The sequence below is a fragment of the Phaeobacter sp. JH20_02 genome (genome assembly GCF_048056915.1).
In the GTDB taxonomy this organism is placed as follows: domain Bacteria; phylum Pseudomonadota; class Alphaproteobacteria; order Rhodobacterales; family Rhodobacteraceae; genus Phaeobacter; species Phaeobacter bryozoorum.
Genome location: NZ_JAYMVP010000029.1, coordinates 166,752 through 222,331, shown reverse-complemented (window position 1 = coordinate 222,331; position 55,580 = coordinate 166,752). Strand labels below are relative to the sequence as shown.

Annotated in this window: 57 protein-coding genes and 1 pseudogene (2 of these 58 cut by a window edge); 16 read left to right on the top strand and 42 right to left on the bottom strand. The window is 62.0% G+C overall.

Going from position 1 to position 55,580, the window contains the following annotated elements; translation table 11 throughout:
* Both VWY34_RS19295 and VWY34_RS19290 read left to right on the top strand, forming a co-directional pair.
* Positions 1-1,327 carry the 3' portion of an FAD-dependent oxidoreductase gene (locus VWY34_RS19295; protein WP_416545278.1) on the top strand. The gene continues 701 nt to the left of window position 1, outside the view, so only the last 1,327 of its 2,028 coding nucleotides appear in the window; its start codon lies off the left edge, out of view; the stop codon is at positions 1,325-1,327.
* Positions 1,328-1,487: 160 nt separating this feature from the next.
* The gene (locus tag VWY34_RS19290) at positions 1,488-2,039 is read left to right on the top strand and encodes a type 1 glutamine amidotransferase domain-containing protein (protein WP_416545276.1); all 552 of its coding nucleotides are present in this window, start codon (positions 1,488-1,490) and stop codon (positions 2,037-2,039) included.
* Positions 2,040-2,109: 70 nt separating this feature from the next.
* On the opposite strand, the gene VWY34_RS19285 is transcribed toward VWY34_RS19290, so the two are convergent.
* The 4 genes from VWY34_RS19285 to VWY34_RS19270 all read right to left on the bottom strand — a co-directional run bounded on the left by VWY34_RS19285 (position 2,110) and on the right by VWY34_RS19270 (position 3,723).
* A complete protein-coding gene (locus tag VWY34_RS19285; protein WP_416545339.1) occupies positions 2,110-2,457 on the bottom strand; it encodes a hypothetical protein in 348 nt (115 codons plus the stop codon).
* Positions 2,458-2,504: 47 nt separating this feature from the next.
* On the bottom strand, positions 2,505-2,861 hold the full coding sequence (locus VWY34_RS19280; RefSeq protein WP_416535266.1) for an antibiotic biosynthesis monooxygenase family protein: 357 nt from the start codon (positions 2,859-2,861) through the stop codon (positions 2,505-2,507).
* Entirely contained in the window at positions 2,858-3,181 is a 324-nt protein-coding gene (locus tag VWY34_RS19275; RefSeq protein ID WP_416545274.1) for an NIPSNAP family protein, read from the bottom strand. Before VWY34_RS19275 ends, VWY34_RS19280 begins: the two co-directional genes overlap by 4 nt.
* Before the next feature lie 98 nt (positions 3,182-3,279).
* A complete protein-coding gene (locus VWY34_RS19270; protein WP_416545337.1) occupies positions 3,280-3,723 on the bottom strand; it encodes a DUF4399 domain-containing protein in 444 nt (147 codons plus the stop codon).
* A 222-nt stretch (positions 3,724-3,945) separates the two neighbouring features.
* On the opposite strand from VWY34_RS19270, the gene VWY34_RS19265 reads away from it, so the two are divergent.
* Entirely contained in the window at positions 3,946-4,851 is a 906-nt protein-coding gene (locus VWY34_RS19265; protein ID WP_340546801.1) for a LysR family transcriptional regulator, read from the top strand.
* A gap of 134 nt (positions 4,852-4,985) precedes the next feature.
* Here VWY34_RS19265 and VWY34_RS19260 read toward each other — a convergent pair whose 3' ends face one another.
* From VWY34_RS19260 to VWY34_RS19245, 4 genes are read right to left on the bottom strand one after another with little or no spacing between them, the layout of a single operon-like run.
* Positions 4,986-5,966, bottom strand: coding sequence for an OmpA family protein (locus VWY34_RS19260; protein WP_416545272.1), 981 nt, complete (start codon positions 5,964-5,966; stop codon positions 4,986-4,988).
* Entirely contained in the window at positions 5,963-6,538 is a 576-nt protein-coding gene (locus VWY34_RS19255) for a peroxidase-related enzyme (protein WP_416545270.1), read from the bottom strand. Before VWY34_RS19255 ends, VWY34_RS19260 begins: the two co-directional genes overlap by 4 nt.
* A 3-nt stretch (positions 6,539-6,541) precedes the next feature.
* Positions 6,542-7,285 carry a GNAT family N-acetyltransferase gene (locus VWY34_RS19250; protein WP_416545268.1) on the bottom strand — a complete coding sequence of 248 codons (744 nt, stop codon included), beginning with the start codon at positions 7,283-7,285 and terminating at the stop codon, positions 6,542-6,544.
* The gene (locus tag VWY34_RS19245; RefSeq protein ID WP_340546797.1) at positions 7,282-8,019 is read right to left on the bottom strand and encodes a competence/damage-inducible protein A; all 738 of its coding nucleotides are present in this window, start codon (positions 8,017-8,019) and stop codon (positions 7,282-7,284) included. Before VWY34_RS19245 ends, VWY34_RS19250 begins: the two co-directional genes overlap by 4 nt.
* A gap of 50 nt (positions 8,020-8,069) precedes the next feature.
* Here VWY34_RS19245 and sfsA point away from each other — a divergent pair, with 50 nt between their 5' ends.
* Positions 8,070-8,777 carry a DNA/RNA nuclease SfsA gene (gene sfsA, locus VWY34_RS19240; protein WP_416558597.1) on the top strand — a complete coding sequence of 236 codons (708 nt, stop codon included), beginning with the start codon at positions 8,070-8,072 and terminating at the stop codon, positions 8,775-8,777.
* Positions 8,778-8,794: 17 nt separating this feature from the next.
* Here the strand turns inward: sfsA and VWY34_RS19235 are convergent, their stop codons facing one another.
* Entirely contained in the window at positions 8,795-9,730 is a 936-nt protein-coding gene (locus VWY34_RS19235; protein WP_416545264.1) for a mechanosensitive ion channel family protein, read from the bottom strand.
* A gap of 157 nt (positions 9,731-9,887) precedes the next feature.
* On the opposite strand from VWY34_RS19235, the gene map reads away from it, so the two are divergent.
* Positions 9,888-10,697: a type I methionyl aminopeptidase gene (map, locus tag VWY34_RS19230; RefSeq protein WP_340546794.1), complete on the top strand. Its 810-nt coding sequence runs from the start codon at positions 9,888-9,890 to the stop codon at positions 10,695-10,697.
* An 83-nt stretch (positions 10,698-10,780) separates the two neighbouring features.
* Here the strand turns inward: map and VWY34_RS19225 are convergent, their stop codons facing one another.
* The 4 genes from VWY34_RS19225 to VWY34_RS19210 all read right to left on the bottom strand — a co-directional run bounded on the left by VWY34_RS19225 (position 10,781) and on the right by VWY34_RS19210 (position 13,748).
* Positions 10,781-11,107: a hypothetical protein gene (locus tag VWY34_RS19225; RefSeq protein WP_040181163.1), complete on the bottom strand. Its 327-nt coding sequence runs from the start codon at positions 11,105-11,107 to the stop codon at positions 10,781-10,783.
* Between the two features lie 185 nt (positions 11,108-11,292).
* Positions 11,293-11,961 (bottom strand): HAD family hydrolase, encoded by a 669-nt coding sequence (locus VWY34_RS19220; protein WP_416545262.1) that lies wholly within the window; start codon positions 11,959-11,961, stop codon positions 11,293-11,295.
* 24 nt (positions 11,962-11,985) lie between these two features.
* Positions 11,986-12,540, bottom strand: coding sequence for a 16S rRNA (guanine(966)-N(2))-methyltransferase RsmD (gene rsmD, locus VWY34_RS19215; protein ID WP_340546792.1), 555 nt, complete (start codon positions 12,538-12,540; stop codon positions 11,986-11,988).
* Positions 12,537-13,748: an NAD(P)/FAD-dependent oxidoreductase gene (locus VWY34_RS19210; RefSeq protein ID WP_416545260.1), complete on the bottom strand. Its 1,212-nt coding sequence runs from the start codon at positions 13,746-13,748 to the stop codon at positions 12,537-12,539. Before VWY34_RS19210 ends, rsmD begins: the two co-directional genes overlap by 4 nt.
* A gap of 123 nt (positions 13,749-13,871) precedes the next feature.
* Between VWY34_RS19210 and VWY34_RS19205 the strand changes: the two genes are divergently transcribed.
* Positions 13,872-14,360 (top strand): peroxiredoxin, encoded by a 489-nt coding sequence (locus VWY34_RS19205; protein ID WP_340546790.1) that lies wholly within the window; start codon positions 13,872-13,874, stop codon positions 14,358-14,360.
* Positions 14,361-14,460: 100 nt separating this feature from the next.
* Here the strand turns inward: VWY34_RS19205 and VWY34_RS19200 are convergent, their stop codons facing one another.
* The 6 genes from VWY34_RS19200 to VWY34_RS19175 all read right to left on the bottom strand — a co-directional run bounded on the left by VWY34_RS19200 (position 14,461) and on the right by VWY34_RS19175 (position 20,382).
* A complete protein-coding gene (locus VWY34_RS19200) occupies positions 14,461-14,754 on the bottom strand; it encodes a 4a-hydroxytetrahydrobiopterin dehydratase (RefSeq protein WP_416537419.1) in 294 nt (97 codons plus the stop codon).
* Positions 14,751-15,938, bottom strand: a complete 1,188-nt coding sequence (locus VWY34_RS19195) for a GNAT family N-acetyltransferase (protein ID WP_340546788.1) — start codon at positions 15,936-15,938, stop codon at positions 14,751-14,753. Before VWY34_RS19195 ends, VWY34_RS19200 begins: the two co-directional genes overlap by 4 nt.
* Before the next feature lie 46 nt (positions 15,939-15,984).
* Complete coding sequence (locus tag VWY34_RS19190; RefSeq protein ID WP_340546787.1) at positions 15,985-16,758, bottom strand: glycerophosphodiester phosphodiesterase family protein; 774 nt, start codon at positions 16,756-16,758, stop codon at positions 15,985-15,987.
* A complete protein-coding gene (locus VWY34_RS19185) occupies positions 16,755-17,213 on the bottom strand; it encodes a RidA family protein (RefSeq protein ID WP_340546786.1) in 459 nt (152 codons plus the stop codon). The genes VWY34_RS19190 and VWY34_RS19185 overlap by 4 nt, the downstream gene beginning before the upstream one ends.
* A 125-nt stretch (positions 17,214-17,338) precedes the next feature.
* The gene (locus VWY34_RS19180; protein WP_416535281.1) at positions 17,339-18,655 is read right to left on the bottom strand and encodes an HlyD family type I secretion periplasmic adaptor subunit; all 1,317 of its coding nucleotides are present in this window, start codon (positions 18,653-18,655) and stop codon (positions 17,339-17,341) included.
* On the bottom strand, positions 18,652-20,382 hold the full coding sequence (locus VWY34_RS19175) for a type I secretion system permease/ATPase (protein WP_416545258.1): 1,731 nt from the start codon (positions 20,380-20,382) through the stop codon (positions 18,652-18,654). The genes VWY34_RS19180 and VWY34_RS19175 overlap by 4 nt, the downstream gene beginning before the upstream one ends.
* A 184-nt stretch (positions 20,383-20,566) precedes the next feature.
* Between VWY34_RS19175 and VWY34_RS19170 the strand changes: the two genes are divergently transcribed.
* Together VWY34_RS19170 and VWY34_RS19165 are read left to right on the top strand one after the other, a co-directional pair.
* On the top strand, positions 20,567-21,346 hold the full coding sequence (locus tag VWY34_RS19170) for a VacJ family lipoprotein (protein ID WP_374015516.1): 780 nt from the start codon (positions 20,567-20,569) through the stop codon (positions 21,344-21,346).
* The gene (locus tag VWY34_RS19165) at positions 21,336-21,944 is read left to right on the top strand and encodes an MlaC/ttg2D family ABC transporter substrate-binding protein (protein ID WP_340546782.1); all 609 of its coding nucleotides are present in this window, start codon (positions 21,336-21,338) and stop codon (positions 21,942-21,944) included. The genes VWY34_RS19170 and VWY34_RS19165 overlap by 11 nt, the downstream gene beginning before the upstream one ends.
* A 271-nt stretch (positions 21,945-22,215) precedes the next feature.
* On the opposite strand, the gene VWY34_RS19160 is transcribed toward VWY34_RS19165, so the two are convergent.
* Entirely contained in the window at positions 22,216-24,471 is a 2,256-nt protein-coding gene (locus VWY34_RS19160; protein WP_416535283.1) for a transglycosylase domain-containing protein, read from the bottom strand.
* Between the two features lie 270 nt (positions 24,472-24,741).
* Here VWY34_RS19160 and VWY34_RS19155 point away from each other — a divergent pair, with 270 nt between their 5' ends.
* Together VWY34_RS19155 and VWY34_RS19150 are read left to right on the top strand one after the other, a co-directional pair.
* Positions 24,742-25,080: a P-II family nitrogen regulator gene (locus VWY34_RS19155; protein WP_024095995.1), complete on the top strand. Its 339-nt coding sequence runs from the start codon at positions 24,742-24,744 to the stop codon at positions 25,078-25,080.
* A gap of 26 nt (positions 25,081-25,106) precedes the next feature.
* A complete protein-coding gene (locus VWY34_RS19150) occupies positions 25,107-26,450 on the top strand; it encodes an ammonium transporter (protein WP_340546780.1) in 1,344 nt (447 codons plus the stop codon).
* Positions 26,451-26,667: 217 nt separating this feature from the next.
* Here the strand turns inward: VWY34_RS19150 and VWY34_RS19145 are convergent, their stop codons facing one another.
* The 6 genes from VWY34_RS19145 to VWY34_RS19120 all read right to left on the bottom strand — a co-directional run bounded on the left by VWY34_RS19145 (position 26,668) and on the right by VWY34_RS19120 (position 31,803).
* Positions 26,668-27,852, bottom strand: coding sequence for an amino acid aminotransferase (locus tag VWY34_RS19145; RefSeq protein ID WP_340546779.1), 1,185 nt, complete (start codon positions 27,850-27,852; stop codon positions 26,668-26,670).
* Positions 27,852-28,703: a 3-mercaptopyruvate sulfurtransferase gene (gene sseA, locus VWY34_RS19140; RefSeq protein ID WP_340546778.1), complete on the bottom strand. Its 852-nt coding sequence runs from the start codon at positions 28,701-28,703 to the stop codon at positions 27,852-27,854. The genes VWY34_RS19145 and sseA overlap by 1 nt, the downstream gene beginning before the upstream one ends.
* Positions 28,704-28,843: 140 nt before the next feature.
* Entirely contained in the window at positions 28,844-29,341 is a 498-nt protein-coding gene (locus VWY34_RS19135) for a hypothetical protein (protein WP_416545256.1), read from the bottom strand.
* A 299-nt stretch (positions 29,342-29,640) separates the two neighbouring features.
* A complete protein-coding gene (gene smpB, locus VWY34_RS19130) occupies positions 29,641-30,117 on the bottom strand; it encodes an SsrA-binding protein SmpB (protein WP_340546776.1) in 477 nt (158 codons plus the stop codon).
* Positions 30,118-30,198: 81 nt separating this feature from the next.
* Entirely contained in the window at positions 30,199-31,062 is an 864-nt protein-coding gene (locus tag VWY34_RS19125) for a DMT family transporter (RefSeq protein ID WP_340546775.1), read from the bottom strand.
* Positions 31,063-31,242: 180 nt separating this feature from the next.
* Entirely contained in the window at positions 31,243-31,803 is a 561-nt protein-coding gene (locus tag VWY34_RS19120) for a helix-turn-helix domain-containing protein (RefSeq protein ID WP_416535285.1), read from the bottom strand.
* Positions 31,804-31,953: 150 nt separating this feature from the next.
* Here VWY34_RS19120 and VWY34_RS19115 point away from each other — a divergent pair.
* The 3 genes and pseudogenes from VWY34_RS19115 to VWY34_RS19105 form a co-directional block, all read left to right on the top strand.
* A pseudogene (locus tag VWY34_RS19115) lies at positions 31,954-32,193 on the top strand (benzoate/H(+) symporter BenE family transporter); the annotation flags it as partial.
* A gap of 120 nt (positions 32,194-32,313) precedes the next feature.
* Positions 32,314-34,158: a dihydroxy-acid dehydratase gene (gene ilvD, locus VWY34_RS19110; RefSeq protein WP_416537426.1), complete on the top strand. Its 1,845-nt coding sequence runs from the start codon at positions 32,314-32,316 to the stop codon at positions 34,156-34,158.
* Positions 34,159-34,273: 115 nt separating this feature from the next.
* Positions 34,274-34,741, top strand: a complete 468-nt coding sequence (locus VWY34_RS19105; protein ID WP_416545254.1) for an NUDIX hydrolase — start codon at positions 34,274-34,276, stop codon at positions 34,739-34,741.
* 130 nt (positions 34,742-34,871) lie between these two features.
* On the opposite strand, the gene VWY34_RS19100 is transcribed toward VWY34_RS19105, so the two are convergent.
* On the bottom strand, positions 34,872-35,690 hold the full coding sequence (locus VWY34_RS19100; protein WP_416545252.1) for a sulfotransferase family protein: 819 nt from the start codon (positions 35,688-35,690) through the stop codon (positions 34,872-34,874).
* Between the two features lie 141 nt (positions 35,691-35,831).
* Here VWY34_RS19100 and VWY34_RS19095 point away from each other — a divergent pair, with 141 nt between their 5' ends.
* Positions 35,832-37,409: a DUF5928 domain-containing protein gene (locus tag VWY34_RS19095; protein ID WP_416545250.1), complete on the top strand. Its 1,578-nt coding sequence runs from the start codon at positions 35,832-35,834 to the stop codon at positions 37,407-37,409.
* A gap of 45 nt (positions 37,410-37,454) precedes the next feature.
* Here the strand turns inward: VWY34_RS19095 and VWY34_RS19090 are convergent, their stop codons facing one another.
* The 12 genes from VWY34_RS19090 to VWY34_RS19035 form a co-directional block, all read right to left on the bottom strand.
* Positions 37,455-38,102 carry a DUF1523 family protein gene (locus VWY34_RS19090; protein ID WP_416545248.1) on the bottom strand — a complete coding sequence of 216 codons (648 nt, stop codon included), beginning with the start codon at positions 38,100-38,102 and terminating at the stop codon, positions 37,455-37,457.
* A gap of 8 nt (positions 38,103-38,110) precedes the next feature.
* Positions 38,111-38,377, bottom strand: a complete 267-nt coding sequence (locus tag VWY34_RS19085) for a hypothetical protein (RefSeq protein ID WP_416535291.1) — start codon at positions 38,375-38,377, stop codon at positions 38,111-38,113.
* Positions 38,377-39,774: a DUF6638 family protein gene (locus tag VWY34_RS19080; protein WP_416545246.1), complete on the bottom strand. Its 1,398-nt coding sequence runs from the start codon at positions 39,772-39,774 to the stop codon at positions 38,377-38,379. The genes VWY34_RS19085 and VWY34_RS19080 overlap by 1 nt, the downstream gene beginning before the upstream one ends.
* Positions 39,775-40,602 (bottom strand): hypothetical protein, encoded by an 828-nt coding sequence (locus VWY34_RS19075; protein ID WP_260101100.1) that lies wholly within the window; start codon positions 40,600-40,602, stop codon positions 39,775-39,777.
* Between the two features lie 113 nt (positions 40,603-40,715).
* Complete coding sequence (locus VWY34_RS19070; RefSeq protein WP_416545244.1) at positions 40,716-42,653, bottom strand: ATP-binding protein; 1,938 nt, start codon at positions 42,651-42,653, stop codon at positions 40,716-40,718.
* 107 nt (positions 42,654-42,760) lie between these two features.
* Complete coding sequence (locus VWY34_RS19065) at positions 42,761-43,882, bottom strand: hypothetical protein (protein ID WP_416545242.1); 1,122 nt, start codon at positions 43,880-43,882, stop codon at positions 42,761-42,763.
* 147 nt (positions 43,883-44,029) lie between these two features.
* Positions 44,030-44,224 carry a hypothetical protein gene (locus tag VWY34_RS19060; RefSeq protein ID WP_416545240.1) on the bottom strand — a complete coding sequence of 65 codons (195 nt, stop codon included), beginning with the start codon at positions 44,222-44,224 and terminating at the stop codon, positions 44,030-44,032.
* 2 nt (positions 44,225-44,226) lie between these two features.
* On the bottom strand, positions 44,227-45,309 hold the full coding sequence (locus VWY34_RS19055) for a hypothetical protein (protein WP_416545238.1): 1,083 nt from the start codon (positions 45,307-45,309) through the stop codon (positions 44,227-44,229).
* 219 nt (positions 45,310-45,528) lie between these two features.
* Positions 45,529-46,155, bottom strand: coding sequence for a class I SAM-dependent methyltransferase (locus VWY34_RS19050; protein WP_340546762.1), 627 nt, complete (start codon positions 46,153-46,155; stop codon positions 45,529-45,531).
* An 18-nt stretch (positions 46,156-46,173) separates the two neighbouring features.
* Complete coding sequence (locus VWY34_RS19045) at positions 46,174-46,926, bottom strand: CDP-alcohol phosphatidyltransferase family protein (RefSeq protein WP_260079953.1); 753 nt, start codon at positions 46,924-46,926, stop codon at positions 46,174-46,176.
* A 351-nt stretch (positions 46,927-47,277) separates the two neighbouring features.
* A complete protein-coding gene (locus VWY34_RS19040; RefSeq protein ID WP_416545236.1) occupies positions 47,278-48,486 on the bottom strand; it encodes an aminopeptidase P family protein in 1,209 nt (402 codons plus the stop codon).
* 260 nt (positions 48,487-48,746) lie between these two features.
* Entirely contained in the window at positions 48,747-49,532 is a 786-nt protein-coding gene (locus VWY34_RS19035; RefSeq protein WP_416545234.1) for an alpha/beta hydrolase, read from the bottom strand.
* A gap of 202 nt (positions 49,533-49,734) precedes the next feature.
* Here VWY34_RS19035 and VWY34_RS19030 point away from each other — a divergent pair, with 202 nt between their 5' ends.
* Together VWY34_RS19030 and VWY34_RS19025 are read left to right on the top strand one after the other, a co-directional pair.
* On the top strand, positions 49,735-51,210 hold the full coding sequence (locus VWY34_RS19030) for an NAD-dependent succinate-semialdehyde dehydrogenase (protein WP_416534586.1): 1,476 nt from the start codon (positions 49,735-49,737) through the stop codon (positions 51,208-51,210).
* A gap of 135 nt (positions 51,211-51,345) precedes the next feature.
* Entirely contained in the window at positions 51,346-53,535 is a 2,190-nt protein-coding gene (locus VWY34_RS19025) for an esterase-like activity of phytase family protein (RefSeq protein ID WP_416545232.1), read from the top strand.
* Between the two features lie 91 nt (positions 53,536-53,626).
* On the opposite strand, the gene VWY34_RS19020 is transcribed toward VWY34_RS19025, so the two are convergent.
* The 3 genes from VWY34_RS19020 to glcF all read right to left on the bottom strand — a co-directional run.
* The gene (locus tag VWY34_RS19020) at positions 53,627-54,085 is read right to left on the bottom strand and encodes an Hsp20 family protein (RefSeq protein WP_340546757.1); all 459 of its coding nucleotides are present in this window, start codon (positions 54,083-54,085) and stop codon (positions 53,627-53,629) included.
* A 243-nt stretch (positions 54,086-54,328) separates the two neighbouring features.
* Entirely contained in the window at positions 54,329-55,168 is an 840-nt protein-coding gene (locus tag VWY34_RS19015) for a trypsin-like serine peptidase (RefSeq protein WP_416541178.1), read from the bottom strand.
* Between the two features lie 128 nt (positions 55,169-55,296).
* A protein-coding gene (gene glcF, locus VWY34_RS19010) for a glycolate oxidase subunit GlcF (RefSeq protein ID WP_416543250.1) crosses the window boundary here: on the bottom strand, positions 55,297-55,580 show its final stretch. 1,051 nt of this gene lie beyond the right edge of the window; 284 of the gene's 1,335 nt are visible here — the last part of the coding sequence; its start codon lies off the right edge, out of view — the gene reads right to left on this strand; the stop codon is at positions 55,297-55,299.

Below are 55,580 nucleotides of genomic sequence, written 5' to 3'. Positions count from 1 at the left end.
GGCGCAGGAGATCGAGAAGGCCGGTGCCACCATCCTGAACACCGGGATCGGCTGGCATGAGGCGCGTATTCCGACGATTGCCACATCTGTTCCCCGCGCGGCCTTTGCCTGGGTCACCAAAAAGCTGATGGGCAAGGTTGGCATTCCGGTGATCACATCGAACCGGATCAACACGCCTGAGGTTGCCGAACAGGTGCTGTCCGAGGGCTGCGCCGATATGGTGTCGATGGCGCGGCCAATGCTGGCGGATGCGGATTTTGTCGCCAAGGCAGCGGAGGGCAAGGCCGATCAGATCGCACCCTGCATCGCCTGCAATCAGGCCTGTCTGGACCATACGTTCAGCGGCAAGCTGACCTCCTGCCTGGTGAATCCCCGCGCCTGCCATGAGACCGAACTGGTGCTGACGCCTGCGGAGAGCGTGAAGACCGTCGCCATTGTCGGCGCGGGTCCTGCGGGTCTGTCCACCGCGCTGGCGGCCTCGGAACGTGGCCACAAGGTGACGCTGTTTGATCGCGCAAGCGAGATCGGCGGCCAGCTGAACATGGCCAAGCAGGTGCCGGGCAAGGAAGAATTCTGGGGGCTGGTCGATTGGTATCGCACCATGCTGGCCCAGAGCGACGTCACGCTGGAGCTGAACCGCGAGGTGTCGGCGGGCGATCTCAAGGGCTTTGACGAGGTGGTGATTGCCACCGGCGTAGTGCCGCGCGATCCGCAGATCCCCGGTCAGGACCGTGACAATGTGGTCGATTACATCGACGTGCTGCGCCACAAGGCCAAGGTGGGCAAGCGGGTGGCGGTGATCGGCGCAGGCGGCATCGGCTTTGATGTGTCGGAATTCCTGCTGCACGAAGGTGAAAGCGCCACCGAGAACCTGCCCCTGTGGATGAAGGAATGGGGCGTTGCGGACCCGGCCGAGCATCGCGCCGGTCTGGCCCCCGAAGGCCCGCAGCCCGAGGCCCCGGCCCGCGAGGTGACGCTGTTGCAGCGCAAGGCGGAGCGCCACGGCAAGCGGCTGGGCAAGACGACCGGCTGGATCCACCGCGCCACGCTGAAGATGAAGGATGTGAATTTCGTCGGCGGCGTGAACTATGAGAAGATCGACGACGACGGGCTGCATGTCAGCTTTGGCGAGGCGCGCGAGAATCCGACCGTGATCGCGGCGGATACCGTTGTGCTGTGCTCTGGCCAGCTGTCGGAGCGGTCGCTGGCGGATGCGCTGGAGGCGCAGGGCACATCCTGCCACGTGATTGGCGGCGCCGATCTGGCGGCCGAACTGGACGCCAAACGGGCCATCAATCAGGGCACACGGCTGGCGGCCAGCCTCTGATCCGGCACCGTCCCGCCGCTGTGTAAATCTTGCGACCCTCGCCGCCTGTGGTGGCGGGGGTCGTTTGCGGTTGTGGAACCTCCGGCGCCCAGTGGCGTTTTGTCTGTGAACGGCGCCGCCCCGGTGGCGCGATTACCGCCACGACAGACAGGAGAGTTTCATGCCCCGTATCACCGACGCCAAGATCCTGATGATTGCCACCCATGGGTTCGAGCAGTCCGAACTGGAATTCCCGCGCGATCAGCTGCGGGTCAAGGGCGCTGAGGTCTCTGTCGCCAGCCTCGATGGCAAGGCGATCAAGGGCTGGGAAGGCGATAACTGGGGCCGTGAGGCCAAGGCGGATCTGGCGCTGGAGGCGGTCCGTGTCGAGGAGTACGACGCCCTGGTCCTGCCCGGCGGTCAGATCAACCCGGGTCTGCTGCGCATCAATGACGATGTGATCGAGCTGATCAACGGTTTCTACGATCAGGGCAAGGTTGTCGCCGCAATCTGCCATGCGCCCTGGCTGCTGATCGAGGCCGGTCTGGTCAAGGGCCGCACCATGACCTCGTTTCAGTCAATCAAGACCGACATGATCAACGCGGGGGCCGATTGGCAGGATGCGGAGGTCGTCGCGGACAACGGGATCGTGACCAGCCGCAACCCCGACGATCTGAAGGCATTTGTCGGCAAGATCGTGGAAGAGATCGAAGAAGGCCGCCACCCGCGCTGAAGCTGCGACCGGTTAATGTGTCTATTTCCACAACGGCCCCGGTTCGCAACCGGGGTCTTTGACGTAACGATCAAGGGCGGCGCAAACCGCCACAGGCGAGGCAGTTCTTGTCGTCCGGCAAGGTGATCCGGTCAACAAGCACGGTGATAGCCTGACCGCTGACGGCGGCGCCCATCTGGCGCACGTCGAGTTCGTGGACCCCTGTTGGCACATCCAATGTCAGGCGGATGTCGCCCATGGGCAACCCATCGGAACCGACAGGGTCGCCGTCGACATAGAGGTGATATGCGCCCTTTGCGGGTACGCGGATACCAACTGTGATGGGCGACGCGACGATATCGCCATCTCGGGGCGACAGGATCGCCGCGCCGGGTATTCGCGCCTCTTCCGCCCCAACAAGAGAGGTGAAGAGGGCCATACCGATCACGGCACAGCCCCAGAGGTGTAGCCTGCGCCCCTCGTGTTTCACGTGGCAACAGGGTCGTGGGCCGCGCGGGCATCGGCGGGGGCTTCGTCGCGCCGCTCCATGCCGTAGTCGCGCAGCACGCCTGCCACCCGCAGGCGGTAATCCCTGAACACATGGTCCCTGCCCTCTTTCTGCCCCGCGCGGTGAGCGCTGAGCTGGCGCCAGTTGGCCACGGCGTCCTCGCTCTCCCAGAAGGACAGCGACAGGAGTTTGCCCGGCGTGGTGAGGCTCTGGAACCGTTCGACGGAGATGAAGCCTTCGATCTGTTCCAGAAGCGGCTTCAGACTGGCTGCGATCTCAAGATAGCGGTCCTTGGCGCCATCCTTGATTTCAACCTCGAATATGACTGCGATCATCCTGTGGATCCTTCCCGGTCGGAAACTTTTTTCAGCCAGGTGCGATCCTCGCGCAGGATGAAGCGGCGCTCCTGGGCGAAGGCGTAGTTTTCGCGGCCCAGTGGGTCGGCTGCGAGACGCGCGCGGTAGGCTTCGTATTCGGCAAGGTTTGCCACATCATAGATGCCATAGGCCAGCGTTGATGAGCCTTCATGCGGGGCATAATAGCCGATCAGATCGGCGCCGCAGCGGGGGATCGCCTGCCCCCAGTTGCGGGCGTAGGTGGCGAAATCCTCACGTTTGGTGGGGTCGATATGGTAGCGGATGACACAGGTGAGCATATGGGGCGTCCTTCGTTGAGAAATACGCCCCTGATCTAGCAGCCGGCCTGACGGCGATGCTTCGCTCTGCGCCGAAGTATCGCCGCCCGTTGCCTCGCCTATTCAACCTTGATGGTGATCACCTCTGAGACGATGGGTGTCGAATGAGGGACGTGGCCGTAATCGCCCATCACCAGCTGCAGCGTATGTTCACCCGGTGCCAGATCCAGCGTGGTTTCGGTCTGGCCGCCGCCAAAATGGATGTGGTTTTCATCCGATGGCAGACCGTAGGACAGCTCATCCGCGCCATCCTCGCCCTCGCCTAGCGGCGGACGGTCGATCAGCAGGTGATGGTGACCGGTGTTTTCCTTTTCGGTGCCCGCCGGGGCCACCCCCATGCCGCGCAGGCCAAAGACCACGGTGACCGGGGATGAGACGGTATCGCCATCCCTGGGCATCACGAAGTAGACCTCCGCCCCCTCCGGTGCCGGGGTTTCGCCGCCGGCCAGGGCCGCGGAAACCGGCAGGGCACAGGCGACGAGGGCCGCCAGCGCGGTTCTCATCGTGGGTCTGATGATCGCAGTCATAAGTTGTCCTCCCATTGATGTAAGCCCTTCTCAACATAGTGGCTTTGACTGCTATTGCGATCTTCGGGCCGAGCCGCAGGTGTTTCCAGCTGGTAAACTATGGGTGAATAACCCTGCAATTATCCCATCCTCGCCCCGTTCTTGCCCGATTTGCCCGCGACATTTGAGGCAACACGGGTAAACAAGGACGCGAGTGCTATGGACCGACTGACCGAAATGGAGGCCTTTGCCAATGTGGTGGACCAGGGCGGATTCACCGATGCGGCAAAGAAGATGGGGATCTCCAAATCGGCGGTGTCCAAACATGTCTCAAGCCTTGAGGCCCGTCTGGGCGCGCGGCTGCTGAACCGGACCACGCGGCGGGTCTCGCCCACCGAAATTGGACTGGCCTATTATGACCGCGCCCGCCGTGTCCTGAATGATGCTGGTGAGGCGGATGCGCTGGTCACCTCCATGCAATCGGCGCCATCGGGGCTGCTGCGGATTTCAGTGGCGACGGATTTCGGCGTCAATCACCTGTCGCCGGTGCTGTCGGACTTCCTGCGCGACTATCCCGATATCACCGTCAACATGGTGCTGAACAACCGCTATGTGGAGCTGATCTCCGAAGGGTTTGATATGGCGCTGCGGATCGGCGAGCTGGAAGACAGCTCTCTGCGGGCGCGCAAGCTGACCGAAACCACCAAGCGGATGATCGCCTCCCCCGCCTATCTGGAGAAATTCGGTCGTCCACAGAAGATCGACGATCTCAACATGCACAAGCTGCTGCATTATTCGAACCAGTCCAGCGGCAGCATGTGGAAAATCACCGCGCCGTCGGGCGAAAAACGGCAGGTGCGGACCTCTGGCTGGCTGTCGGTGAATGACGGGCAGTCGCTGCTGAATGCGGCCATTTCAGGCCTCGGGATCGCCTATCTGCCAAGCTATCTCTATTCAGATGCCATGGCCGAGGGGCTGGTCGAGGACGTCATGCCCTCGCTGCCGATGGAAACCCAAGGCATCTATGCGGTCTACCCTCCTGGCCGCTTTACCCAGCCCAAGGTGCGGGCGTTCATCGACTTTCTCGCTGAGGCCTTTGCCGATAAGGATGGCATCACCTGGTGAGCCGCGCGCCCCGTTGGAACTGGAGAGGACCCGGCCATTGTGCCGGGTTTTCCCGTTCCGGGCCTCTGGGCGGTGGCCATGGGAGATCTGCGGGCTTCCTGTGGGCTTCCTGAGGGCGGCCTGTCAGCGTCCTGTCAGCGGGCGATCAGAACCACCTCAACCCGGCGGTTGGCCTCGCGCCCCTCGGGGCCGAGGTTGCTGGTCAGCGGCGCCATGAAGCCCGCACCTGCCACCGATACGCGACCAGGCTCCAGATCGCCCTCCTCCAGCAGACGGGTCCGCACCGCATCGGCGCGCCGTTCGGAGAGCGCGATATTCTGGCTAAGACTGCCGACGGTATCAGTATGGCCCACCAAGAGCACGGAATAGTCGGGGTTCTGGCTGAGGAACTCTGCCAGCGCCGCCAGACTGGCATAGGGTTTGGCCCCCAGCGCCACCGCGCCGGTTTCAAATTCGAGATCCGCCAGCACCGCGCGCCCATTGCGGCGCAGGCGCTCGATCAGCTCTGCCGCGCCCACCAGCGGCGGTGCCACGATCGGCGCCTCCTCTGGCTGGCTGGCGGTGGTGGCGGTGTCGTCGCGCGGTGCCGCGCTGGCGGTTTCCGCGGGGCGGACTTCGATCATCTGCACAAAGGTTGCATTGCCGGAGCGGGAAACCAGCAGGGTGACGATCCGCCCGTCGGGATGTTCGGCAGAGAGGAAGCTGAAGTTGCTGACATCCACCGTCATATCCGGCGCCGGGATCACCTCGATATCAAAGCGGAAATCAAAGCCGCCGCAGCTGCGCGCCGGACATTGAAACAGCACGTCATAACCGGCATCGACCAGCTGCGCGCGCAATGGCGCCAGCACCTGCAAAACCGTGGAATCGCCGGAAATCCGCCAGCTGCGGCGCAGAATCTGACCTTCGACCTGGCGTTCGGGCACGCCGTCGTCGCTGGCCGCACCTAGCGGTACCGCGTAGCTGCCAAGGGCGGTTGGCCGTTCGGCCAGCTGGCGCGCGCCGGGCGGCAGCTCGATGCCCCGGGCTGCCACAAGGGACGGCAGGGCCGCACAGAGCAGCCCCGCCACCGCAGGCGTCAGCCGCCGGGCGGCAAGGACAGCGCGACGGATCACCGGTGCTGCGCGTGATAGGCGTCGTTGGGGACCATGCCGGTGGCACTGGCAACCCGATTGGACATGTTAAAGAAGCCGGTGACATTGGCGATATCCCAGATATCGCGGTCGCTGAAGCCGTGGTCGCGCAGGATCTGGCGGTCGGCCTCTTCGATTTCGGCGCTGGCCTTGGTCGCCTTGGCCGCGAAATCCAGCATGGCGCGCTGGCGCGGCTCCAACGGAGCAACCCGGTAGTTCATCACCAGCATTTCGCCCAGCTTGGGATCGCCCGACAGCTGACGCACGGCCGCGCCATGGGCTGCGAGGCAGTAGAAACAGCTGTTGATGGCGGAGACCACCACCGCGATCATCTCGCGCTCCAGCTTTGACAGGCCGCTGTCCGCCAGCATCAGGTCGTTATACATCGCGGTAAAGGCGTTGAGCTTGTCGATGTCGAAGGCATTGGCGCGCAACACGTTGGGCACCATGCCGAGTTTGTCCTGGCAGATGTCGAAATATTTCTGCGTCTCCGGCGGCAGCGGGTCCACCATCGGCAGGTCCAATGCGGTTGGGGCATCAGCGTCGCGGGTCATCGGTTACACTCCCTCTGGGTTGTGACGATAGTGGTAACGCCCGGCGCGCAGCATGCCAAGTGAGGCATATAGACCGTTTGCCCCGGCGTTGGCTTCGGTGCAGAGAACCGCCAGTTCGCGCGCGCCCTGATCAGCGGCCCATTGCGCAGCGCGGTGCATCAGCCAGACGCCCATGCCCTTGCGCCGCTGGTGCGGCAGGATTTCCAGCGCGTGCACCATGGCGGTGCCGTCGTGGATCGCCACAAAACCGGTGCCCGCGGGGGAATCATCGCAGCGGCCCAGCAGCGAGGTCTTGGCCCCCGCCGTGCGCTGCATGACCGCAAAGCGCTCGGGACCGATGCCACCGGCGGCCCAGATTTCATGCTGGATCGCAAGGGGTTCCCAGACGCAGAAGGCGGTCACGGGCGGGATTTCAACATGGCAGAGCTGTTCGACAGGACAGGTCCAGAGCACCACGGGATCCTTGATCACGTAGCCGCGTGCCGCCAGCTGGGTATCCAGTGCCTGCTGACCATCGCGGATCATGAACAGATGATCCTGCCCCATCTCCGACATCGCCAGTTCGGCGGCGGTGATTTCTGCCTCGCTTGCGTGGCCTGTGGTGACGGTTGCTGCGGAGACCCGGCTGCCGCCGCCATCGCCCCGGCGCAGGGTGACCGGACCCAGCTGGCGGACCTCGGCGGCAGGCCAGGTGTGGTCGGTGACGTCATAGTATTTCGGGTCGGTCAGCGACGGCGTGGCAGTCAAAGATCAAGATCCCGCGCCAGCGCGGTAATCGCCGCATCCACCCGCGCGCCATCGGCACCGCGCACCACCACATTGGCGCCAAAGGCACCATTCTGCTGGAACGGGTAACAGCCGATCGAGAGGTCATCATAGGCCTCGGCAATGGCGGTCAGGATAGGGGCAATGTCGCCCTCGCCCCGCTGCACTCGCAGGGTCTGCGACAAGAGCGGCGCACCGCCGGTGAGCGTCGGCAGGACCGAGGCGACCATGGCCTGAAACACGCTGGGCACCCCGGCCATCACATGCACGTTGCGCAGGGTGAAACCGGGCGCGGTGGAGACCGGGTTTTCAATCAGCGTGGCGCCATCGGGGATCCGGGCCATGCGCAGGCGGGCCGCGTTCAGCTCCTGCCCGGATTTGTCGTAATGGGCCTGCAACAGCGCGCGCGCATCCTCGCGCACGTCCAGATGCACATCAAAGGCCTTGCTGATGCAATCGGCGGTGATGTCGTCATGGGTGGGGCCGATACCGCCGCTGGTAAAGACATGGTCAAAACCATCCGAGAGCGCCCTGACGGCGGCGATGATCGCGGCCTCATTGTCGCTGACGACGCGCACTTCCTGCAGGTCGATGCCATGTTTGCTCAGCTCGCCGGCGAGGTAATACATATTGGCATCGCGGGTGCGCCCGGACAGAATCTCGTCACCGATGACAAGCATCGCTGCGGTTGGCATAGCGCCGGTTGGGGTGGCCATCTGCGCTCCTCCTCTTGAACCAATGATAGCGCAGGTATAGGCCCTGTCACATGCGCTTTCAAACCCCTCTGCTGCCCGCCACGCTGATCCGACGCTACAAGAGGTTTCTGGCGGACTGCCAGTTGCCGGATGGGCGCGAAATAACCGCGCATTGTGCCAATCCCGGCTCGATGATGGGGCTGGCGGACCCGGGCAGCACGGTCTGGCTGGAGCCGAATGACGATCCGAAGAAGAAGCTGAAATACGGCTTGCGGCTGGTCGAGGTTGCCGGTGGCACCCTGGTGGGTGTGGATACATCGGTGCCGAACCGCGCGCTGAAATCGGCGCTGGAGGCGCGCCAGATCGCAGCGCTGTCGGCCTATGAAACGGTCCGGGCCGAGGTGAAATATGCCGAGAAGAGCCGCATTGATTTCCTGCTGAGCCAGCCCGGCCTGCCCGATTGCTATTTTGAGGTCAAAAGCGTGACGCTGTCACGCCAGCCCGGTCTGGCGGAGTTCCCCGACAGCGTGACCGCGCGCGGGGCCAAGCATCTGGGCAACCTGGCCGACATGTGCCGGTCCGGTCACCGGGCGGTGCTGCTCTATCTGGTGCAGCGCGGTGATTGTGAGCGGTTTCAGATCGCCGGCGATATCGACCCGACCTATGCCGCCGCCTGGGATGCGGCGGCGGCTGCGGGGGTGGAGCGGCTGGTGATCGCCACCCGCATCACCCCGGAGGGTGTTGCAATTGCGGGCGCGATTGGCGCAGGCGCGGGCTGAGCGCTGCGGGTCGCCTGTCAGGCTGCTTCGCTCTGCGTGTCGCTGGCGCCACTTTTGCTCTGCTCGGCACTGTCCGAGCTGTCCGAGCTGTCGGGGCTGTCGGGGCTGGCCTGCACCAGCGTCCGGGTCGGGAAGGGAATATCGATTCCGGCCGCGTCCAGCGCTTCCTTCACCCGGCGTTTCATATCCGCCTGATACTGGAAATATTCCGCCGCATCGACCCAGACACGGACCAGGAAATCCACCGAGCTGCTGTTGAGATTATTGACCTGGATGAAGGGTTCCGGCTCTGCGTGCGAGCGGCTGTCTGACATGATGGCGTCGCGGATGACCTGCTCGGCGGTGGCAAGGTTGGCCCCGTAGCCGACGCCGAAGGTCCATTCCGCGCGGCGGGTGTCATATTCGGAGTAATTGGTGATCGTGTTGCCCCAGACTTCGGAGTTGGGGATGATCACCTTGAGGTTCGACAGGTCGGCGATCACCGTGTTGTTCAGGGTGATTTCCTTGACCGTGCCCATTTGGCCGTCCACTTCGATGAAATCACCCAGTTTGAACGGGCGGAACAGGATCAGCATGATGCCAGCTGCCACATTGGACAGCGCCCCCTGCATGGCCAGACCGATGGCCAGACCCGCGGCACCGATGGCCGCGATGATCGAGGTGGTCTGGACCCCGAAGGTGTTGAGAACAAAGAGCACCGCAAAGGCAAGGATCACATAGCGTGCCAGATTGCCGAGGAAGTGGAACAGCGTCACATCAAGGCTGGCATGGCTGTCGCCGATCTGAACGATCCGTCGTTTGACCCAGCCCGCGACGATGAAGCCAGCCATCAGGATCAGCATGGCGGCGAGCACGCTGCCCATGGCCTGAGCCAGAAATTCCAGCGTGATCAGATCGGCCAGCGCTTTTCCGTTGTAGATTTCGGTCTGCATCAGGGCATTCATGCTGTCCATGGCTGCGGGTCCCTCCGTGGTGCGATTGCAATTCGTCAGGGAGGAGAACGCATCCGGGTGGCAAAAAGTTCCCGGCAGGCGGTGGTGCCGGCTCTGGCCCTTTTGGCGCGGAGCGCGTAGATAGCTATGTCAAAGACACCCGATGGAGCCTCATCTGATGAGATCGAAAGACGGCCGCACCACCAAAGACGGCATTCGCATTTATGAGCCCGGCGATTTTGCCGGAATGCACGCTGCCGGGGCGCTGGCGGCACGGATCCTTGACGATATCGCTGCCCATGTCGTCCCCGGTCAGACCACCGGCGAGCTGGACCGGCTGATCACCCAGATGGTGGAGGACGCAGGCGCGACCTCAGCCACCATCGGCTACAAGGGCTATCAGCACGCCAGCTGCATCAGCGTGAACCATGTGGTCTGTCACGGGATTCCCGGCGACAAGAAGCTGAAGGATGGCGATATCCTGAATATCGACGTCACCGTCATCGTCGATGGCTGGTTTGGCGACACCAGCCGGATGTATGTGGCAGGCAAGCTGTCGCGCAAGACCGAGCGGCTGATCCAGGTGACCCATGACTCCCTGATGAAGGGGATCGAGGCGGTGAAACCCGGCAATACCTTTGGCGACATTGGCCATGCGATCCAGTCCTATGTGGAAGCGCAGCGTATGAGCGTGGTGCGGGATTTCTGCGGCCATGGTCTGGGTCAGGTGTTCCACGCGCCGCCCAATGTGCTGCATTATGGCCGCCCGGGCACCGGCCCGGTGCTGGAGGAAGGCATGTTCTTCACCATCGAGCCGATGGTGAACCTTGGCCGACCGGAAACCAAGATCCTGGCGGACGAATGGACCGCTGTTACCCGCGATAAATCGCTGTCGGCGCAGTTTGAACATTCTGTTGGGGTGACTGCTGATGGGGCCGAGATCTTTACCCTGTCGCCCGGCGGGAAGTTTCACCCGACCTACGGCTGATGCCGTATCATTTAACAAAGAAGGGGCGTGCCTTGTGGCGCGCCCCTTTGTCGTTCTGCGATACGGGTTGCCCCGTACCGGTATCAGAGCTTGCAGCGTTTGCGCTCTGCCAGGGCTACCAGAACCTCGTGACGCTCGTTCGCGGCTTCTAGCGCCTGCTTGGCGTTGGAATGGTTGCCGATAACAGCCGGCCAGAACAACAGCGCGGCGGCGATATTCTCGCCGGACATGCTCTTGCCCTTCTTGGCTTCTTTGCGGATCTCTTCCAGCTGGTTCAGCTGCACCGCGATTTCGGTGCAGGTCAGCTTGGCATCCCCCACCTGCGTTTTGGTGACAACATCAGGCGACACGCAGGCCGACAGGGCCAAGGCGCTGGCGAGCGCCAGGCCAATACGGAGATTGAATTTCATATTGTGTCCTACGTCAATTTTGAGCATCTGAAATGAAGTGCTGAACGAAACGATTGATCGTCCGTTTCACAGGCCGAATATTGCCTGCATCGAACGGTGTAAATCCTGCGGTTGGATCGTGGGGTTTTCGCTGAACAAAGCGTATAGATTGCTGTGAAAATGTCGCACTCTACCTGAGGGTGCCTTTAGGGAATATGTCCAATCAGGCGCGGAACCTCTGACATGGCGGTGATATGCTCGGCATTATGCCGCTTGAGGCGCGTGCCCTTGCCATGGGGGTCGAAGCCGAGGCAGCGCATCCCGGCGCGGGCGGCGGCGAGGGCGCCGTTTTCGCTGTCTTCGATCACCAGACAGTCGCGCGCCTGCACGTCGAAATGACAGGCCGCCGCAAGAAACAGATCGGGATCGGGTTTGCCGGTCTTCAGCGTCTGGGCCGAGAACATGGCATGGGGATGGAACAGGTCCCAGAGGCCGTTCTGTCCAAGGGTGATCCGCATCTTTTCCTCGCTGCCGTTGGAGGCGACGCAGAAGGCGATGCCGCGGGCTTGTAACAGCGCCAGCAGATCCGGGATACCCGGCACCAGATCCACCCCCTGCCGCAGCCTTGCGTAGGTTTCATCATAGACCTGCGCCACCCAGTTCTCGGGCAGATCCGCACCGCGCGCGATGGCCTTGGTTCGGACATCCGCCATGGTGCCACCAACAAAGAGGTCCATGCACTCCGCCAACGACAGTTGCAGACCATACCGTCCAAGATTGTCGACCAGCACCTGATTGCTAAGTGTTTCACTATCGACCAGCACACCGTCGCAATCAAAAATCACCAGTTTCGGCGTGGGATATGTAATCGGCATGGTGCTGTCCTTTTGGGCTGATGCTCAGCTCTCGCGCCACAGAAGGGTGACATGGGTGTCCCCGTATTTGCGGCTGTCGTGCAGAGTGAATCCTTCGGGGGGCTGCATGGGGCTGCTTTCTTCCCAGACGACCAGCGCCTCCTCGGCCAGCCAGCCGCCTTTTGTCACCGCCGCCAGCGCCTTTTGCCCCAGCGACTTGCCGTAAGGCGGATCGAGAAAGACCACATCGTAAGGCGCAGCGTCATTGACCGGCAGGCGGGTGGCATCACGGCGGATGAGGCGGGCGCGATCCTTGATGCGCAGCAGGTCGATGTTCTTGGTGATCAGCCCCTGCGACACCCGGCCATCATCCACAAACACGGCCTCGGCCGCGCCGCGCGACAACGCCTCAAGCCCCAGGGCACCCGTGCCTGCAAACAGATCCAGCACCCGCGCGCCGTCGAAATCGACGATATGGCCCAGCACGTTGAACAGGCTTTCGCGCACACGGTCGGTGGTGGGGCGCAGATGCGCGCCCGCGTCGCCCTTGCCCAGGCTGGTGAGCGCGCGGCCACGAAACTCGCCGGCGATGATCCTCATGTGCGCAGCAGCGGCTTCAGATCCGCGTCAGCGTCCGCCACGACGGATTTGTCAGCGGTACGCCCGGCCTCGATCAGACGTTTGGCAACCATATAGGCGCGCGGATCATTCATTGCGTCCACCGCCACCAGCTGATCGCCGGTATAGTACCAGAACGACATGGTGCCATCGCTGCCGGTGCGGGTGACCACGTTGTCGTAGCCTGTGTTGAGGCCCGCGATCTGCAGTTTGATGTCATATTGATCGGACCAGAACCAGGGTTTGCCCACATAGGTTTCATTCGCGCCGAGCATATTGCGGGCGGCGACCTCTGCCTGGTCAATGGCGTTGGGCACACTTTCCAGCCGGATGCGGCTGCCGCGATAGGGGAAGGACGCACAATCGCCCGCCGCCCAGATCGACGGATCCGAGGTGCGGCCCTGTTCATCCACCCGGATGCCATTCTCCAGCGCGAGGCCTGCCGCCTCTGCCAGATCGGTGGCCGGGGTGATGCCGACGCCGACAATGACGAAATCCACCTCGACCGTGCTGCCATCGCTGAGCACGGCGCGTTTGACGGCGCCGCCCTCGCCTTCCAGCCGCACAAGACCCACGCCTTCGCGCAGATCAACACCGTGGCCCGTGTGAAGCGCGCGGAAATAATCCGAGGTTTCGGGAGCTGCGACCCGTTGCAGGATGCGCTCCGCCATCTCGACCAGCGTCACGGCAACCCCGCGTTTGGCGCAGACCGCTGCGGCCTCCAGCCCGATGTAGCCACCGCCGACGATAAGCGTGCGCGCGCCATCCGTGACCGCCGGGGCCATGGCATCCACATCCGCCAGATCGCGCAGGACGTAGACCCCGCCCAGATCGCCGCCGATGGCCGCAGGCAGGCGGCGGGGGGTGGAGCCGGTGGTGAGCGCCAGCTGATCGTAGTGCAGCACCTCATCCGCCAGCGTCACGGTTTTCGCCGCCGGGTCGATGGCCTGCACCTGCTGGCCAAGTTTCAGGGTGATATTGGCCTCGGCATAAAAACTCTCGGGCCGCAGGAACAGGCGGTCCATCTCCATCTCCCCCAGGAGATAGGCCTTTGACAGAGGCGGGCGCTGATAGGGCACAACGGGTTCGCTGCCAATCAGCGTAATCTCTCCGTCAAAACCCTGCTTGCGCAGCTGCGCCACCAGCGAGGCCCCCGCCTGGCCTGCCCCGATCACGACAAAATGGGTCATTTGCTATTGTGCCTTCTGCTGTCTTTCGGAAATGCCATTGCCAGTTTGCGTGCTGGTCAGGCTGTTGCCGAACCCTATATGTGGGGGAACATAAAACACAATCAGCACGGAGAGGAACACAGCATGATTTCACAAGGGGACAGCCTGCCGGAGGCAACATTGACGCGGATGGGCAAGGACGGGCCGGAGCAGGTCGCGATCAGCGATCTGACAAAGGGGCGCACGGTGGCGATCTTTGCGGTGCCGGGTGCGTTTACGCCGACCTGCCATTCCGCCCATGTGCCCAGTTTCGTGCGCAACGCCGAGGCGCTGGCGGCCAAGGGCGTGGATGAAATCATCTGCATTGCGGGCAACGATCCCTTTGTGATGCAGGCCTGGTCAGAGGCGACCGGTGCCGGTGCAGCGGGGATCACCATGCTGTCGGACGCCGAATGCGGCTTTACCGATGCGATCGGGATGCGGCTGGACGCGCCTGCGGCGGGGCTGGTCGGGCGCTCTCTGCGCTATGCGATGCTGGCCCGCGACGGCAAGGTCGAGATCATGAATGCCGAGGATTCGCCCGGCAAATGTGAGCTGTCGGCAGGCGAGGCCCTGCTGGAGGCGATGGGCTGAGCCCCTGCCCCAGACCAAGATCGGGACACCAGAAACACCAAGAGAGGCGCGGATACCCGTGCCTCTCTTGTCATTCTACCGGGGATGAAGACGGCGCCTGTCAGACAAGGCTCTCCATCTTGCGCGCCAGCTTGGCGTCCAGCGCGCTGATACCGCCGACGTCATGGGTGGTCAGGGTCACTGTAACGGTATTGTAGACATTGCTCCATTCCGGGTGGTGGTCCCATTTTTCGGCCCAGATCGCAGCCCGCGTCATCCAGCCAAAGGCATCGACGAAGCTGGCGAATTTAAAGGTCTTGGTGATGGCGTCGCGGCCCTCGACCACCTCCCATCCGGCGCTGAACAGCGGGTCCAGCAGCGGGCCACGGGTGGCTTCAGAAAGTTTCTCGGTCATTGTTGCTCCTCCACATGGGGTTTGCGGAACGGACCGTAGTCCGTCAGGATCTCGATCTCTTCCTCGATGGCGCCGCGTTCGGCGTCCAGATAGCGGGCAATTGCATCGGCAAAGCCGGGATCGCCCACCCAATGCAGGCTGTGGGTCTGCCGGGGCAGATAGCCGCGCGCCAGTTTATGTTCGCCCTGCGCGCCTGCTTCGACGGCCGTCAGGCCACGCGCAATCGCGTGTTCAATAGCCTGATAGTAGCACAGTTCGAAGTGCAGACAGGGGTGGTGTTCGGTGCACCCCCAGTAGCGACCGTAAAGCGTCTCACGGCCTAGGAAATTCAGTGCACCGGCCACCGGTATCCCGTCGCGTTCGGCAAGAATCAACAGCATGTCGTCGGCCATGGTGTCATGAGCGATGTCGAAGAACGCGCGGCTGAGATAGGGCGAGCCCCATTTGCGCGCACCGGTGTCCTGATAGAAGGTCCAGAAGGCATCCCAGTGTTCGCGGCGCAGATCGCTGCCGTGGTAACAGCGGATCTCGCCGCCGAAGCCCTGCGCCTGAGCGCGTTCCTTGCGGATGGTCTTGCGCTTGCGCGACGCTAGCGCGGCGAGGAAATCGTCAAAGCTGCGGTAGCCGTCGTTCAGCCAGTGAAACTGCTGGGTGACCCGCGCCATCAGACCCATTTCGGCGCCCATGGCGGCCTCATCCTCGGTGCAGAAGGTGACATGCAGCGAGGAGACGCGGTTATTGGCGGCAAGCTGCACGGCGCCCTGTACCAGCGCGGACTGGCCCACGCCTTCATACCCGGGCCTGACCAGAAAGCGGCGGCCTGTCGCGGGGGTAAAGGGGGCCGCGATCTGAAGTTTGGGATAGTAATGCCCGCCTGCGCGTTCATAGGCATGGGCCCAGTTGTGGTCGAAGATATATTCGCCCTGGCTGTGGGATTTCACATACATAGGGGCGCAGGCAATCAGCAGGCCGTCGCGCCGCGCGGTCAGATACTGCGGCTGCCAGCCGGTGCCCCGCCCCACCGACCCGCTGTCCTCCAGCGCCGACAGGAACCGGTAGGTGGTAAAGGGGTCGAGCGGTGGGCCGCCATCAGCGGCCTCGGGACAGGCGCAGGCGTCCCATTCCGCAGCCTCCAGCTGCGACAGCGCAGCCAGCACTTCGATTTCGATCTGCGCCTGTTCCATTCAAAGCCTCCGCGACAGACAGTATCTGTGTCCGTCGCGGACGGGTTCAACCCGGAATATCAGAAAGATAGCGCTCGAAGGTGACATTATGCGCAATTTTGCGTGCCTCGGTTTCCATCGCGGCAGAGGTCACCGTCCAGCACAGGATCGGCACACCCTGATCACGCAGCTGCGTGACGCGATCCCGGCCGAGGTCCTGCACCTCGTGACTGATGAAACTGGCTTCGACGCGGTCGAAATCGGGGATCGCGCGCAGGTGGTCGCAGGTCGGCGTGCTCAATTCGCGCCAGCTGACCGGATCATAGGCGCTGGTGGTCAGTCCGCGCGGCACCTCCGGCGCCAGCCGTGCCAGCTCTGCCACGGAATGCGGGTTGAAGGACATCAGGGCGACATCGCCCTTGTAGCCCTGCAACTGGCGCAGGGTGTCTGCCTCCAGCGCGCCGATGTTGGGGCCCATATCGCCGTCCTGATCCTTCAGCTCGATCAGCAGCGGCGCGCGGCCTGCCACCAGATCAAGGATCTCGGCCAGATCGGGGATACATTCACCGTCGCCGCCCTTGAGCGGGATCGCGCGCAGCTGATCGCGGGTGTGATCCGCCACCAGACCGGTGCCTTCGGCCAGCCGGTCCAGGGCGTAATCGTGAAACACCATGGCGCAGCCGTCCGAGGACAGCTGCAAATCCATTTCGATACCATAGCCAGCCTCGATCGCGGCGCGCATGGCGGCGCGGCTGTTTTCCGGGCGGCCATCGCGCACATCATGCAGCGCGCGATGGGTTATGGGCTGGCGCAGGAGTGCGGCAGGCAGGTCAGCTCTCATGAGATCTGGAACACGCCGTCGATTTCCACAGCGACCCCCAGCGGCAGCGAAGGAGAGCTGACGGCGGCACGGGCATGACGGCCGGCATCGCCCAGCACTTCGACCATCAGATCGGAAGCGCCGTTCACCACCTGCGGCTGGTCGGTGAAACTGTCGGTGGAATTCACAAAAGCGCCGAGTTTGACGACGCGCTTCAGGCGATTGAGATCGCCATCACAGGCGGCTTTCAGCTGCGCCAGCAGCGCGATGGCACATTGGCGGGCGGCTTTCTGACCTGCGGCCACATCCATGTCGGCGCCCAGTTTGCCGGTGATCAGCCCTTCGGGGCCGGCCGAGATCTGGCCGGAGATGTAGACCATATCGCCGACCACGACATAGGGGACGTAATTGGCAGCCGGGGCCGGTGCGCTCGGCAGCTGAATGCCCAGTTCTTTGAGTTTGGCTTCGATATCCATGGGTGCAGTCCTTTGCATCAGGTTTTGCGGAACGCTAACCGGGAAGCGGCAGGGCGGAAAGCAAAAAACCGCCCCGGGTGGGGCGGTTTTGCGACGTGTCCGCGGCTTCGCGCTGCTCGGCCCCGTCAGCTTTCCCTGAAGGCTTTGACGAAGTAGTCGGCAAGGGGTTTCACGAGATAGGCCAGCGGCGTGCGCTCGGCGGTGCGGATGTATCCTTCGACCGGCATACCGGGGATCAGCACCGTGCCCTCGGGCAGGGTTTCCAGCTGGCCGGGATCCAGTTCGATCTCGGTGCGGTAGTAGGAGAGCTTGCTCGCCTGATCCTCAAACGCATCGGCAGAGACCTGTTTCACCGTGCCGAAAAGTTCCGGCGTCAGGCGCTGATCCAGAGCCGGGAAGCGCAGGGTTACCGGCTGACCGACATAGATCTGATCGACATCGGTGGGGGCCACCTGCGCGGCAATCACCAGCGGCCGGTCCTGCGGTACCAGATAAAGCACCGGCTCCGCCGCCCGGATCACCGAGCGCGGCGTATGGACCTGCAGACCATAGACGATGCCGGAGACCGGTGCAGTGATATCGAGCCGCGCCAGACGTTCCTTCAGCGCGCGGCGGGTCTCGGCCAATTCCAGCTCCTGATAGCGCAGATCGCGCAGCCGGGTGATGGCCTGCTCGCGCTGCTGGGTGCCCAGTTTGAGGATTTCGATGTCGATTTCGGTGATGCGCCCCTCGGCTTGGGCCTCGGTGGCAATCAGCTCGCCCAGCGAACCTTGCAGGTCGGCCTCGGTCCGGCGCAGGTTCAGAACCGTTCCGGCCTGCGCCAACCCGCGATCCAGCAGCGACTGCTGGTTTGCCAGCTCCTCCTCGATCAGCTCGAGCTGGGTGCGGCGCGAGGCCTGCTGCGCCAGAACGCCTTTGATCTGATCCTGTATCTGCGAGCGTCGTTTTTCCAGCTGGTCGATTTCGCGCGCCACCGAATCCTTGCGCGCCTGAAACAGGCGGAGCTGGCCCTGCATAAGATCGGCCACCTCTGGCCGGGTTTCGGCCAGTTCGGAAAGCTCGGCGTCGAACTCAACCGTCTCGGCGCTGTCCCGCTCGGCATCAAGGCGCGCGCGGCGTGCCATCAGTTCAAACAGCTGACCTTCGGTGATGACCAGTTGCGAGTGCAGCTCCTTGGCATCCAGCCGCAGCAGCACCGCGCCCTCGGCCACGGTGTCGCCCTCTTCCACCAGAATGTCCTGCACGATGCCGCCGTCGAGGTGCTGCACAACCTGCCGGTTGCGGTCGACCTCAATCCGGCCCGAGGCCACAATGGCACCGGCGATGGAGGTGGCAACCGACCAGGTGCCAAAGCCCCCGAGCAGGATCACAACGCCGAACAGGCCGATCAGCAGCGGACGGCGGGCGGACCAGGATGTGGCCCCGGTATCGGTCTGGTTCATCGCACACCTCCTGGCGCTGCCTGTTGAATGCTCTGGTGGTTCGAAACCATTTCCCGCAGGACCTTGTCCTTGGGGCCAAAGGCGGTCTGGATCCCCTGATCAATGACCAGCAAAAGGTCACATTCCTGAATGGCCGCCGGGCGATGGGCCATGATCAGCACCGATCTGCCATCGGCCTTGAGCTGTTTGATCGCCCGGTTGAGCGCCACCGACCCGTCGTTGTCGAGGTTCGAATTCGGCTCATCCAGAATGACGATCACCGGATCGTCATAAAGCGCGCGCGCCAGGGCGACGCGCTGCATCTGACCGCCGGAGAGCCGCCCGCCTCCAGCCGTGATCCGGGTGTCATAGCCATCGGGCAGATGCACGATCATATCATGGGCCGCGGCCTTTTTCGCGGCGGCGACGACTTTTTCGGAATCCGGGTTGGACGACAGCCGGGCGATGTTCTGGGCAATGGTGCCCTCGAACAGCTGCACGCGCTGCGGCAGGTAGCCGATGTTCTGGCCCAGCACCTCGGGGGCGTATTGCTCCAGCGAGGCGCCATCCAGCCGCACCGTGCCCGCCGCCGGGCGCCAGGCGCCGGTCAGTGCCCGCGCGAGGGTGGATTTGCCGGAGCCTGAAGGACCGATCACGCCGATGGCCCGACCCGGCTGCACCCGGAAGCTGACATTGCGCAGCTGCGGACGGCTGTCCCCCGGCGGCACCACCGCCAGCGCCTGTACTTCGAGATTGGCGGAGGGTTTGGGCAATTCGGTGCGCTGCGGCTCTTCCGGGACTTTCTCCAGCAGCTCGGCGAGATTGCGCCAGCCCTTCAGCGCGCGCTGCACCATCGCCCATTGACCAAGCGCCAGTTCGATAGGCGCCAGCGCCCGGCCCATCAGGATCGAGCCTGCGATCATCGCGCCGGCGGTCACCTCGTTCTGCAGCACCAGATAGGCGCCCAGACCCAGCATCGCCGACTGCAGGAACAGGCGCAGGGTTTTGGTCAATGTGGTGAAGCCGCCGCCGACGTCGCTGGCGGCGACACTGTCCACCAGTGCGGCATCGCGGCCCGCTTTCCAGCGCTGAAACGCGGCGCGGCGCATACCCATCGACTGGATCATCTCCGCTTCGGTGCGGATTTCCTCGGACATCAGATTGGCCCGATGGCCGGAAATGCCTGCCTGCATCTGCGGGCGGCGCGACAGGAACTGGTTCAGCACCGCGATGGCGATGAGAACCGCACCACCGCCAAGCGCCAGCAGCCCGAGCCAGGGGTGGAACAGAGCGATGCCAAACAGGAAGATCGGCGTCCAGGGCAGATCGAATGCGGCACCGAGCACCGGCGAGGCGATCAGACGTTGCACTGATTCCAAATCGCTGAGACCGGTCTGCGCCACCGGATCCTGAGCCACCGCGGAACGGCGGATCATGGCATCGAACACGCGCTGGTCCAGCCCGGCCTGAAACCGCGCCCCGGCCCGCGACAGAATGCGACCGCGCGCATAATCCAGAATACCCATGGTGCCGTAGAGAAACACCACCAGCAGTGACAGCGCGATCAGCGTCGCCACCGACCGGCTGCCCAGCACCCGGTCATAGACCTGCATCATGTATAGCGGTCCCGTCAGCATCAGCATATTCACAAAGAAGCTGAAGATACCGACCGACCAATAGAGACCACGACTGCGGCGACGATGCGCCCGCAGCTCATCGAAGCCGGATTTATTAGTAGTTTTCGTCATGAGAGGTCTGCAATTCCCTGTCAATATGCCCTATGTATCAGCCACGCGCGCAGAAAACCGGACCACATATGTTCCAAATCTGCCACAACTGTGTAAACAAGCCCAGTCTCTGACTAGGCAGAGCTGAGAAACACCCTAAGTGGGTCCAACGCGCCCACAGCAGACAGATTGGACACCGAAGCGAATGACCTTCCCGCTGCGACCTTTTTTGATTATGGCCCTGGTAACTGTTACGTCGACACTGGCAGGCTGCGCAACCCAAGATAGTGTCTCGCGCGCGTCGGGTGAGGTGTTCGATCCTTACGAGAACACCAACCGGTCCATTCACAATTTCAACCGTGGTGTTGACCGCTTTGCCTTTCGCCCCGCTGCCAAGGGTTATGTCGCGATTGTGCCGCCGGATATGGTGACCAGTTTCAACAACTTTGCCGAGAACCTGTCGATGCCGGGTCAGGCGGTGAATGCGCTGTTGCAGGGCAATTTCAAGGAATCGGGCATCGCTGTATCGCGCTTTGTGATCAATACGATCTTTGGCATCGGCGGCCTTGGCGATCCGGCCTCTGACTTCAACGTGCCGCGTGTGGACACCAATTTCGGCGAGACGCTGCATGTCTGGGGTGTTGGCGAAGGCGCCTATGTCGAGCTGCCGTTCTTTGGCCCCTCCACCGCCCGCGACGGGGCTGGCATCGTGGTGGATTTCTTCACCAATCCGATCAGCTACGCTCGGCATAATCCAGCCGACAACATCGGCATCTATGCCGAGGTGGTGCGTCGTCTGGGGGATCGTGGCACATATTCCGACACCATCGACTCGATTTTGTATGAGAGCGCCGACAGCTACGCGCAGGCGCGGCTGATCTACCTTCAGAACCGCCGCTTCGAGTTGGGCGGCGATCAAAGTGAATACGAAGGGGTCTATGGCGATCCCTATTCAGATCCGTATGAGGACATCTATGCCGAGTAATTTTCTGACCCGCCGCAGTTTCCTGGCCACTGGCGTTGCCTTTCTCGGGCTGGCCGCCCTGCCCGGTAAAGTGCTTGCCCTGAGTGAAGCCGCCGCGCGCAGCCTTGTCGGCAGCGTTGTTGGCGACATCAACAAGGTCATCGCCTCCGGCAAGTCCGAAGGTGCGATGATCCGTGATTTCGAGAAGATTTTCGTGCGCTATGCGGATGTGAACATCATGGCGCGCTATGCGCTGGGTGTGGATGCCCGCCGCGCCTCGGGCGCGCAGATGAACGCTTTTGCCGATGCGTTCCAGGGCTATATCTCCCGCAAATACGGCAAGCGGTTCCGCGAGTTCATCGGCGGTTCGGTCGAGGTGCAATCCGCGCGCAAGATCAAGGCGGGTTATGAGATCAAATCGCTGGCCAAGCTGAAAGGTCAGGCGCCGTTTGAGGTGACCTTCCTCGTGTCCGATAAATCCGGTCGCGACAAATTCTACAACATGTTCATCGAAGGCGTGAACCTGCTGTTGACCGAACGCACCGAGATCGGGGCCATCCTTGACCGCAACAAGGGTGATATCAACAAGCTGATCGCCGAGCTGAAGCGGCTGAGCTGAGTTCAGCCACCGCAGCGTCAGACAGATCACGAAGAAGGGGCCCGGCGGCCCCTTTTTCTATTTCAGGATTGCAGTTTGTGCGCCGCGCCCGGTCAGCGCGCAGAAGGTCGCGCGATGATCCCCAGCGCGGTGCGACACCAAACGGGGCTACCGGCGGTCACCAAACGGAGTGACTGACCGCCGACGACCGCGCCGGAACGCTGCACGGTGACAGCGCAGAGACATGCGGGAATATGACCCATATTGGCCCGGCTTGGTCCGGCGTGATGCGCTATCGGTTGCCGAAGATGTCACGCAGCAGACCGTCCACCGCGCGCCCCAGTTCCTGCCCGACGTTGGGCCGCTGGCGACGCTGTGGCTGCGGTTGTGGCGGTGGTGCGATGGGCTGCGGTGCGATCATCGGCAGCGGTTTGGGTGTCAGACCGTCATGCACCCGCACCATGACCTCGCGCCAGATATCGGCGGGCAGACCGCCACCGGTCACGCCGGAGAGCGGCGTGTTGTCATCATAACCCATCCAGACGCCCGCGACATAATCGGCAGTGAAGCCCACAAACCAGGCATCACGGGCCGCCTGTGTCGTGCCGGTCTTGCCTGCCGCCTGCCAGCCGGGGATCTGCGCCCGCCGACCGCTGCCCTGCGACACCACCTGTTCCATCATCCAGATCAGTTCCCGCGCCGCCTTGGTCTGGATCACCCGCTCGCCCAGACCGCCGCTGGCGCCCATCAGAGGGGTGTTGTCGCCAATGATCGTCAGCTCCGTCACGCCATATGGGGTCACCGAGGAGCCACCATTGAGAATGCCCGCATAGGCTCCGGTCATATCAAGCAGCGTGCTTTCGGAGGCACCCAGCGCCAGCGCCGGGCCGGCGGCCAGTTCACTGTCCAGTCCGAAATCACCGGCCACGCGACGCACCAGATCGCGACCCACCGCCTCGGACACTTTTACAGCCGGGACGTTCAGCGAATCCCGCAGGGCCTGCGCCAGGGTGACCTCGCCATAGAATTTCCGCGTATAGTTCTTTGGGCACCACTGGCCGGACCCCGGAACATCAAGGCAATATTGCGCGTCCAGCACCCGGTCGAGCGGCGAATACCCCAGTTCAAGCGCCGTGGCATAGACAAAGGGTTTGAAGGCCGAGCCGGTCTGACGCTTGGCCTGGGTCGCGCGGTTGAACACACCGGAGACACGGGATTTGCGCCCACCCACCATTGCCCGGACCGCGCCATCCGCGCTCATCACCACAATGGCGGCCTGCGCCTTGGAGCCTTCGCGGACCTTGGTGTCAAAGACATGGTTCAGCGCATCTTCGGCTGCGCGTTGCAGGCGCTGGTCGATGGTGGTGCGGATCACCACATCCTCGGTTGTCTCATTGCCAAAGAAATCCGGGATGGTGTCCATCACCCAATCGGCGAAATAGCCACCGGCGCGGGCGGCGGCGGCCTCGCTCAGGACCGCAGGCGTATTCTGCGCCGCGCGCATTTCAGCGGTGGTCAGATACCCCTGCTCCTGCATCAGGCGCAGCACGGTGGCGGCGCGATCCTGCGAGCGTTGCAGATTATTGGTCGGTGCCAGCGTCGAAGGGGCTGTCAGCAGACCCGCCAGCATCGCCGCCTCTGCGGCATCCACCTGATTGGCGGATTTGCCGAAATAGCGCTGCGCTGCGGCCTCGGCCCCATAGGCGCCACCGCCCAGATAGGCGCGGTTCATATAGATCGAGAGGATTTCATCCTTGGTGTATTTGGCCTCCATCGCCATCGCGAAGATGGCTTCCTTGGCCTTGCGCCACAGCGACCCCTGGCGGCAGTCGCGTTCATAGGCGCGCTCGCTCTCCCATTCGGTCGGATCATAGACCACGCCGAGGCACAGCAGCTTGGCGGTCTGCTGCGTGATGGTGGAGCCGCCATGGCCGGACAGCGGGCCGCGCCCTTCGCTCAGGTTGATGCGGACAGCGCTGGCAACGCCGCGCGGCGATACACCGAAGTGGCGGTAGAACCGTTTATCCTCTGTCGCGACGATGGCGTTCTTCAGGTAGGGCGAGACGGTTTCGCTGGTGACCACGCCGCCGAATTGATCCCCCCGCCAGGCAAAGACCTCGCCGTTGCGATCGGTGAGCGTGACAGAGCCGCGCGCGCGCCCGTCCAACAGTTCAGCAACCTCGGGCAGTTTCATGTAGTGGTAGCCCACCGCCAGCGCCACCAGCGCGGTCGAGATCATGCCGATCCGCCAGGCAAATCCCCAAGCCAGCCGGAACGCCCAGCGAAATGGTGCCAGCAGCAGCGCGAGGATCTTGCCCAGCAGGGTCTTTGGTTTCTGCGGTTTGCGCGGGCCTCTTCCGCCGCCCCCGGTGCCCCCCGTTTTGCGACCGCCGCCGAACAGGCCAAGCCAGCCCGATTTACGCGGCCTTGCGGTTGATTTCGGCCGTGGTTTGGCCTTGCGCGCGGGCGCTTTGCCCTGCGTGCCGCGCCCCGCTGTCGCGTAGCGCTTGTCTGCGACCAGAGGTCGGCGCCGCGGTCCTTGTGCCATCTTCCAGATCCTGCCCGGTTTGCCCGTTTTGCGGACCATACCGCGTCTACGACGGTTTGTTGAGGGGCAGTTTCACGACATTTCCCCTCTGAAAGCCGGGTGTTTTTTAGGCGGACTGGCAAAAGATCGCCTATTTTTTAGCCGTCCTGCCGCAACCGCCCTCAAAACCTGGCCCGAAACGTTCCACCGACTCGGCTCTGCGGATTTGCTGCACCTGCAAACAGTTCAGGCGCTGTCACCACGCGCCGCCATCATCACAGGGGGTCGGGCATGAAAATGATCATAGCAACCATCAAGCCGTTCAAGCTGGAGGAGGTCCGCGAGGCGCTGACATCCATCGGCGTGTCCGGGCTGATGGTCACGGAAATCAAGGGGTTCGGCGCCCAGTCCGGCCATACGGAGATCTATCGTGGGGCGGAATATGAGGTGAATTTCGTGCCCAAGATGCGGCTGGATCTGGTGGTGCCCTCCGGGCTGGCCGATCAGGTCGTCGACACCATCACCCAGACCGCCCGCACCGGCAAGATCGGTGACGGCAAGATTTTTGTTCTCGACGTTGAGCAGGCGATCCGCGTGCGCACCGGCGAAACCAATCACGACGCGCTGTGAAAACGCGCAAAGGAAGGAAATCAGTTATGCGTAAATCAACCCTTTCCCTTGCAGCGGTGGCGACGCTGGCCCTGCCCGGCCTCGCCCTCGCCCAGGAGACCGCCGCTGCGGCCCCGGCGCCCGGAGCGGCAGCCACCGACACGGTGTTTATCCTCAACTCGCTGCTGTTTCTGGTCGGCGGCTTCCTCGTGTTCTGGATGGCGGCCGGTTTTGCCATGCTGGAAGCGGGTCTGGTGCGGTCGAAAAACGTCACCATGCAGCTGACAAAAAACGTTGCGCTGTTCTCTCTGGCGGCCATCTTCTATTACCTGATCGGCTATAACCTGATGTATCCGCTGGGCACCTGGTCGATTGAGGGCGTCCTCTCCGGTGTCTGGGGTCCAGGCGTTCTGGAGGCGGTGGGCATCACCGCCGAGCAGGCGGATGATTACTCCTATGCCTCCACCGGATCGGATTTCTTCTTCCAGCTGATGTTCTGTGCAACCACGGCCTCCATTGTCTCCGGCACCCTCGCCGAGCGCGTGAAACTCTGGCCCTTCCTCGCCTTTACCATCGTGCTGACCGCAGTGATCTACCCGCTGCAGGCCAGCTGGAAATGGGGCGGCGGCTTCCTCGACGAAATGGGGTTCCTCGACTTTGCAGGCTCCACCGTGGTGCATTCCGTTGGTGGCTGGGCGGCTCTGACCGGCGCGCTGATCCTTGGCCCGCGCATTGGCAAGTACAAGAACGGCAAGACCGTCCCGATGCCCGGATCCAACCTGGCGCTGGCCACCCTTGGGACGTTCATCCTGTGGCTGGGCTGGTTCGGCTTTAACGGTGGCTCGCAGCTGGCGATGGGCACTGTCGGGGATGTCGCGGACGTGAGCCGGATCTTTGCCAATACCAACGCAGCCGCAGCTGGCGGCGCCGTGGCCGCGCTGATCCTGACGCAGCTGCTGTTCAAGAAGCCCGATCTTACCATGATCCTGAACGGCGCGCTGGCGGGTCTGGTGTCGATCACCGCAGAACCGCTGACGCCCGGTCTGGGCATGGCAACGCTGATCGGGGCTGCTGGCGGCATCATCGTGGTCTTTGTGGTGCCACTGCTGGACAAGCTGAAAATCGACGATGTGGTCGGCGCCATCCCGGTTCACCTGGTGGCCGGTATCTGGGGCACCATCGCGGTTGTGCTGACCAACCCCGAAGCGAGCCTGATCACACAGCTGACCGGGATCGTGGTTGTCGCGCTCTTCGTCATTATCTCTTCCGCCGTGGTCTGGCTGATCCTGCGGGCGGTGACCGGTATCCGGGTTGGCGAAGAGGACGAAGTCAACGGTCTGGACATGGCGGAACTGGGTATGGAAGCCTATCCCGAATTTTCCCCCAGCTGATCCGAACCCGGCTTGAAACTGAACGCGGTTCCCGGTGCCTCCGGGGGCCGCGTTTTCATTTGGGTGCCCCACGGGCCGCAGCCAAAAGTCTTTGAAGGCTTTTGCCCAGACGAATTGAGAAAGTCTGGTGAGCCGTCGCAAAAACGCCCCGCCGAAGCGGGGCGTGATCATCGGTTCTGACAGCCTGAATCAGACAGGCGGGATCAGCTAGGCGGGATCAGACGCCAGCGTCGACAATCGCCCGGGCGAGGATCGGCACCGTCTGGGTGTTCAGACCTGCGATATTCATGCGGCTGTCGCCGACCATATAGATGCCGCTGTCGGCGCGCATCTTCTCGACCATTTCAGGCGTGGTGCCGAGCAGTGAGAACATGCCGCGATGCTGGGCCAGGAAGGCAAAGCGGTCAGACCCGGTCAGGCGCTGCAGCTCATCCGCGAGCTGCTGGCGGAGTTTCAGCATGCCAAGGCGGGTCTCTTCCAGTTCCGCCGCCCAATCGGCGCGCAGCGCGTCGTCATTCAGGATCATGGTCACCAGACGCGCGCCATGATCCGGCGGGAAGGAATAGTTCTGCCGGTTCAGGAACGCCAGCGTGCCCTGGTTCAGCCCCTGTGCGCCTGCATCCTGCGATACTGCCATCAGCAGGCCGGTGCGTTCGCGGTAGATGCCGAAGTTCTTTGAACAGCTGGCCGCGATCAGACATTCCGGCGTGTTGGCCGCCACGTAGCGAACGCCCTGCGCGTCCTCTTCCAGACCATCGCCAAAGCCCTGATAGGCAATGTCGATCATCGGAATGAGACCGCGTTCGTTCAGCAGCGCCACCACTTCCTGCCACTGCACGATGTTGAGGTTGGCACCGGTCGGGTTGTGGCAGCAGCCATGCAGCAGCACCACGTCGCCTTTGTTGGCGGTTTTCAGATCTTCAATCATGCCATCGAAATCAACGCCGCAGGTCTCGCGGTCGAAATAGCGATAGGCGACGGTTTCGATGTGCAGATAGTTCAGGATCGAGATGTGGTTTGGCCAGGTCGGGTTCGACACGAACACCCGCGCGCCCGGGTTGGCCATCTTGATCAGCTCAAACGCCTGACGCACGGCACCGGTGCCACCGGGGGTGGCGGCTGCCGCGACATTGCCCCGCTCGACGCTATCCGCAAGGATCAGCTTGATCATCGCGTCGGAATAGGCCGGATCACCGGCCAGGCCGACGTAGGATTTGGAGGTCTGCTCTTCCCACAGTTTATGTTCTGCGGCCTTGATGGCGCGCATCACCGGGGTCACCCCTTCGGCGTTCTTGTAGACGCCGACGCCAAGGTCGATCTTGTCATCGCGCGGGTCGTCGCGATACGTCTGCATCAGCATCAGGATCTTGTCCGCCGGCTGGGGTTTCAGGGTTTCGAACATCAGGTCTCTCCGGTTGCAACGGGAAGGGTTGGGAAGGCGCCCCACTCAGTCCAGGAGCCGTCATAAAGCGAATGATCGGTCTTGCCGATCCGCTCCATGGCGAGGCTGAGGACTGCGGCGGTCACGCCTGACCCACAGGTGGTGATGGCAGGCTTGCTGAGATCGACACCAGCCCGTTCAAAGGCGGCACGCAGCGCGTCCGGCGCTTTCATCGTCTGATCAGCGTTCAGCAGTTCGGTATAGGGCAGGTTCTTGGAGCCGGGGATATGACCCGACCGCAGACCTTCGCGGGGTTCGGCAACCGTGCCCTGAAACCGCGCGGCCGCACGGGCGTCGATGATCTCGTGATCGCCAAGCTTGGCGGCGGAGGACACTTGCGTCACATCACGCAGCAGATGGTTCTGCACCCGCACGGTCATATGGCGGTCGCGGATGACCGGCGGCAGATCTTCGACCGGGTTGCCCTCGGCCTGCCATTTCGGCAGACCACCGTCCAGCACCGCAACATTGGTCTGCCCCATCAGGCGGAACAGCCACCACACCCGCGCCGCCGACCGCAGGCCAGTGCCGTCATAGACCACAACCTGATGGCCGTCTCCGACCCCCATCGCGCGCAGGCGGGACATGAATTTCTCCACCGGGGGAACCATATGCGGCAGCTCGGAGCGATTGTCGGCGATATCGTCGATATCAAAGAAGCGCGCGCCGGGAATATGAGCTGCGTCATACTCCGCCTTGGCGTCTCGCCCTTCGTGCGGCATGTACCACGAGGCATCAAGGAGCCGCAGATCAGGGTCCTTCAGATGCGCAGCAAGCCAGTCTGTCGACACAAGCGTTTTAGGATCATCCAACGTTACCGCCTCCCCTCATATGTGCTGAGGCATCCGTACAACTGCGCGGACAGAGTCGCAAGGGAGGCCGGGCCTGCGGCGCAACAATCTGTCCCACCGGGCCGGATCGGAGGCGCTGCGCCGGGCATCTGCACTCCCTGTCAGCGGACAATCCGCAGCCGAGGGCGCGCGGGTTCGATGGCAGGTTGTGACCGAGGGGCCGGATCCGCCTTGCCCGCCGGGAAACGATGGGCAAAGGACAGCGCCGCGCGGATCACATGCGGGTCCATCCAGCCGCCGGTCAGATCGGCCACGGCGTCGCGGGCCGCTGGGGTGTTGTCGCGGCGCATGTGATGCAGCATCCGCAGACAGGCCGCTTCATCCGCGGTGACACTGGCTCGGGTCGAGAGGGTCAGCGCGTCATGCCCCTGATAAAGCTCGCCGCGCAGGTCATGCAGGCAGCGCACCACCTTGAACAGCGCATGCGCGACCCCCAGGCCGAAACTCTCACCCCAGCGCTCAGCCGCGCTGCAGCAGGCGTGCTGCCAGGCCTGGCTCTGCGGCTCTCGCAGGCAGGTGGTGAAATGGCGCAGCTGTGGCAGCAGCGCGACCTCAAACGGATCAAGCCCCAGTTCCGCAAGCGCGGTTTCTGCGGGCATAGTTGGCATGTCAGCGGCGGGCGCAGGGGTCAGAGGTCGCGAATCAGAAAGGGCCTCAGGCATCGGCATCATCCTTGTCACAGGGAGGAAAACAGAAGATGCCGGGCCTGACCGAGGGATGTGTCTGCTGGGTTGGGCTTATCTGACCTATTTAGTCAGTTATTGCAATGGCCACGCGTTACCCGGTGCAACTGCCGGGCAGGATAGGGTGGCCGGGAAGCGACGGTCGTAGGACCGGCGCAGGCCCGGCGGCAGATCCAGACGTGGCCCTGTCCCACCGCAGCTGCAATGCGTCGCACTCAGCTGTGGTCTTTCAGCAGGCGTTGCTTCTGGCGCGACCAATCGCGTTTGGCCTCGGTCTCGCGCTTGTCGTGGTTCTTCTTGCCCTTGGCGATGCCGATCTTCACCTTGGCCAGACCGCGATGGTTGAAATACATCACCAGCGGCACCAGGGTCATCCCCTTGCGCTGGGTTGCATTCCAAAGGTTCGACAACTCCTTGCGCGACACCAGCAGCTTGCGGCGACGACGCTCCTCATGCTTGAACATCTTCGCCTGCTCGTAAGGCGCGATATAGGAGTTCACCAACCAGAGTTCGCCATCATCCACCGTCGCGTAGCTCTCGGCGATATTGGTACCGCCCGCGCGCAGGGATTTGACCTCGGATCCTTCCAGCAGGATCCCGCATTCCAGATCGTCCTCAATCGCATAGTCAAACCGCGCGCGGCGGTTCTCTGCGATCACTTTGTAATTCGGGTCTGATTTTTGCTTGGCCATGGGCGCAGATGTAAGCTGCCGGGGGGAGAGGTGCAAGATGGTGATGCAGCGGAGGATTGGCCCCCGCCCCACCGACCGGTTTCAGGTAGGCTGACGGCGACGGCTGCGCATCAGGGTAAAGCCGCCACTGATCACGATGACCGCGCTGCCCATCAGGGTCCAGAGGTCGGGGCGCTCGTGGAAGACCACCACCCCAAGCACCATGGCAAACACCAGCCGGGTGTAGCGGAAGGGAGCGATGACCGAAATCTCGCCGCTCCGCATGGCGCCGGTCAGGGCGTGATAGGCCACCACCCCCACCACGGTTGCAGCCACCAGACCGGCCCCGGTGGCGAGATCCGGCATCACCATCGGCGCGCCAAAGGGCTGCGCCAAGACCCCCGCGACGATCAGCATGGCAAATCCGACCAGCCCGAGATGCGCGTTCGACAGCCCGGCCGGAGCCGCGCGGGTGGCCAGATCGCGGCCTGCAAAGCCAAGCGTTCCCGCCACCGCAAAGAGCGAGGCCAGCTCAAACCCGCTGGCCCCCGGGCGCAGGATCATCAAGACGCCGACAAAACCCGCCGCAATCGCCAGCCAGCGGCGCAGGCCCACATGCTCGTTAAAGAAGACCACCGCGCCGGCAGCAACCACCAGCGGCGTCGCCTGCAGGATTGCGGAGGCCGAAGAAAGCGGCGTCAGCGCAATTGCCAGCGTGTAGCACAGCCGCCCTGCAACCTCGGCGACAGAGCGCAGCACAAGCGCGCGCGTGCAGAACACCGGGGTCCACAGGCGGTGCCCCTGTGCACGCGCCATGATGGCAAAGATCACCATGCCCCCGGCCCCGAACAGGATCAGGATCTGCCCGACCGGCAGGCTTCGGGCCGCGGATTTGATGAACATATCCTCCAGCGCAAAGGCGGCCATAGCGAGCACCATCAGGAGACTGCCGCGCAGAGTGTCCATGGATCAGATCGCTTTCGTAATAAGGCCGGTGGAAAACTCTCCGGCAATAGGTCAATGGAAACAGGGGCAAGACGCGCGCACCCCGGAGGGTCTGGCGCCTCGTCATCAATGCCACCAGCATTAGGCATCCTCTGCCCCGGCGACAAGCCGCGCCGCTGCGGCCAATTGATCCGGCTGCCGCTAGCCGCGAGAGGCCACGCGGCGGTAGTGGTGCATGTTCAAGAACGCAGCACCGCTGTCGCCACAGCGATAGCCATGTGGCTGATCCGCCGCAAAGCGCAGCCCCTGCCCGGTATCCAGCGCCACCCAATCGTCGCCCCGCAACACCTCCATCGCGCCCTCCAGCACGAAGACCTCTTCAGTCACGCCGCTGTCGTGGGGCTGGGACAGGTGGCATTGGCCGGGACGCAGGCTCACGTGAAAGGTCTCGGCCGCAAGCGCGGGATCAAAGGGAAACACCATCTTCACCGCGATCGAACCGGGAAACTGGACCGAGCGGAACACCCGCTCGCCGCTGGCGGCCAGATCCGGGGCTGCCGCCTCGCCGATCAGCGCGCTGAGCGGCAGATGAAACCCCTTGGCAATTTTCCACAGGGTGGCAATCGTCGGGCTTGATTCGCCGCGCTCGATCTGGCCCAGCATCGCCTTGCTGACGCCGGTGACCTCGGCAGCCCGTGACAGGCTTAGCCCTGCGCCCTGGCGAATGTCCCGCAAATTCAGAGTGATGCTATCTTCGCTCATGCCTGCTGCCCGTTGCTGGTCCGCCCGATGCGGATTGGTTCATGCCGCGCTTCAAAAACCTCTTGTGCGTTATAACGCACAAACGCTACTGTGCGCTATAACGCACAGCCCTGCGATCTCTAGCGGATCCGCCAGCTCAGGAAAACCCGGATGCTCAGCCCTTTGAAACTGTCGCATAGTGTTGCCGGCGCTGTTGCCGTGCTGCTGGGCTACACCGGATCTGTCGTGATCATCGCTCAGGCCAGCGGCGCCCCCGGCGCCAATCTGGCGCAGGCCGACAGCTGGATTCTGGTCTTGGTTATGGGCATGGGTGTGGGCATGGGGCTCAACAGCCTCGGCCTGTCGCTGATGTCCCGGATGCCGATCCTGACCGCCCGGTTCGCCACTCCGCCCCGCCAAAGCCTGCGAAAACCGGCAGAAACCACCAGATAATTACCGAAGACCGCCCCGACATGTTGCCTTTGTTGCGCAAATCGTGTCCCTGAGGGCAAAGACAAGGGAACCAGCCAGATGCCAATGTACCGATCCAGAACTTCCACCCATGGCCGCAATATGGCGGGCGCACGCGGATTGTGGCGCGCCACAGGGATGAAGGACGATGATTTCGGCAAGCCGATCATCGCCATCGTCAACTCCTTTACCCAGTTCGTACCCGGCCACGTCCACCTCAAGGATCTGGGCCAGATGGTCGCCCGCGAGGTCGAGGCGGCCGGCGGCGTCGCCAAGGAGTTCAACACCATCGCGGTGGATGACGGTATCGCCATGGGCCATGACGGGATGCTCTACTCGCTGCCCTCGCGCGAGGTGATCGCGGATTCCGTCGAATATATGGTCAACGCCCATTGCGCCGACGCCATGGTCTGCATCTCCAACTGCGACAAGATCACTCCCGGCATGCTGATGGCAGCGATGCGGCTGAATATCCCGGCGATCTTCGTTTCCGGTGGACCGATGGAAGCGGGCAAGATCGACATTGCCGATCTCGACGCCAAGAAGATCGACCTCGTCGATGCGATGGTTGCGGCGGCCAACGAGAACCTCACCGATGAGCAGGTGCAGCATATCGAGGAAAACGCCTGCCCCACCTGCGGCTCCTGCTCCGGGATGTTCACCGCCAACTCGATGAACTGTCTGGCCGAGGCGCTGGGTCTGGCGCTGCCGGGCAATGGCTCGACACTGGCCACCCACGCCGACCGCAAACACCTGTTCCTTGAGGCGGGCCGCAAGATCGTCGACATCACCAAGCGCCACTACGTGGGCGAGGAGAAAGGCCTGCTGCCGCGCGAAATCGCCACCTTTGATGCGTTTGAAAACGCCATGAGCCTCGATATCGCCATGGGCGGGTCGACCAATACGGTGCTGCACCTCCTGGCCATCGCCAATGAAGGCAAGGTCGATTTCACCATGACCGATATGGACCGCCTGTCGCGCAAGGTGCCGTGCCTGTGCAAGGTCGCACCGAACACCGAAAACGTTCATATGGAAGACGTCCACCGCGCCGGTGGCATCTTCTCCATCCTGGGTGAGCTCAGCCGCGCGGGACTGTTGCATGACCATTGCGCCACCGTCCACTCCAGCTCCATGGGCGAGGCAATCGCCAAATGGGACATCAAGGTTGCCAACAACCCCGAGGCCGAAGAGCTGTTCAAGGCCGCCCCCGGCGGCGTGCGCACCACCGAAGCGTTTTCGCAGTCCAACCGCTACAAGGAGCTGGACACCGACCGTGCAGGCGGGGTGATCCGCTCCAAGGAACATGCCTTCAGCCAGGACGGCGGTCTGGCGGTGCTGTTTGGCAATATCGCCCGCGACGGCTGCATCGTGAAAACCGCAGGGGTGGATGAAAACATCCTGAAATTCACCGGTTCGGCCTATGTCTGCGAAAGCCAGGATCAGGCGGTGAACGACATCCTGACCGGCAAGGTCAAGGAGGGTGACGTGGTGGTGATCCGCTATGAAGGCCCGCGCGGCGGTCCGGGGATGCAGGAAATGCTCTACCCGACCTCCTATCTGAAATCAAAAGGGCTGGGCAAAGCCTGCGCGCTTCTGACCGACGGGCGTTTTTCCGGCGGCACCTCCGGGCTGTCGATCGGCCATGTCTCGCCTGAGGCAGCTGAAGGCGGCACCATCGGCCTGGTGCACCAGGGCGACACCATCGAGATCGACATCCCCAACCGCACCATCCACCTGGCGGTCTCCGACGAGGAGCTGGCGACACGGCGCGCCGCCCAGGACGCAGCAGGCTGGAAACCGGTGAAGCCGCGCAAGCGCAAGGTCTCCACCGCGCTCAAAGCCTATGCCCTGCTGGCCACCTCCGCCGCAAAAGGCGCCGTGCGCGCCCTGCCCGACGACGAATAATCAGCGCTGTCAGTTAGTCCGCTTTTGAAGACCCCGGCATCTTGGATGTCGGGGCTTTTTCTTTCATAGAGATCCAGCCCTACTCGACCCAACGCGGCACCGCAGGAGATCCGACATGACCATTTGGCGCCCGGCCCAGTCCATTCGCGTGAAAACCATTGGTCTGCCCTGGCGCGATGGCCGTTTCCTCGCGGCGGAGGTGCCCGATGACAGCGGCCGGACCAAAGGCGTCCGTCCCTTGGGTGGTACCGTTGAATTTGGCGAAACCTGGCAACAGGCGCTGCGACGGGAGTTTCAGGAAGAGCTCGCTGTGGAAATCACCATCATCGGCGCGCCGGTGGTGCTGGAAAACATCTATCGGCACGAAGGCCAGACCGGCCATGAAATCATCTTCGCCGCGCAGGTCACCTGGCCAGAGACCCCGCATCTGGCAGGCGATACGATTGAGTTCTACGAAGACAACGGCCTGAAATCTATTGCCAGATGGGTGCATCCTGATGCGCTGGAGACTGGCGGGATTGAGTTGTTTCCAACCGGATTGCAAGCCCAGCTGCAAGAACTGGGGTCCCCGGCCCGCGCATAAGGCACAAAACCCCTCACCTTTCCCGAAATACTCCCGCCGGAGGCGCGCCGCGCCAGCGGCGCCACGCCCAACCGGGACAAGATCATGTCAATGATTGCAGCTCGGGCGGGAGCTGATGGTCGGGTGTGACCTACTCGCCCAGTTTGGCATGCACCTCATCGAGGTCGATCTCGCCGATGGGCATCTTGTTGGCGGGGTTTTCAAAATCGTATTTGAACACCTCGAAATCGCGCTTGTAGATCTCATAGACCAGGTGCATCGACAGATCGTCAAAGTACTCCTCGACCGGATGCGCCCGCTTGGGACCGTGACCTTCGCTTTCGTTGAAGCGCGGGATCTGCGCCAGATCGACCCGATGCGGCGTCTCGATGGCGTCCAGTACATCCTGCATGCCCTCATTGAAGGCTTCGGTCCAGATCACCTTGTCGTAGCGCCCGCCGTTGCAGATGAAGGTGGAAACATGGCCCGAGGTTGCGGACCAGTGGATATCGGGATCCATCGGGCGGCGAAACTTCACCGTGTCGCGGACAAACAGCAGGAAACGGCGAAAGCTCTTGATCTGGTCAAAGGGCTGCTTGCCATCGTCACCGCCCACTTCTATCCCGTAGTCATAGGTGAGCCGCGGCACCAGATTGCCCCGGTAGCGTTTGCCATTGCGCTGGATGCCGCAAATCTTGTCGAAGAAGGAACTCAGCACGCGCGTGTAAGGGTTGCGCACGCAGGTGAACGCATAGGATTTCTGCGACTGCACATTGCCGGTAATCAGCGGCTGGCTGTCCGGCAGAGCCCATTTATGCAGCCCGCTGGTGGCATCATGGATATCGCCATCGAAGAACCGGCCATGATCTGAGTAATACATGATCTGACCAATGGTCGAGCAGGCACATTTGGGCACCACGCGGTAGACCACGCTTTCGCTCTCTGTCATCCAAGTGCCCGGAAATCCCATTCTTGCTCTCCCAGTCCGATGCGCTGCAATAGGCGCCATCTGCCAGCCTAGTCGTTAAAAGCTAAATAATGCGGTTTATTCAGTGAGAATTCGTCAGTATCAAGGAAACAATCAATCAAAATAAGACCCCGGGGCGTCGTCATGGCAAAAATCGCATATGTTCTGCTGTGCCATAAGGACCCAGAGGCGATTATCCAGCAGGCAGAGCAACTGACTGCCGCCGGGGATTACATGGCGATCCACTTCGATGGCCGGTCTCCGACGCGTGATTTCCAGCAAATCCGAGCCGCGCTGAAGGACAACCCGAATGTCTGCTTTGCCCGCAAGCGGGTCAAATGCGGCTGGGGCGAATGGTCTTTGGTTCAGGCGACGCTCCACGCGCTTGAAAGCGCCGTCGCCACCTTCCCTCGGGCGACGCATTTCTACATGGTGTCCGGCGACTGCATGGCGATCAAGACGGCCGAATACGCGCGCCAGCTGCTGGACGCGCAGGATTGCGATTACATCGAGAGCTTCGATTTTTTTGAAAGCGACTGGATCAAGACCGGCATGAAGGAAGACCGGCTGATCTATCGCCATATCTTCAACGAACGCAGGAACAAACGCCTCTTTGATCTGAGCCACATGGTGCAGAAACGGCTGGGCCTGACGCGCGTCCTGCCCGAGGATATGCAGATCCAGATCGGCAGCCAGTGGTGGTGCCTGCGCCGCCGCACCGTGGAATGGATCCTGGCGTTCCTGAAGGACCGCCGCGATGTGCTGCGGTTCTTTCGCACCACCTGGATCCCGGATGAGACCTTCTTTCAGACATTGGTGCGCCATCTGGTTCCCGCCAGGGAGATCGAGAGCCGCACGCTGACATTGCTGATGTTCTCTGACTACGGAATGCCGGTCCAGTTCTACAACGACCATTACGACATGCTGATGGGGCAGGATTTTCTCTTTGCCCGCAAGATCAGCCCCGAGGCACAGGAGCTGAAATCCCGGCTCGGCGCGCTTTATGCCGCACAGGGGGTTGAGTTTCAGATCTCCAACGAGGGTCGTAAGCTCTATGAGTTTCTGACCAAACGCGGACGCAACGGGCTGCGCTTTGCCCCCCGTTTCTGGGAAACCGAAAGCACGCTCGGGCGCAACCGCGAATTGCTGATCATCACCTGCAAGAAATGGCATGTGGCCAAACGTCTGATCGAGCGGCTGCGTGAGGTCAGCAACATCCCGGCGCTCGCCTATCTGTTTGACGAAGAAGGCACCGAGATGCCCGACCTCGGCGGTATCGAGGCGACGTTATGGAAACGCACCCGCCACCGCCGCGCGCTGGTTCGGATGCTGTTTGACTATTATGAGACCGACCGGCTGGTGATCTGCCTTGACCCTTCGGCGTTGGAGCTGATGCAGGATTTCTGCGCGGACCGGGCGGTGACACGTCTGCTACAGATCGAATGCTACCTGAGCGACGATTATCTCACCGGTCATGCCGAACGCATTGGTCTGGCCGGTCAACAAACCTCAGCCGCCGCACTGGAGCGGCTGCTGCCGACGATCCGCAACGATATCCAGCATGAATCCGACCGCATCCGCGATGTGGGATTTGATCACCTCAGCCTGATCCGCGAAAGCGACAGTGACGAGCAGATCGCCGAACAGCTGATGCCGTTTCTGGCGCTGGACCATGACGCCGCATTGAGCCTTGCCCGGACCGAGCATCTGTTCTCTGACTAGGGGGCCATCTGGGGCTGCGCAGTCGGCAGCCCCGCTTGTCCTGCGCTATTTCTGCTTCCAGCTGTCCAGCCAGCGGCGCAACCGGCCACGGCGTTCCGACAGCGCATCGCCGGCAGCATAGAGACTGTCTTCGACATTCTCGACCATCGGGTCGATGCGCGCCCGGCGGAAACGGCGCCAGCGCACATATATCGCCCAGACCACTGCTGCCAGCAGCGTGAGGAAGATGATGTTGAACCAGTTCAACTGGGTATGATCCGGGCCGTCAACCGGTTTGACCGCAACCGCGTTGGGAAAGATCGACAGGAATTCATTGCGCCAGCCATAGTGGCGGACCAGCACCCACTGCGGGTCTGATTTGGTGGACGCGAGATCGGTCAGCTCGGCCTGAAGATTGGAGCTGTCCAGCTTGAAATACGGCGGCCAGCCCCAGCCGGTGTCCTCGTTGCGATAGACGATGGGGCGACCATTGGGAAAGAAAGCCTCGACAAAGCGCACGTCGCGGTTGACGCTGGTCGCGCTTTCCTGCGCGGTATCCTGCTGTGCCCAGAAGATCGAGTTTTCACCAAAATCGACCCGGCGCACCTCGGTCTTGACCACGCGCACCACGTCGTTCTGCGGCAGCGTGTAATGCAGAAAGGCCCCCGCCAGCAGCCAGAAGGTGAGAATGAATACCCATTTTACGTAACGCATCAGCGACCTCACATGAAATTCATGACATAAACCAGAAGCGCAATGGCCCCCAGCGGCACGATATAGACCAGCAGGATCAGCCTGCGCCGCAGCGAGCGGTCATATTGGTGCAGCCCGCGCTGGATGAAGGCGGAACGGTCTCCGGTCAACCCCTTCTCGGTCCAGCGGCGTTTCAGCTTGGCCCGACGTACCTCGCGCGAGTAGAGCGACACCAGCGCATAGATGACCGTCAGCACCACAAGAAGGATCGCCATCAGGCGAATGAAGGCAAACATCAGCGCCGCCCCCGCGTATTGCCCCGGCGACCTACCGCCCCCCAGGGGCCGACCCGCTCGACCAGACGATCCGGGGAAGGCGCCTGCTCGCCCCCCCGACGGCGGGCCTCGACCGCAGGGCTGCGACCGCTCATATCCGGCTCATGGCCAAAGAGAGCAGCCCGCGCGCCGGCCTTGTCCACGGCATATTCCCGCGCAAGGAAGGTCACGACGTGATCCTTCTTGTTCTCTGGCCAGCCGCGATACTGCTTATAGAACGCCTCCTTGTGGCAGATGAATAGCTGGCGGAAATCCAGCGGGGTCAGCTCTGCCAGCAGCATGTTGACCAGATCGCGATCCGGCGTATTGGTTGCCCGCAGGCAATAGAAATAGGCGGGATGGTCCGATTTGATCTGGGGCCATGCGCCGCCGCTATCTGCCCAGCGGACCATGGCCGCCATGCCCTCGAACTCCGCAGGCAGATCACTGGCGTGACGCGCTGCCAGCCGCCGCAGATCGCTGCGCGACAGGCCGGAGAGGTCCATGCCCTTATCCGCCAGAACACTGATCGCCAGAAATCCCATCTTCTGGCGCAGGATGGCCGCGCCATCGACGCCGCGTGCGCGGATGATCGGCTCCACCAGCCCGTTCAGCTCCAGAAACTTGGCAATGGCGTTCTTCTGGCCAAGGTCGAACACATGGTCCAGCGGCACGCCCTCGGGCTTGGCGCCGCTGGCGATCACCGCCGGGTGCTCCACCCTCTGAAACACGTAAAGCCCGCCGAAATGCGCGGTCCAGAAATTCTGCTGCTCAAACACCTCATGCTTCAGCCGCACCGGGTTGCGGGTAACATCGCCGGTTTTTTCCGCCGTCTCGATCATCTCGGCGATCAGCGCGTCATCGAACCAGCCGTCTTCCTCACTCTTGAACCGCTCCACCAGCTCCGCCAGCCGATCCGCCTGCCGCAGCGTGGCCCGCGTGGTGTCGGCCTCGATCCGCACCTGACGGATATCGAACAATTTGGCCGGGGTCGTGACCTCGAAGACCGAATTCACCAGCTCGCCCGCCACTGCATCCGTGGCTGTCAGTGCAAAAAGCTGGCTTTCATTGGCGGCAATGAACCGGCGCAGAATGTCCCGGCTGGTGGAGAATTTCACATTCAGGAGCGGGCAGCGTTTCTGTTCAGTGCTGAGCAGGATGAACTGCCGGTTCACGCCCGCATGGTTCAGATAGTGATCATCCCCCAGCTCATCGCCCACCTCCGGCGAGTAGCCGGAGATATCGACGTGGAAATCGGTGAGGCTCGTGGTCTTGCCCGTCAGATGCTTCAGCGCGCGATTATACCGCTCCACCAGCGCGGGCGAGGCCACATGGAAAAGATTGCCGAACATCAGACCGTTTTGGATGAGGCGTTTCAATCAACCAATCCTTTCGAGAAAATTCGCTGGGTTCATTGGGTCGCTTGCATCATCGGACCAGATATTGTCATCGACAAACCTGTTAATGGCATGGTGCAAATCAGTGAAGCCAATGCTACTAAGTCTCGCGAGCTGATCTTCGGGCAAAGCGTCCCACAAGTTACTGATCTGCTGGGTAAGGCCAGCTATTTTGAGATAAGGCGCGATGGATCCTCTAAGGAGTGACTGACCGCCAAGATCCAGATCTTCATTCCTGATGTAAAAGTCTGTCACAGCATCCTTATTTCGAAAGATATGGATATCGATGTCCTCTGCGGCACGTCGCTCAAATAGCTTCTCGTTATGCGCATCATTCATCCCAAACAGGTCGCCTGCACGGCTTTCTAAATCGAGCAAGTCAGACAAAGATTTTAGCTGTACATTCAGCAGCTTTCGCGAGCGCTCACCTTGTCTGTCCTCTAACTCTGCAGCAAAGACAGCGGCTTGTTTTTGCAGAAGCTTCACCTGTTCACTTTGCGCGTCAGCCATCCGCTCAAACTCTTCTCGCTGCTCGCGGAGTTCGGTAGCTTGCAACAACACAGTCGCAATAAGCCAAACGAAAGCTAACACACCGGCCAAACCTGCGAGCGTATCACCAACTTCATTTGGAGGAGCCACCAGCAGGTGCCTCCATTTCGGAGGGCAGTCGCCTTTTGGAAAAAGAATCTCATTGCATGTACTTGCTAGTCCGAACCAAAGAATGAGACAGACAAAAGCTAGCGTCACCAAACATGCCCACATGATTGGGTTTTGCAGTCTCCAAAAGGCACGCGGGCTTTTCTCAGCCATTTAAGCCTCCCCGCCCGAGGCGCTTGCGGTTCGGGTAGCGCCCGTCCGCCCCCATGGGCGGGCGCCATGCTTCCGCCCGCGGGCGGACTCTGCCCTTCTGTGGAGAAGAATGCTCACCCCTTCCCCTCCAGATACCGCCGCTTGGCCTCTTCCTGCCGCCCGAAATCGCGCACCATGTTCTCAATCGCCACCTCATCCGACTTGTCGGCATAGCGGAATTCGCTGTCGGCGTAGCGGTTTATCTCCTGCACCACCATGTCGACGGTGATCGGCACCCGCAGTTCGGCAATCATCGCAGATTTGATCTCGTAATCCTTGAACAGGAACAGCTCCGGATTCTCCATCCAGTCATCCGGCAGCTCGAAATCCATCGCGCGGACCTTGACCGCATCGGTGATGTTCTTGATGGCACGGCCGGTAAACCGATCATCCGCCTGCTGGATTGCCTTCAGATAGGTGCCCAGCTTGGTAAGGCTGTCCAATTCGCCGATCTGGTCATGCACCCGGCCAAAGACCTCCATCAGCCCCGGCTCCTGCGGGCGGTTGTGCGCCTCGAACGACCGTGCAACGGCCTGTTTGATCTCCTGCGCACCGTAAAGGTCATGGTCGCCCAGCGGAATGCTGTGGTTCTTGCCCATCAGGAGGGTCAGGATGTCGATGTAATCCTCCCGCGTCTGCGGCCCGTCCACCAGGAACCGCGCGCCGGCCCGCTGCCGCAGGGCGTCGTCCACATTTTCCGGGTAGTTGGAGAACATGCCAAAGGTGCAGTTGCCGCGCACCACGGTATTGGCGCCGGCAAAGGCCTCCATGAACACCGCCGTCACCTCCTGCTGGCCCGCGCTGGACTGTCGGTCGCCGCGTTTCCCTGCGATCTGGTCGATGTCGTCGATGGTGCCAAAGCCGATGACATGCGGGTCGATCACATTCTGGATGAAGGATTTGGCGTTCTGGCCCGACTTGCCCTGATAGCTGTCGATATTGTCGATGCCGAAATTCTGGTAGCGGAAGGCATAGCCTGCGTTCTGGCAATAATCATGGATGAGGCCGGCCATCATCTGAATGAGCGTCGTCTTACCCGTCCCGGGCTTGCCATCCCCCATGAAGGTGAAGATGAAGCCGCCCATCTCGGCAAACGGGTTCAAACGGCGGTCGAAATCATAGGCCATCAGCATCTTGGAGAGTCTTAAGGCCTGGTACTTGGCGATATGGTTGCCGACCACCTCATGCGGCTTCTTGAACGCCATGGTGAGCGTTGTGGACTTTGCCTTCGCCGCCGGTTCAAAGCCGCTGATGGTCAGGTCATCCGCCTCCACCCGCCAGTCCGCAGCGGTGAACGCTTCCAGCCGCGGCGCGTTCTGGGCGCGCAAGGCCGCCTTTTCCATCAGCTGCTCGGCATAGGCGGCCGTGGCCGCGATCAGATGCGCATCATCGGGGGCATGCAGCGCCAGTTTCTGGTCCAGCTCCCACAGTGCCCCGTGCAGGGCCAGCGGCGCGTTATCCGTCAACAGCTCCTCCGCCTCGCCCACCTCGGCCTGTGCCTCGGACCCGTGCGGTGCCAGCAGATAGGCCGCGGCATTGGCAAAGACATGCGCCGCAATCAGCGCCTCGGCGGCCAGCAGTTCGGTGAACTCCCCCTTGCGCGCCGCGTCCAGCGACCCCGCCAGATTGGCCCGCTTCAGATCCGCCAATCCGGACACATCCGCATAGGCCTCCCCCATCGCCAGGGAGACCGCCAGAGCCCGGCGCAAGGCATGCTGCAAGGTCGCCTGCAGCGGCGAGGTCAGCGGATCATCGTCATCCGCCGCCTCGATGCGGGCAATCAGATGCACGCCCTCAGGGCGCGCGGTGGAGCGTGTGACCAGCCCCGGCGTGGTAGAGCGGAAGCGCCGCCGCGTGCCAATCCCGGCTGAGCGCTCCGGCGCCTTGCCCTCTGCCTGCGGTTTGGCAATGCGCGGGGTGTGATCAAACCCCTCCAGCATCGCTGCCGCAGCCGCGTAATGCTTGCGGATATCCTCTTCCCGCAGTTCCATCTGGTTGCCTGAAATGCTCATCTCACCCTCTCAATCCGTCGCTTGCGGGCCTAAAATCCAACCCGCGCTTCTTCTGGCCATAAAATATCCCCGCCGGAGGCTCCCGCACTCACGGCTCGCGCAGCCGCTCAATACCGCAGCACCTGCCCCGCCTCGCTCACTACGAACTTCTGCACGTCGGAAAATCCCGGCGGGTCCAGCTCTGCCAGCACCTGGAACGGGCGCTGCGGCAGGATGATGGCGCGCTGGGTGCGGGTCGCGCCGGTATCCGCGCCGCGGCCGCCAAAGGGGTCAAGCGCAAAGATCTCACGTTCTACCGTGCCGAACCAGCCCGCGCGCTCCTCGCGCACGTCTTCGCTCTCCAGCTCCTCCAGCGTCCAGGCCAAGGCCCAGTCCTGGCCCGCGGGCGCCTCCGCCTCCTCCAGCACCCGGTGCAGCGGGCCGGACTGATCGGTATAGGCGGAGGAATACATCGGCCCCACATGGTAGCGGCGCAGATGCTTGGGGTGGAGGTCGTCGAAATCCTCGTCAAACCCCTTGGCAATGGTCACCAGCTTCAGCCCCGCCAAGGCCTGCGCCATCAGATGCGCCTGCACCTCGGGCCAGCGCCGTTCGTCCTTCGGCAGGGCCACCTTGCCGCTGTCCTCCAGCTCCATCAGGTAGATCACCGGCAGGTTCACCTGGCTGTCGTAGGCTGCCCAATGCAAGAGGAAGCGCCGACGGCGCGGGCCAAGGTTTTCCAGCCATTCGCAGACCGGATCATTTTGGGTCCAGAACAGCTGCCCCTTCATGAGCTCCTGATAATAAAGCCGTTGCGACAGAGCGAATTGCAGTTTTGATGGCGTTGTGCGCTCCGAGATGATGGTGCGCACCATATCGTCCTTCAGCTGCGCCTCACTGGCCATATTGGCCAGGTGCCGCTCCGCCTGCTGGGCGTCATTTGCCATGGTCATCAGCTCGGCGGCGACGGGAAATCCGCTGTCGCGCTTGTCCATCGCCAGGCTACCAAAAAAGCGGCCCGTGTCGCGCCCCGCCATCAGGTATTTCATCGACAGCGCGCGGAAGGTGAAGTTCAGCCGCATCAGGTAGGCGGTCAGCACCTTCACATCGGATTTCGACAGCCGCCCCTCCGCCTGCATCGCCGCCGCCACCCGGGTTAGGTGCCGGATGATGGTCTCGAACTTCTTGAAATACCGGCGTGAGGCGAAGGTATCGCTGAGGCCGGCGTGATCATGCGAGGGATCGGTCATGACAACCCTCCGGGATGCACAGCAGCCCGGATTGCGCCCGACCCGCCCCCCAGAGCGGGCGCGGAGTACGCCCACCCTCGGGCCGGGCGTGACCCTCTGTTGAATTTTCTGAACATCTCAATTCCAATACTGAGTGACACCAAGTGCCTAGCCATCCCGCTCCTTACGCAGATCCCAGGCAAATGCCGCAAACATCCCAGCCACTGCAACTAAAACCCAGCCCGCATAAGGGCCGCCAACAGCGAAGTAGAGAACAGCCAAAGTCCCAAAAATGACCGCCAGCACGCTCCACCAGAACCAATTCGGCGGCCACGGGACATTCAGGAACTCCAGCCAGTCCAAGCTCACCCCCCATACAGGTTCTTATCGTGCTTCTCGACAATCGCCGCGAACCGGCGGGCAAAGCGTTCATCGGCCTTGGCCTTCTTCTCCAGCACGTCGCGGGCAAACACCATGTTGTCCTCGTGGCTTTCCAGCATGTCGGCCATCTTCTGGTTGGTCGCGGTGCCGATCGCAGCCATTGCAGTCTGGGCTTCCTTGTCGGTCTGCACGCCAATCTCGTTGATCCGATGCGCCACATCCTGCTGCTGTGCGGTCTTCAGCGATTTGGTCAGCGCGTCATACAGCACCACCCGTTGCTGGGTGTCCGTCTGCAGCTTGTTGATCAGCACCATCTGCGTCGCCGCCTGGTTTTGCAGGGAGTCGACCCAGGTCTTGCCCTTCTCGATATAGCGCTCCAGCGTCTGGGATTTCGCCAGTTTTACCTGCTCGTCCTGCACCATCGCGTTGTATTTTGCGTTGATCTCCGCCAGCTCTGTCTCCAGCTTGGTGCGCGCGGCGGCGTCCTGCTCGACCGAGATCTTGTTTTCCAGCTCGATGATCTGGGGGTCCAGCGCCACGATCCGGGCGCGCACGCCTTCCAGCTCCTGCACCGTCAACTCGCGGTCGTCCAGAGTGGCCGAGAGGTTCACCTGTACCTTCTCGCGCTGCTCTTCCAGAGTGGCCAGCTGGCCCTCCAAGAGTTTCACGATGACGTCGGATTTGGCGATCAGATCCTGAAGCTTGTCGTCGATACTGGCGGTGCGCATCCGCTCCTGGCGCATCGAGTCCGATTTGCCCTTGGAGAAGAAGCCGACAAAGCTCTCCCAGCCGGTTTTCGAGCGCATCTCGTCGAAATCTCTGGAGAAGGCTGTTGTCACATCGTCGAGGCCCATGATCAGCTCGGCGATATTGGCGTTCATCACCTCGGTGTGGGCGTGAACATCCTCCAGCGTCGCGTTTTCGATGTCGATGCTGGCATCCTCGCCCGCCTCGATCTTGCTACGCGCCACCTCGATGCGCGAGGTCAGCGCCTCGATCTTGGATTGCGACTCACGCACCTTGTCCTGGGAGGCGCGTACCATCTCGTCAAATTGTGATTGGCTCATAAAGTGCCCTTTCTGCAATGTCTTATGTGTCATATGGGGAATGTGAACATAATTTACATCCCCCGGATAAAGAAAACCCGACTGCCATGCCGTCATCAGGCACCAGACATCAGGCCGGTTGGCGATAGTTTTGCAGAGCCACCCCGCAATGAAAAGACCGACCGGCTCCCCGATCGGTCTTTGACGTCAGATGACGCCCCTACCGTGCGGCATAGCAACTCAGACGGACTGAATTTTGGACAGCACCAGAAACGTCATCAGGCCAAAGGGCGGCAAGGGCTGATGATGCTCCACGGACAGATGATCTTCACCGAGGATCGTGTCGAGTTCAAAATCCGAATGCCAGCCCAGCACATTGGCAAAGGGCGCCGAAACCCGTTCAATGAAGGCCAGCACCCCCTGTTCGCGCAGAAAATGATTGGTGATGACAACCTTGCCCCCGGGCTTGAGGACACGGGCAATCTCGCCCATCACCTTCTCTGGATCGGGCACAACCGACAGGACATGCATGGCAGAAACGGTGTCGAAGGTGGCATCGGGGAAATCGAGCGCGCGCGCATCCATCTGGCGCAGTGCCTCGACATGATGCAGCTTGTTTTCGGCGACACGTTTTTTCGCCTTGCGCAGCATGTCTTCGCTGAAGTCGATACCGGTGACTTTCAGGTGGGATTTGTAGAGCGGCAGAGAGAGGCCGGTGCCAACGCCCACCTCCAGAACCCGACCGCTGCGATGTTCGTTGACGTACCCAACAGCGCGGCGGCGGCCGACATTGGTGATCGCCCCGAAGGTCTTGTCATAAACGGGCGCCCAACGGGCATACGACGTTTCAACAGCCTTTATATCCAATTCTCCACCCTTACTCTTTTATGCGCCGGTCTCCGGCGTTTTCCTCTTAACCAATCCCCAGGCCACCATCGCGGCATACCCAAGGCACAGGATCACCAACGTAATCCATGCGTAAATCAGGACGGCTGCCCCCGCAAAGGCAAAACCGACCAAGAAGTACTTCACGTTTTCGCGCGAAATTTTGACAGCCTTCAGCGACCAGGTTGGCACATGGCTGATCATAAGCAATCCAATGACAACCATGTGAAGGCAAATCAGAATGTCCGGGACCACCGGCGCGTCGGCGAAGGCAAATGAGATGAACATCGGCAGCATGGCCAGGAGCGCCCCCGCCGGAGATGGGACGCCTTCGAAATAGACGCTTTTTGCGGTGACTTTCTGCTCGGACTTGGTGGAGACATTAAAGCGCGCCAGACGCACCACGCAGCAGACCGAGAACACCAGCACCGCGAGCCAGCCGAGGCCGCGCATATCCTGCAATGCCCAATAGTAGATCACCAGCGGTGAGGCGACGCCGAAGTTGAGGAAATCCGCCAGCGAATCGAGCTCAGCGCCCATCTTGCTGTCGCTGCGCAGGATACGCGCCAGACGCCCGTCAAACCCGTCAAGGATCGCAGCCGCCAGGATCAGCTGAACCGCCAGCGTGTAATTGCCCTGCACCCCAAAGCGGATCGCAGACAGCCCCGCACAGATGGCCGCGATGGTCATCATGTTCGGCAACAGCTGGATCAGCGCATATTCGGATTTTCGCTTCTCCGGGGGGTGGTGCATGGCTGTGATATGTCCTTGTTCACGACCGGGATCCACCGCAGCCCCGCATAAGCCGGGAACCGGGCGTGATCGCTGGATCAGATGTCGCCTTAGCGCACATATGCCTCATGCCGGACGCCAGCGCAATCTTTGCGACACACCTGTCCGGTCTGACGGCAGGATCATCCGCCACCCGCAGCGAAGACGCGCGGCACCCCGCCGCTCGCAGATCGGGGGAGACCTTCGGAAGTGCGATGTGGCACCGTGCCTTGCACGGTGCCACGCCCAACTGGGACGGCCTCCCTTCGGGAGGCGGGGAGCAGGCGGGAGCACTCGCCTGCCGACAATATTTCAGCCCATCCAGCGCCTGGGTCAGCCGACGACGTTGAACTCCGGCCCATAGGGGTATTTGGTGATGTTCTCGTTGCCATCCTCGTGGATGATCAGGATGTCATGCTCACGGTAGCCGCCGGCGCCGGGCTGGCCGTCGGCAATGGTCAGCATCGGCTCCATAGAAATCACCATGCCCGGCTCCAGCACCGTGTCGATGTCCTCGCGCAGCTCCAGCCCGGCCTCGCGGCCATAGTAGTGCGACAGGACGCCGAACGAGTGACCATAGCCGAAGGTGCGGTATCGCAGCAGGTCCTGTTCCTCAAAGAAGGCATTGATCTGATGAGTGATCTCCGCACAGCTTGTCCCCGGTTTCAAGAGCGAGATGCCCAGCTCATGAGCCGCCACATTGGCCTCCCAGATGCGCAGCGAGTCGGCATCCACCTCCTTTACAAACATGGTCCGCTCCAGCGCGGTGTAATATCCTGAAATCATCGGGAAAGTATTCAGAGAAAGGATATCTCCGCGCTGCAGGGTGCGACCGGTCACCGGGTTATGGGCGCCATCGGTGTTGATGCCGGACTGGAACCAGACCCAGGTATCGCGGTATTCGGCATCCGGGAAACGCTTGGCAATCTCCAGCTCCATCGCGTCACGGCCCGCCATCGCCACGTCAATCTCCCGCGCACCTTCCCTGACCGCGTCGCGGATGGCAAAGCCGCCGACGTCCGCCACCGCAGCACCGGCCCGGATCATCTCCAGTTCTGCAGCGGATTTGCCCATCCGCTGGCGCATGGTCGGCTCATAAAGGTCCACCAGCTGCGACGGCTTCAGGAACCCTTCCAGCTTGGCCTTCTGCAGCAGGGTCAGGTGGTCGCTCTCATAGCCGACCACCACGCCCTCGCCGCTTACCGACTTGATGGCACGCCAGAAATTGTCACGCTGCCAGTCGGTATAGGTGATGTTGTCGCAGAACGAACGGCGCCAGGGCTGGCCCGCGTCGATACCTGCCGAGATGGTTACGGCTTCGCTTGCGGTCACCACCAGACCGTAGGGGCGGCCAAAGGCGCAATAGGTGAAGCCCGAATAATAAGAGATGTTGTGCATCGAGGTGAAGACCGCGGCGGACACACCGGTGTCTGCCATGATCTTGCGCAGGCCTGCGATCCGCGTCTCATATTCGGAAACGGCAAATTGCAGCGGCGCCTTCTCACCATTGTGAAAACGATACATTTCAGGACGTGAAGTCATAGTCGACCCTTCCATCTTACAAGAAAGGTCCCGGCGTTCAGGACGTGTTTTTTGAGATCAATCATGGGCAATATGCTGTGCATGCGGCGACGCCATCGCCTTACCCGTGACACCACGATAGGCCGAGCGCCACCACGGCGCTGGTTCGAAATCACCAGCTATCGCCCAAAAGCGACCTCGACACGGGCTGCCGAAACGCCCCCTGGAAAGATAAGGGCCGCAAATTTCTGCGGCCCGGTTATCGCGATCTTTCGGATCGGCTACCTGGTCAGCAGCTTCACCAGATCGCTTTCAGGATCGGCCAGCGGTTCGACCACGTTGAAATGGTGCTTGCCAAAGGCGATCACGTGATCTGCGTCCCAGGCTTCGGTGAGCCAGACCGCCTGGTCCAGAAACGCCGGGCGTTCTTCACCGCCAACCCAGACGGTGACCTCCGCCCGATAGCGGTCCTGCATATCCACCGGGCTTTCCGCCGCCGCACTGGCTGCCTCCATCTTGAACTTGTCGTTCATTGAGGTCCGCAGAAGCGGTCTCAGATCCGCAAGAGGCGAAATCGGCACAACCGTCTGGATGCGCTCCCCCACCTCGGCGGGCAGCAGCGCCCTGTCCAGCATCCGCGCCACCAGATGCCCTCCGGCCGAATGCCCGGCCAGCGAGATCGGGCCGGGCACCTCTGCTGCAATGGCCGTCACCGCCGCCGCAATCTGGCGGGTGATATCGGCAATGCGCACCTCGGGGCAGAGGTCATAAGAGGGCATGGCGACAGCGTAGCCATGGGCCAGCGCCCCGACCGCAAGATGGGACCAGCTGGATTTGTCAAAGGCGAGCCAATAGCCGCCATGGACAAAGACAAGGAGACCCCTGCTCTCTCCTTTCGGGAAGAACAGGTCATATTTCTGGCGTTCGCTGTCCCCATAGGAGACGTCAACACGCGACCGCTCCCGCATGGCGTTGCGGAAATCCTCGGCCGAGGCCGCCCAGCGTGGTGGATAGCTTTCAGCGTTCTCAATATAGGCCCCGTTGGAATATGCGTCGTCCAGTTCCATGCCGGACCTCCCCTTTTTTGGTATTTGCCCTACCTGACTACCTTGGGTCGGACATGTCAAACGGCCCACGGCAACCGGCGGCGCAATAGCGAGCCACATACCGCCGGTATATTTGATCAAATTCTGGACTCATCACTCTTTCTGGACATATCAAGTGACAGCTGATTTCCATTGCCAGCAAACGACATCCGGGAGGCAAGCCATGCTTGACGCGACTACAGATCTGAAATCCCTGCTCAAAGACCCCAGCCTGCTGGAAAGCCGGGCCTATATCGGCGGCCAGTTCGTTGATGGCGACGACGGCACCTTTGACGTGATCAACCCGGCCCGTGGCGATGTGATCGCGCAGGTGGCCGATGTCAGCCGCAGCCAGGTGGCAGGCGCCATCGCCCAGGCAGAGGCGGCGCAGAAGGACTGGGCCAAATGGACCGGCAAGGAGCGCGCGGGCGTGCTGCGCAAATGGTTCGACCTGATGATGGCAAACCAGGAGGATCTGGCGGTGATCCTGACCGCCGAGATGGGCAAGCCTCTGGCGGAATCGCGCGGCGAAATCGCCTATGGCGCATCGTTCATCGAGTTTTTCGCCGAGGAAGCCAAACGTATCTATGGCGAGACTATTCCGGGCCACCAGCGTGACAAGCGCATCACCGTTCTGAAACAGCCGATCGGCGTTGCAGCCTCGATCACGCCGTGGAATTTTCCCAATGCGATGATTACCCGCAAGGCGGGCCCGGCGCTGGCGGCTGGCTGCGCCTTTGTCTCCCGCCCCGCCGAGCTGACCCCGCTGTCGGCGACCGCTCTGGCGGTTCTGGCGGAGCGCGCCGGCATTCCTGCTGGTGTGTTCAATGTCGTCCCCTCCTCCAATGCGTCTGAGACCGGCAAGGAGTTCTGCGAGAACAAAGCCGTGCGCAAGCTGACCTTTACCGGCTCCACCGAGGTTGGTCGTATCCTGATGCGGCAGGCGGCAGATACCGTCATGAAATGTTCGATGGAACTGGGCGGCAACGCGCCATTTATCGTGTTTGACGACGCCGATCTCGACGCGGCTGTCGAAGGCGCGATCATGTGCAAATTCCGCAACAACGGCCAGACCTGTGTCTGTGCCAACCGGATCTACGTGCAGGCCGGTGTCTATGACGCCTTTGCTGCCAAGCTGAAGGAGGCCGTGGCCAAGATGACGGTTGGTGATGGCCTGAGTGAGGGCACACAGTTCGGGCCGCTGATCAACCAGAAAGCTGTTGAAAAAGTGCAGGCACATATTGCCGATGCCAAGGAAAAAGGCGCAGAGGTGATCCTGGGCGGCAATCCTTCTGAGCTGGGCGGCACCTTCTTTGAGCCGACGATCATCACCGGCGCCACACAGGATATGGTGTTCTCTCAGGACGAAACCTTTGGCCCGATGGCACCTCTGTTCAAATTCGAGACCGAGGACGACGTGATCGAGATGGCCAATGATACCATCTTTGGCCTTGCCTCCTATTTCTATGCCAAGGATCTGAGCCGGGTCTACAAGGTGGCCGAAGCGCTCGAATACGGGATTGTCGGCGTTAACACCGGCATCATCTCGACCGAGGTGGCGCCGTTTGGCGGCGTCAAGCAATCGGGACTGGGCCGAGAGGGCAGCCACCACGGCATCGAGGACTATCTGGAGATGAAATACATCTGCATGTCGGTCTGATCCGCAACATAGGGCCCCGGCAGATCGCTGTCGGGGCCTTCTTGCATCATCAAAACTACATCGAACCGTCACATTCCCGTTAGGCAGAACGGGCAGGAGCATGGGCAGTCAATTGTCCAATTCTCGGAGTAGCCGATGTTTCCGCGTCTCATGTGCCTGACTTCTGTGCTGGCCCTCACCGCTGGTGTCGCCCAGGCAGAGAAATCCTTTAACCGCGTCGCCGCCTTTCCCGTCGTCCAGAATATGGCCGCCGGTGAGGATCAGACGCGCGAGACCTCGCCCGAGATCATCGACGCCACAGCGGATGGCATGACGCTGGTCTATACCGACAGCCCGCTGGGCGCGCTGGGGCTGATTGATATCACCGACCCGGCCAATCCGTCCCCCATGGGCAATATCGCCCTGCCTGGTGAGCCGACATCGGTCGCGGTTGTTGGCAGCACGGCCTATGTGGGCGTGAACACCTCTGAGAGCTACACGCAGCCCTCGGGTCTGCTGACATCCTTTGACACGGAAACAGGCGCTGAAACCGGATCCTGCGACCTGGGTGGTCAGCCGGATTCACTCGCCAAGTCCAAGGATGGCGCCTTCCTCGCCGTGGCAATCGAAAACGAGCGGGACGAGGATCTAAATGATGGCATGCTGCCGCAGATGCCTGCGGGCAATCTGGTACTGGTGAATACCACCGAGGGAGGCCTTGATTGCGCGTCGATGAAGATGGTGAGCCTGACAGGCCTTGCTGACATCGCAGGCGAGGACCCGGAACCAGAGTATGTCTCTGTGAATGGGCTGGGGGAAACCGTCGTCACCCTTCAGGAGAACAATCATCTGGTGATCGTCTCCAGGGACGGCGAGATCGTGAACCATTTCTCGGCAGGGGCTGTCGATCTGGAGGGTATCGACGCCACGGACGAACGCGGTGCACTGATCTTTGAAGAGAACCAGAAGGGTCGCCTGCGCGAACCGGATGCGGTGACCTGGATTGATGACGCCCATTTCGCCACCGCAAACGAAGGCGACTATCAGGGCGGATCGCGCGGCTGGACGATCTTTAACAAGGACGGCACCGTCGTCTATGACAGTGGCACTTCCTTCGAACATGCAATCGTGCAGATCGGCCACTACCCTGACAAACGCTCTGACGCCAAAGGAGTGGAACCCGAAAGCGTGATCTTCGCGGAGTTCGACGGCACACCCTATGTATTTGTCGGGGCTGAGCGGGCGTCTGTTGTCGGCGTCTACGATGTCAGCGATATGGCCAACCCGGTGCTGACACAGCTCTTGCCCTCGGGCGTCGGCCCGGAAGGCTACGCTGTACTGCCTGAGCGCAATCTGCTGGTCTCCGCCAATGAAAAGGACCTGATCGACGACAAGGGCCCCCGCGCCCACGTGATGATGTACGCGCTACAGGATGGCGCGCCGGTCTATCCGCATCTGACCTCTGCCGGGGCGGATGAACTGATCGGCTGGGGCGCGCTATCGGGCATGGTCGCGGATGCCGATGGCATGATCTACGCGGTCAACGACAGTTTCTATGGCTTCCAGCCCTCGATCTTCAAGATTGACCCCAGCCAGACACCGGCCCGCATCGTCGATGTGATCCGCATCCATCGGCAGGACGGCAACCCCGCCCAGAAACTGGATCTGGAAGGCATTACGCTTGACGGCGCAGGCGGCTTTTACGTGGCCTCCGAAGGCCGCAGCGATCGCGTCATCCCGCACGCGATCTATCACGTTTCCAAGGATGGTCTGATAAAGGCAAAGACGGGTGAAATCGGTCTGCCCGCCGAACTGATGGCGGTTGAAAAACGCTTTGGCTTTGAAGGCATCACCAGGATCGGCGAGACGCTCTGGATGGCGGTTCAGCGCGAGTGGAAAGACGATCCCAAGAACCACGTCAAACTTGTGGCCTACAATCTGGAAACCAAGGAATGGGGGGCGGTCCATTATCCCAAGGCTGAGCCGCAGACCGGCTGGACCGGCCTGTCGGAGATCGTGGCGCATGGCGATTATGTCTATGTGATCGAACGCGACAACCAGCATGATTTCCGCGCCATCACCAAGAAGATCTACCGCATTCCGCTGGCTGAGATGCAGCCTGCACCGCTGGGCGGCGATCTGCCGGTTGTCAGCAAGGAGCTGGTCCGCGATCTGCTGCCCGATCTGACCGCAACCGGTGGCTACGTGCTGGACAAGGTCGAAGGCCTCGCGATCACTGCCGAGGGAGAAGGCTTTGTCGTGACGGACAACGACGGCGTCGATGATGCCTCCGGCGAGACGATGTTCTTCTCCATCGGGATGGTCAGCCAGCTCAAGGTGAACTGAGCCGACTCCCGACACAAAATCAAACAGCCCCCCGGCGGATCCGGGGGGCTGTTGTGTTTCTGGATTGACCGAACTCAGCGATCAGCGCGGATCAGTTGACCGGTTTGGCGTCCAATTCGCGGGTCTTGTTTGAGGTGATCTCGATCCGGCGCGGCTTCAGCGCCTCGGGCACCTCGCGCTGCAGGTCGATATGCAGCATCCCGTCGGAATGGCTGGCGCCGGTGACGCGCACGTGGTCGGCCAAGGTGAACCGGCGCTCAAACGCGCGGGTCGCGATACCGCGATGCAGGTAGGTGCGGTCGCTGTCATCCTCGGATTTCTTGGCCGAAACGACGAGCGCGTTTTCCTTCACCTCGACACCCAGATCGGCTTCGGAGAAGCCCGCAACGGCAATCGAGATCCGATAGGCATCAGCGGCGGTTTTTTCGATATTGTAAGGGGGATAGCTCGGCTGCGCGACATCAGAGCTGAGTGCACGATCCATCAGGTCGGCGATCTGGTCAAAGCCAATGGTGGCCCGGTGCAGCGGTGCAAAATCAAAACTACGCATGTGTCATCCTCATCAGTGAGCGATTTCAACCTGCCCTCCCAATCGGGACGGGCGTCTGAAGCGTCGGACCCCGTTCATCGGCGATCCGAACAGCACTGAGATAAGGACTGGAATTGCCGGTTCAAGAGGGCGTCCACCCTCTGGGGCGCACAAATTTCTCAGCTTTCATCCGGTTGCCGACAGCCGCCGAAATGCGCCTGAACCGCCGATCTACCGACCGGCTGCGGCCAGCGGCGCGAAATCTCATTGCTTGATGAACTTGGCCCCTGAGGTCGTACCCCGTTCGCCCACAGTTACACGCCCGACACCGGGCGGCATCTGGCCACCGATCCGGCTTCCGGCCAGCTGCGCGCGCAACAGCGCCAGTTCCTCAGCCAGGGCGGCCCCGAGTGCAACCTGCTGGCCTGAGACCTCGGCCTTGGCAGAGACGACCGACACAATCTTGGGCCGACCGGCATCAAAGGAAAACACCGGCGCACCGGAGGAGCCGTAGTCCACATCGCAGGACATCACCAGCACCCCCTCCTGCCGGGCCATGACGGCACAGACATCCTGAAGCGACGGCGCCTCCGATCGGTCATGCGCATAAGAGACAACGCCAATCCGGGCGCCTTTCTCCGGGCGCTGGTCGGTTTCAAACGGGGTCACTGTGGTGTTGCGGATCGGTCGTTGCAGCTGCAGGAGTGCGATATCGTTGCGCACCCTGTCGGTCGACACCTTGCCATCGTAGATGTAGCTTGGATGGATCACCGCCTGACGCACGCTGCGGTAGGCCGAGGCCCGACCATTGCGCCACCCGGCGAGAAATTCGATGGTCTGTGGCTCGATCCGGGTGCGGCTGTCGCGATCATATAGGCAATGCGCTGCCGTCAGCACCAGATCCGGCGCGATCAGCGCACCGGTACAGAACCCTTCGCCATTGACGTCCAGCCGACCAACCGCCTGCCAGTCACGGCCCGCCTCTGTGGTTTCGAGGCGCTGGAGACGGCTGTCATCGGCAAGCGTTGCCGAGGGCACAGCAACGCCCGACAGCGCAGCTGCCAGCGACAGCACCAGCTGCCTGATCCGTATTCCCGCGCTCATCATTTCGCCGCCCCATGTCCCAATCGCTCGCCTCCGAGGGTAAGCACTGCTTGGGGCAAAATTACGGCAAGCGGACTTGGAATGCACCCGGGCAGTTTGGCGCCTGCGGCGGCTTCTTGCCGACCGCGTCAGCGCAAGATCGGGATCTCACCGGCCCGTGTGTCAGTGACGCTACCGCCCAGCTGGAGCGCGCGCGGCTTGGGCCCGCCTGTCGCCCAGTCCAACAGCTCAACAGTGTGCACGATAGGCAGCTCAGTACCCGATCCGATCTGCATCATGCAGCCAATATTCCCGGCCGCGATGAGATCCGGTTTCTTCGCCTCAAGCGTCTTGACCTTGCGCGCCTTCAGCTCTGCCGAAATTTCCGGCTGCATCAGATTGTAAGTTCCGGCCGACCCGCAGCACAGATGTG

Bases quoted from the DNA above. Each gene is read 5' to 3' on its own strand.
- VWY34_RS19290 (WP_416545276.1), top strand. From the start codon at position 1,488: ATGCCCCGTATCACCGACGCCAAGATCCTGATGATTGCCACCCATGGG.
- VWY34_RS19285 (WP_416545339.1), bottom strand. From the start codon at position 2,457: ATGGCCCTCTTCACCTCTCTTGTTGGGGCGGAAGAGGCGCGAATACCC.
- VWY34_RS19280 (WP_416535266.1), bottom strand. From the start codon at position 2,861: ATGATCGCAGTCATATTCGAGGTTGAAATCAAGGATGGCGCCAAGGAC.
- VWY34_RS19275 (WP_416545274.1), bottom strand. From the start codon at position 3,181: ATGCTCACCTGTGTCATCCGCTACCATATCGACCCCACCAAACGTGAG.
- VWY34_RS19270 (WP_416545337.1), bottom strand. From the start codon at position 3,723: ATGAGAACCGCGCTGGCGGCCCTCGTCGCCTGTGCCCTGCCGGTTTCC.
- VWY34_RS19265 (WP_340546801.1), top strand. From the start codon at position 3,946: ATGGACCGACTGACCGAAATGGAGGCCTTTGCCAATGTGGTGGACCAG.
- VWY34_RS19255 (WP_416545270.1), bottom strand. From the start codon at position 6,538: ATGACCCGCGACGCTGATGCCCCAACCGCATTGGACCTGCCGATGGTG.
- VWY34_RS19245 (WP_340546797.1), bottom strand. From the start codon at position 8,019: ATGGCCACCCCAACCGGCGCTATGCCAACCGCAGCGATGCTTGTCATC.
- sfsA (WP_416558597.1), top strand. From the start codon at position 8,070: ATGCGCTTTCAAACCCCTCTGCTGCCCGCCACGCTGATCCGACGCTAC.
- VWY34_RS19235 (WP_416545264.1), bottom strand. From the start codon at position 9,730: ATGGACAGCATGAATGCCCTGATGCAGACCGAAATCTACAACGGAAAA.
- map (WP_340546794.1), top strand. From the start codon at position 9,888: ATGAGATCGAAAGACGGCCGCACCACCAAAGACGGCATTCGCATTTAT.
- VWY34_RS19225 (WP_040181163.1), bottom strand. From the start codon at position 11,107: ATGAAATTCAATCTCCGTATTGGCCTGGCGCTCGCCAGCGCCTTGGCC.
- VWY34_RS19220 (WP_416545262.1), bottom strand. From the start codon at position 11,961: ATGCCGATTACATATCCCACGCCGAAACTGGTGATTTTTGATTGCGAC.
- rsmD (WP_340546792.1), bottom strand. From the start codon at position 12,540: ATGAGGATCATCGCCGGCGAGTTTCGTGGCCGCGCGCTCACCAGCCTG.
- VWY34_RS19210 (WP_416545260.1), bottom strand. From the start codon at position 13,748: ATGACCCATTTTGTCGTGATCGGGGCAGGCCAGGCGGGGGCCTCGCTG.
- VWY34_RS19205 (WP_340546790.1), top strand. From the start codon at position 13,872: ATGATTTCACAAGGGGACAGCCTGCCGGAGGCAACATTGACGCGGATG.
- VWY34_RS19200 (WP_416537419.1), bottom strand. From the start codon at position 14,754: ATGACCGAGAAACTTTCTGAAGCCACCCGTGGCCCGCTGCTGGACCCG.
- VWY34_RS19195 (WP_340546788.1), bottom strand. From the start codon at position 15,938: ATGGAACAGGCGCAGATCGAAATCGAAGTGCTGGCTGCGCTGTCGCAG.
- VWY34_RS19190 (WP_340546787.1), bottom strand. From the start codon at position 16,758: ATGAGAGCTGACCTGCCTGCCGCACTCCTGCGCCAGCCCATAACCCAT.
- VWY34_RS19185 (WP_340546786.1), bottom strand. From the start codon at position 17,213: ATGGATATCGAAGCCAAACTCAAAGAACTGGGCATTCAGCTGCCGAGC.
- VWY34_RS19180 (WP_416535281.1), bottom strand. From the start codon at position 18,655: ATGAACCAGACCGATACCGGGGCCACATCCTGGTCCGCCCGCCGTCCG.
- VWY34_RS19175 (WP_416545258.1), bottom strand. From the start codon at position 20,382: ATGACGAAAACTACTAATAAATCCGGCTTCGATGAGCTGCGGGCGCAT.
- VWY34_RS19170 (WP_374015516.1), top strand. From the start codon at position 20,567: ATGACCTTCCCGCTGCGACCTTTTTTGATTATGGCCCTGGTAACTGTT.
- VWY34_RS19165 (WP_340546782.1), top strand. From the start codon at position 21,336: ATGCCGAGTAATTTTCTGACCCGCCGCAGTTTCCTGGCCACTGGCGTT.
- VWY34_RS19160 (WP_416535283.1), bottom strand. From the start codon at position 24,471: ATGGCACAAGGACCGCGGCGCCGACCTCTGGTCGCAGACAAGCGCTAC.
- VWY34_RS19155 (WP_024095995.1), top strand. From the start codon at position 24,742: ATGAAAATGATCATAGCAACCATCAAGCCGTTCAAGCTGGAGGAGGTC.
- VWY34_RS19150 (WP_340546780.1), top strand. From the start codon at position 25,107: ATGCGTAAATCAACCCTTTCCCTTGCAGCGGTGGCGACGCTGGCCCTG.
- VWY34_RS19145 (WP_340546779.1), bottom strand. From the start codon at position 27,852: ATGTTCGAAACCCTGAAACCCCAGCCGGCGGACAAGATCCTGATGCTG.
- VWY34_RS19135 (WP_416545256.1), bottom strand. From the start codon at position 29,341: ATGCCCGCAGAAACCGCGCTTGCGGAACTGGGGCTTGATCCGTTTGAG.
- smpB (WP_340546776.1), bottom strand. From the start codon at position 30,117: ATGGCCAAGCAAAAATCAGACCCGAATTACAAAGTGATCGCAGAGAAC.
- VWY34_RS19125 (WP_340546775.1), bottom strand. From the start codon at position 31,062: ATGGACACTCTGCGCGGCAGTCTCCTGATGGTGCTCGCTATGGCCGCC.
- VWY34_RS19120 (WP_416535285.1), bottom strand. From the start codon at position 31,803: ATGAGCGAAGATAGCATCACTCTGAATTTGCGGGACATTCGCCAGGGC.
- ilvD (WP_416537426.1), top strand. From the start codon at position 32,314: ATGCCAATGTACCGATCCAGAACTTCCACCCATGGCCGCAATATGGCG.
- VWY34_RS19105 (WP_416545254.1), top strand. From the start codon at position 34,274: ATGACCATTTGGCGCCCGGCCCAGTCCATTCGCGTGAAAACCATTGGT.
- VWY34_RS19100 (WP_416545252.1), bottom strand. From the start codon at position 35,690: ATGGGATTTCCGGGCACTTGGATGACAGAGAGCGAAAGCGTGGTCTAC.
- VWY34_RS19095 (WP_416545250.1), top strand. From the start codon at position 35,832: ATGGCAAAAATCGCATATGTTCTGCTGTGCCATAAGGACCCAGAGGCG.
- VWY34_RS19090 (WP_416545248.1), bottom strand. From the start codon at position 38,102: ATGCGTTACGTAAAATGGGTATTCATTCTCACCTTCTGGCTGCTGGCG.
- VWY34_RS19085 (WP_416535291.1), bottom strand. From the start codon at position 38,377: ATGTTTGCCTTCATTCGCCTGATGGCGATCCTTCTTGTGGTGCTGACG.
- VWY34_RS19075 (WP_260101100.1), bottom strand. From the start codon at position 40,602: ATGGCTGAGAAAAGCCCGCGTGCCTTTTGGAGACTGCAAAACCCAATC.
- VWY34_RS19070 (WP_416545244.1), bottom strand. From the start codon at position 42,653: ATGAGCATTTCAGGCAACCAGATGGAACTGCGGGAAGAGGATATCCGC.
- VWY34_RS19065 (WP_416545242.1), bottom strand. From the start codon at position 43,882: ATGACCGATCCCTCGCATGATCACGCCGGCCTCAGCGATACCTTCGCC.
- VWY34_RS19055 (WP_416545238.1), bottom strand. From the start codon at position 45,309: ATGAGCCAATCACAATTTGACGAGATGGTACGCGCCTCCCAGGACAAG.
- VWY34_RS19045 (WP_260079953.1), bottom strand. From the start codon at position 46,926: ATGCACCACCCCCCGGAGAAGCGAAAATCCGAATATGCGCTGATCCAG.
- VWY34_RS19040 (WP_416545236.1), bottom strand. From the start codon at position 48,486: ATGACTTCACGTCCTGAAATGTATCGTTTTCACAATGGTGAGAAGGCG.
- VWY34_RS19035 (WP_416545234.1), bottom strand. From the start codon at position 49,532: ATGGAACTGGACGACGCATATTCCAACGGGGCCTATATTGAGAACGCT.
- VWY34_RS19030 (WP_416534586.1), top strand. From the start codon at position 49,735: ATGCTTGACGCGACTACAGATCTGAAATCCCTGCTCAAAGACCCCAGC.
- VWY34_RS19025 (WP_416545232.1), top strand. From the start codon at position 51,346: ATGTTTCCGCGTCTCATGTGCCTGACTTCTGTGCTGGCCCTCACCGCT.
- VWY34_RS19020 (WP_340546757.1), bottom strand. From the start codon at position 54,085: ATGCGTAGTTTTGATTTTGCACCGCTGCACCGGGCCACCATTGGCTTT.
- VWY34_RS19015 (WP_416541178.1), bottom strand. From the start codon at position 55,168: ATGAGCGCGGGAATACGGATCAGGCAGCTGGTGCTGTCGCTGGCAGCT.